General features: G+C 42.1%; 60 protein-coding genes (2 of these 60 only partly in view). 43 read left to right on the top strand and 17 right to left on the bottom strand.

What is annotated here, in order from left to right:
• The 7 genes from rpsF to radA form a co-directional block, all read left to right on the top strand.
• On the top strand, positions 1-36 hold the end of the coding sequence (gene rpsF, locus CYCME_RS09170) for a 30S ribosomal protein S6 (protein WP_016389668.1). The gene continues 393 nt to the left of window position 1, outside the view; only the last 36 of its 429 coding nucleotides appear in the window; the start codon falls outside the window, past its left edge; the stop codon is at positions 34-36.
• 32 nt (positions 37-68) lie between these two features.
• Positions 69-305: a 30S ribosomal protein S18 gene (gene rpsR / locus CYCME_RS09165; protein WP_015005515.1), complete on the top strand. Its 237-nt coding sequence runs from the start codon at positions 69-71 to the stop codon at positions 303-305.
• A gap of 35 nt (positions 306-340) precedes the next feature.
• The gene (locus CYCME_RS09160) at positions 341-1,243 is read left to right on the top strand and encodes a DUF2232 domain-containing protein (protein ID WP_020932830.1); all 903 of its coding nucleotides are present in this window, start codon (positions 341-343) and stop codon (positions 1,241-1,243) included.
• A gap of 45 nt (positions 1,244-1,288) precedes the next feature.
• Positions 1,289-1,738 carry a 50S ribosomal protein L9 gene (rplI, locus tag CYCME_RS09155; RefSeq protein WP_015005517.1) on the top strand — a complete coding sequence of 150 codons (450 nt, stop codon included), beginning with the start codon at positions 1,289-1,291 and terminating at the stop codon, positions 1,736-1,738.
• Between the two features lie 113 nt (positions 1,739-1,851).
• The gene (gene dnaB, locus CYCME_RS09150) at positions 1,852-3,249 is read left to right on the top strand and encodes a replicative DNA helicase (RefSeq protein WP_015005518.1); all 1,398 of its coding nucleotides are present in this window, start codon (positions 1,852-1,854) and stop codon (positions 3,247-3,249) included.
• 50 nt (positions 3,250-3,299) lie between these two features.
• On the top strand, positions 3,300-4,394 hold the full coding sequence (gene alr, locus CYCME_RS09145) for an alanine racemase (protein ID WP_020932829.1): 1,095 nt from the start codon (positions 3,300-3,302) through the stop codon (positions 4,392-4,394).
• The gene (radA, locus tag CYCME_RS09140; RefSeq protein WP_020932828.1) at positions 4,384-5,748 is read left to right on the top strand and encodes a DNA repair protein RadA; all 1,365 of its coding nucleotides are present in this window, start codon (positions 4,384-4,386) and stop codon (positions 5,746-5,748) included. The genes alr and radA overlap by 11 nt, the downstream gene beginning before the upstream one ends.
• A gap of 68 nt (positions 5,749-5,816) precedes the next feature.
• On the opposite strand, the gene CYCME_RS09135 is transcribed toward radA, so the two are convergent.
• Positions 5,817-6,419, bottom strand: a complete 603-nt coding sequence (locus tag CYCME_RS09135; RefSeq protein ID WP_015005521.1) for an FHA domain-containing protein — start codon at positions 6,417-6,419, stop codon at positions 5,817-5,819.
• A 65-nt stretch (positions 6,420-6,484) separates the two neighbouring features.
• The gene (locus tag CYCME_RS09130; protein ID WP_073023727.1) at positions 6,485-7,738 is read right to left on the bottom strand and encodes an HlyC/CorC family transporter; all 1,254 of its coding nucleotides are present in this window, start codon (positions 7,736-7,738) and stop codon (positions 6,485-6,487) included.
• Between the two features lie 174 nt (positions 7,739-7,912).
• Between CYCME_RS09130 and CYCME_RS09125 the strand changes: the two genes are divergently transcribed.
• The 17 genes from CYCME_RS09125 to CYCME_RS09045 all read left to right on the top strand — a co-directional run bounded on the left by CYCME_RS09125 (position 7,913) and on the right by CYCME_RS09045 (position 24,261).
• Complete coding sequence (locus CYCME_RS09125) at positions 7,913-9,355, top strand: sigma-54 dependent transcriptional regulator (protein WP_041932946.1); 1,443 nt, start codon at positions 7,913-7,915, stop codon at positions 9,353-9,355.
• A gap of 118 nt (positions 9,356-9,473) precedes the next feature.
• Positions 9,474-10,661: a sensor histidine kinase gene (locus CYCME_RS09120; protein ID WP_020932825.1), complete on the top strand. Its 1,188-nt coding sequence runs from the start codon at positions 9,474-9,476 to the stop codon at positions 10,659-10,661.
• 1 nt (position 10,662) lies between these two features.
• Positions 10,663-12,006 (top strand): sigma-54-dependent transcriptional regulator, encoded by a 1,344-nt coding sequence (locus CYCME_RS09115; protein ID WP_020932824.1) that lies wholly within the window; start codon positions 10,663-10,665, stop codon positions 12,004-12,006.
• A gap of 39 nt (positions 12,007-12,045) precedes the next feature.
• Entirely contained in the window at positions 12,046-12,363 is a 318-nt protein-coding gene (fliE, locus tag CYCME_RS09110) for a flagellar hook-basal body complex protein FliE (RefSeq protein WP_015005526.1), read from the top strand.
• 48 nt (positions 12,364-12,411) lie between these two features.
• The gene (fliF, locus tag CYCME_RS09105; RefSeq protein WP_015005527.1) at positions 12,412-14,076 is read left to right on the top strand and encodes a flagellar basal-body MS-ring/collar protein FliF; all 1,665 of its coding nucleotides are present in this window, start codon (positions 12,412-12,414) and stop codon (positions 14,074-14,076) included.
• Positions 14,076-15,095 carry a flagellar motor switch protein FliG gene (gene fliG, locus CYCME_RS09100; protein WP_015005528.1) on the top strand — a complete coding sequence of 340 codons (1,020 nt, stop codon included), beginning with the start codon at positions 14,076-14,078 and terminating at the stop codon, positions 15,093-15,095. The genes fliF and fliG overlap by 1 nt, the downstream gene beginning before the upstream one ends.
• Positions 15,088-15,720 carry a flagellar assembly protein FliH gene (locus CYCME_RS09095; protein ID WP_015005529.1) on the top strand — a complete coding sequence of 211 codons (633 nt, stop codon included), beginning with the start codon at positions 15,088-15,090 and terminating at the stop codon, positions 15,718-15,720. The genes fliG and CYCME_RS09095 overlap by 8 nt, the downstream gene beginning before the upstream one ends.
• On the top strand, positions 15,717-17,102 hold the full coding sequence (gene fliI, locus CYCME_RS09090) for a flagellar protein export ATPase FliI (protein ID WP_041932945.1): 1,386 nt from the start codon (positions 15,717-15,719) through the stop codon (positions 17,100-17,102). The genes CYCME_RS09095 and fliI overlap by 4 nt, the downstream gene beginning before the upstream one ends.
• Before the next feature lie 9 nt (positions 17,103-17,111).
• Entirely contained in the window at positions 17,112-17,552 is a 441-nt protein-coding gene (fliJ, locus tag CYCME_RS09085) for a flagellar export protein FliJ (RefSeq protein ID WP_223253240.1), read from the top strand.
• A gap of 83 nt (positions 17,553-17,635) precedes the next feature.
• Complete coding sequence (locus CYCME_RS09080; protein ID WP_020932822.1) at positions 17,636-17,866, top strand: OadG family protein; 231 nt, start codon at positions 17,636-17,638, stop codon at positions 17,864-17,866.
• Between the two features lie 11 nt (positions 17,867-17,877).
• On the top strand, positions 17,878-19,671 hold the full coding sequence (gene oadA, locus CYCME_RS09075) for a sodium-extruding oxaloacetate decarboxylase subunit alpha (protein WP_020932821.1): 1,794 nt from the start codon (positions 17,878-17,880) through the stop codon (positions 19,669-19,671).
• 12 nt (positions 19,672-19,683) lie between these two features.
• Positions 19,684-20,817 (top strand): sodium ion-translocating decarboxylase subunit beta, encoded by a 1,134-nt coding sequence (locus CYCME_RS09070; RefSeq protein ID WP_015005534.1) that lies wholly within the window; start codon positions 19,684-19,686, stop codon positions 20,815-20,817.
• Between the two features lie 382 nt (positions 20,818-21,199).
• Positions 21,200-22,180, top strand: a complete 981-nt coding sequence (gene dusA, locus CYCME_RS09065; protein ID WP_020932820.1) for a tRNA dihydrouridine(20/20a) synthase DusA — start codon at positions 21,200-21,202, stop codon at positions 22,178-22,180.
• A gap of 57 nt (positions 22,181-22,237) precedes the next feature.
• Positions 22,238-22,783 carry a GTP cyclohydrolase I FolE gene (gene folE / locus CYCME_RS09060; protein WP_015005536.1) on the top strand — a complete coding sequence of 182 codons (546 nt, stop codon included), beginning with the start codon at positions 22,238-22,240 and terminating at the stop codon, positions 22,781-22,783.
• A 220-nt stretch (positions 22,784-23,003) separates the two neighbouring features.
• Positions 23,004-23,204 (top strand): hypothetical protein, encoded by a 201-nt coding sequence (locus tag CYCME_RS09055; protein WP_015005537.1) that lies wholly within the window; start codon positions 23,004-23,006, stop codon positions 23,202-23,204.
• Entirely contained in the window at positions 23,201-23,473 is a 273-nt protein-coding gene (locus CYCME_RS09050; RefSeq protein ID WP_016389657.1) for a hypothetical protein, read from the top strand. Before CYCME_RS09055 ends, CYCME_RS09050 begins: the two co-directional genes overlap by 4 nt.
• A gap of 8 nt (positions 23,474-23,481) precedes the next feature.
• A complete protein-coding gene (locus CYCME_RS09045) occupies positions 23,482-24,261 on the top strand; it encodes a class II glutamine amidotransferase (RefSeq protein WP_020932819.1) in 780 nt (259 codons plus the stop codon).
• Here CYCME_RS09045 and CYCME_RS09040 read toward each other — a convergent pair.
• Entirely contained in the window at positions 24,258-25,124 is an 867-nt protein-coding gene (locus CYCME_RS09040) for an HDOD domain-containing protein (RefSeq protein ID WP_015005541.1), read from the bottom strand. The genes CYCME_RS09045 and CYCME_RS09040 overlap by 4 nt on opposite strands.
• Before the next feature lie 273 nt (positions 25,125-25,397).
• Between CYCME_RS09040 and CYCME_RS09035 the strand changes: the two genes are divergently transcribed.
• The 14 genes from CYCME_RS09035 (at position 25,398) to rluB (ending at position 40,064) form a co-directional block, all read left to right on the top strand.
• Positions 25,398-27,236: an EAL domain-containing protein gene (locus CYCME_RS09035; RefSeq protein WP_020932818.1), complete on the top strand. Its 1,839-nt coding sequence runs from the start codon at positions 25,398-25,400 to the stop codon at positions 27,234-27,236.
• Positions 27,237-27,312: 76 nt separating this feature from the next.
• A complete protein-coding gene (gene mrcB, locus CYCME_RS09030; RefSeq protein ID WP_015005543.1) occupies positions 27,313-29,670 on the top strand; it encodes a penicillin-binding protein 1B in 2,358 nt (785 codons plus the stop codon).
• A 6-nt stretch (positions 29,671-29,676) separates the two neighbouring features.
• Positions 29,677-30,225 carry a tetratricopeptide repeat protein gene (locus tag CYCME_RS09025; protein ID WP_020932817.1) on the top strand — a complete coding sequence of 183 codons (549 nt, stop codon included), beginning with the start codon at positions 29,677-29,679 and terminating at the stop codon, positions 30,223-30,225.
• A 1-nt stretch (position 30,226) separates the two neighbouring features.
• Positions 30,227-30,736 (top strand): hypothetical protein, encoded by a 510-nt coding sequence (locus CYCME_RS09020; RefSeq protein ID WP_020932816.1) that lies wholly within the window; start codon positions 30,227-30,229, stop codon positions 30,734-30,736.
• A gap of 21 nt (positions 30,737-30,757) precedes the next feature.
• Positions 30,758-32,713, top strand: a complete 1,956-nt coding sequence (locus tag CYCME_RS09015) for an ATP-dependent DNA helicase (protein ID WP_020932815.1) — start codon at positions 30,758-30,760, stop codon at positions 32,711-32,713.
• On the top strand, positions 32,710-33,399 hold the full coding sequence (gene tsaB, locus CYCME_RS09010) for a tRNA (adenosine(37)-N6)-threonylcarbamoyltransferase complex dimerization subunit type 1 TsaB (protein ID WP_015005547.1): 690 nt from the start codon (positions 32,710-32,712) through the stop codon (positions 33,397-33,399). The genes CYCME_RS09015 and tsaB overlap by 4 nt, the downstream gene beginning before the upstream one ends.
• Positions 33,396-34,031, top strand: coding sequence for an L-threonylcarbamoyladenylate synthase (locus CYCME_RS09005; protein WP_020932814.1), 636 nt, complete (start codon positions 33,396-33,398; stop codon positions 34,029-34,031). The genes tsaB and CYCME_RS09005 overlap by 4 nt, the downstream gene beginning before the upstream one ends.
• Positions 34,031-34,690 (top strand): site-2 protease family protein, encoded by a 660-nt coding sequence (locus CYCME_RS09000; RefSeq protein WP_020932813.1) that lies wholly within the window; start codon positions 34,031-34,033, stop codon positions 34,688-34,690. Before CYCME_RS09005 ends, CYCME_RS09000 begins: the two co-directional genes overlap by 1 nt.
• Positions 34,691-34,698: 8 nt before the next feature.
• Complete coding sequence (locus tag CYCME_RS08995; RefSeq protein ID WP_015005550.1) at positions 34,699-35,919, top strand: tryptophan--tRNA ligase; 1,221 nt, start codon at positions 34,699-34,701, stop codon at positions 35,917-35,919.
• 31 nt (positions 35,920-35,950) lie between these two features.
• On the top strand, positions 35,951-36,265 hold the full coding sequence (locus tag CYCME_RS08990; RefSeq protein ID WP_020932812.1) for a pyrimidine/purine nucleoside phosphorylase: 315 nt from the start codon (positions 35,951-35,953) through the stop codon (positions 36,263-36,265).
• 78 nt (positions 36,266-36,343) lie between these two features.
• Positions 36,344-37,783, top strand: coding sequence for a pyruvate kinase (gene pyk / locus CYCME_RS08985; protein WP_020932811.1), 1,440 nt, complete (start codon positions 36,344-36,346; stop codon positions 37,781-37,783).
• Positions 37,784-37,854: 71 nt separating this feature from the next.
• Positions 37,855-38,667, top strand: coding sequence for a segregation and condensation protein A (locus tag CYCME_RS08980; RefSeq protein ID WP_020932810.1), 813 nt, complete (start codon positions 37,855-37,857; stop codon positions 38,665-38,667).
• Positions 38,668-38,680: 13 nt separating this feature from the next.
• Complete coding sequence (gene scpB, locus CYCME_RS08975; protein WP_015005554.1) at positions 38,681-39,292, top strand: SMC-Scp complex subunit ScpB; 612 nt, start codon at positions 38,681-38,683, stop codon at positions 39,290-39,292.
• Positions 39,270-40,064: a 23S rRNA pseudouridine(2605) synthase RluB gene (gene rluB / locus CYCME_RS08970; RefSeq protein ID WP_015005555.1), complete on the top strand. Its 795-nt coding sequence runs from the start codon at positions 39,270-39,272 to the stop codon at positions 40,062-40,064. Before scpB ends, rluB begins: the two co-directional genes overlap by 23 nt.
• On the opposite strand, the gene CYCME_RS08965 is transcribed toward rluB, so the two are convergent.
• From CYCME_RS08965 to CYCME_RS08925, 9 genes are all read right to left on the bottom strand, one after another.
• Positions 40,061-40,945: a GGDEF domain-containing protein gene (locus CYCME_RS08965; RefSeq protein WP_015005556.1), complete on the bottom strand. Its 885-nt coding sequence runs from the start codon at positions 40,943-40,945 to the stop codon at positions 40,061-40,063. The two genes, rluB and CYCME_RS08965, sit on opposite strands and share 4 nt — an antisense overlap.
• A 223-nt stretch (positions 40,946-41,168) precedes the next feature.
• Positions 41,169-41,645: a FixH family protein gene (locus tag CYCME_RS08960; RefSeq protein WP_020161970.1), complete on the bottom strand. Its 477-nt coding sequence runs from the start codon at positions 41,643-41,645 to the stop codon at positions 41,169-41,171.
• On the bottom strand, positions 41,645-43,033 hold the full coding sequence (ccoG, locus tag CYCME_RS08955; RefSeq protein WP_020932808.1) for a cytochrome c oxidase accessory protein CcoG: 1,389 nt from the start codon (positions 43,031-43,033) through the stop codon (positions 41,645-41,647). The genes CYCME_RS08960 and ccoG overlap by 1 nt, the downstream gene beginning before the upstream one ends.
• Positions 43,030-43,272: a hypothetical protein gene (locus CYCME_RS08950; RefSeq protein WP_015005559.1), complete on the bottom strand. Its 243-nt coding sequence runs from the start codon at positions 43,270-43,272 to the stop codon at positions 43,030-43,032. Before CYCME_RS08950 ends, ccoG begins: the two co-directional genes overlap by 4 nt.
• A gap of 7 nt (positions 43,273-43,279) precedes the next feature.
• Positions 43,280-44,170, bottom strand: coding sequence for a cytochrome-c oxidase, cbb3-type subunit III (gene ccoP, locus CYCME_RS08945; RefSeq protein ID WP_020932807.1), 891 nt, complete (start codon positions 44,168-44,170; stop codon positions 43,280-43,282).
• Complete coding sequence (locus tag CYCME_RS08940) at positions 44,167-44,340, bottom strand: cbb3-type cytochrome oxidase subunit 3 (protein ID WP_015005561.1); 174 nt, start codon at positions 44,338-44,340, stop codon at positions 44,167-44,169. The genes ccoP and CYCME_RS08940 overlap by 4 nt, the downstream gene beginning before the upstream one ends.
• 3 nt (positions 44,341-44,343) lie before the next feature.
• The gene (gene ccoO, locus CYCME_RS08935; RefSeq protein ID WP_015005562.1) at positions 44,344-44,952 is read right to left on the bottom strand and encodes a cytochrome-c oxidase, cbb3-type subunit II; all 609 of its coding nucleotides are present in this window, start codon (positions 44,950-44,952) and stop codon (positions 44,344-44,346) included.
• A 15-nt stretch (positions 44,953-44,967) separates the two neighbouring features.
• Complete coding sequence (gene ccoN / locus CYCME_RS08930; protein WP_020932806.1) at positions 44,968-46,380, bottom strand: cytochrome-c oxidase, cbb3-type subunit I; 1,413 nt, start codon at positions 46,378-46,380, stop codon at positions 44,968-44,970.
• A 155-nt stretch (positions 46,381-46,535) separates the two neighbouring features.
• Complete coding sequence (locus CYCME_RS08925; protein WP_015005564.1) at positions 46,536-47,252, bottom strand: helix-turn-helix domain-containing protein; 717 nt, start codon at positions 47,250-47,252, stop codon at positions 46,536-46,538.
• 64 nt (positions 47,253-47,316) lie between these two features.
• Here CYCME_RS08925 and CYCME_RS08920 point away from each other — a divergent pair, with 64 nt between their 5' ends.
• Positions 47,317-49,773 (top strand): heavy metal translocating P-type ATPase, encoded by a 2,457-nt coding sequence (locus CYCME_RS08920; protein WP_020932805.1) that lies wholly within the window; start codon positions 47,317-47,319, stop codon positions 49,771-49,773.
• Positions 49,766-49,957, top strand: coding sequence for a cbb3-type cytochrome oxidase assembly protein CcoS (ccoS, locus tag CYCME_RS08915; protein WP_015005566.1), 192 nt, complete (start codon positions 49,766-49,768; stop codon positions 49,955-49,957). Before CYCME_RS08920 ends, ccoS begins: the two co-directional genes overlap by 8 nt.
• 2 nt (positions 49,958-49,959) lie before the next feature.
• On the opposite strand, the gene CYCME_RS08910 is transcribed toward ccoS, so the two are convergent.
• Positions 49,960-50,643 carry a sulfite exporter TauE/SafE family protein gene (locus tag CYCME_RS08910; protein ID WP_020932804.1) on the bottom strand — a complete coding sequence of 228 codons (684 nt, stop codon included), beginning with the start codon at positions 50,641-50,643 and terminating at the stop codon, positions 49,960-49,962.
• A gap of 38 nt (positions 50,644-50,681) precedes the next feature.
• A complete protein-coding gene (gene sufT, locus CYCME_RS08905) occupies positions 50,682-51,230 on the bottom strand; it encodes a putative Fe-S cluster assembly protein SufT (RefSeq protein ID WP_015005568.1) in 549 nt (182 codons plus the stop codon).
• Between the two features lie 124 nt (positions 51,231-51,354).
• Between sufT and CYCME_RS08900 the strand changes: the two genes are divergently transcribed.
• Positions 51,355-52,689 carry a YihY/virulence factor BrkB family protein gene (locus CYCME_RS08900; RefSeq protein WP_020161975.1) on the top strand — a complete coding sequence of 445 codons (1,335 nt, stop codon included), beginning with the start codon at positions 51,355-51,357 and terminating at the stop codon, positions 52,687-52,689.
• Positions 52,690-52,758: 69 nt separating this feature from the next.
• Positions 52,759-54,438 carry a glutamine--tRNA ligase/YqeY domain fusion protein gene (locus CYCME_RS08895; RefSeq protein WP_015005570.1) on the top strand — a complete coding sequence of 560 codons (1,680 nt, stop codon included), beginning with the start codon at positions 52,759-52,761 and terminating at the stop codon, positions 54,436-54,438.
• A gap of 136 nt (positions 54,439-54,574) precedes the next feature.
• Here CYCME_RS08895 and CYCME_RS08890 read toward each other — a convergent pair whose 3' ends face one another.
• The 3 genes from CYCME_RS08890 to CYCME_RS08880 form a co-directional block, all read right to left on the bottom strand.
• A complete protein-coding gene (locus CYCME_RS08890; protein ID WP_020932803.1) occupies positions 54,575-55,240 on the bottom strand; it encodes an OmpW/AlkL family protein in 666 nt (221 codons plus the stop codon).
• Between the two features lie 317 nt (positions 55,241-55,557).
• Positions 55,558-56,100, bottom strand: a complete 543-nt coding sequence (locus CYCME_RS08885; RefSeq protein ID WP_020932802.1) for a 3-phenylpropionate/cinnamic acid dioxygenase subunit beta — start codon at positions 56,098-56,100, stop codon at positions 55,558-55,560.
• Between the two features lie 12 nt (positions 56,101-56,112).
• Positions 56,113-57,420 (bottom strand): aromatic ring-hydroxylating dioxygenase subunit alpha, encoded by a 1,308-nt coding sequence (locus tag CYCME_RS08880; protein ID WP_015005573.1) that lies wholly within the window; start codon positions 57,418-57,420, stop codon positions 56,113-56,115.
• A gap of 131 nt (positions 57,421-57,551) precedes the next feature.
• Here CYCME_RS08880 and CYCME_RS13175 point away from each other — a divergent pair, with 131 nt between their 5' ends.
• Positions 57,552-57,671 carry the 5' portion of an alpha/beta fold hydrolase gene (locus CYCME_RS13175; protein ID WP_020932801.1) on the top strand. 417 nt of this gene lie beyond the right edge of the window, so only the first 120 of its 537 coding nucleotides appear in the window; its start codon is at positions 57,552-57,554; the stop codon falls past the right edge of the window.

Below are 57,671 nucleotides of genomic sequence, written 5' to 3'. Positions count from 1 at the left end.
TCTGAGCCTGCTGCTGAAAAAGCAACAGACGCATAGACACTGTACAACGTATAATTTAAGGAATAGACATGGCATTTGATAAAGGTTTTAGACGCCCACGTTACTGCAAATTCACTGCAGAAAATGTAAAAGAAATTGATTACAAAGATTTAGATACATTAAAAGAATATATGACCGAAACTGGGAAAATTATTCCTGCACGTGTGACGGGTGTTAAAGCAAAGTACCAACGTCAGTTAACGGCTGCAATTAAGCGAGCTCGTTTCTTATCGTTGATTCCATATTGCGACGCGCACGAACGGTAGATTTATGTCGCGAGTAATCGCGGGCTAAGCCTTGTATGATGAAAGCAGTAGCAACATTTATTATGCAAGGTGGTCGGCAGGCCACCATTGTTTCAGCAACGATGGCAATTTTGTCATTGTTAATGCCGCCATTATTAATCATTAGCGTTGCCTGTGTTTGCTTGGTAACATTAAGAAATGGGTCTGCTGATGGGCTTAGGGTTGTAATTGGCTCAACCGTCGCGACTGCGTTAATAGGCTATATAGTATTAGGAACATCGTTAGTTTCTTTTACATATTTGTTTATTATGTGGTTACCTGCTTTTTTGATATCGCTGGTATTACGAGAGACAGGGGAGCTAAACAAAGCACTTGAGTTTTTAGTCATACTTGGGATGTTAGCGGTAACGGGGCTTTATTTAACAATAGATAACCCTGCACAGCTATGGGCAACAGGCATTCAAGAGGTTGTTAAAGCCCTTGCAGAACAACAAGAGTTGCCGGTAACCGAGGCAGAACTTGAAGAAGGTTTGCTGTTCTGGTCTCAGTACATTACTGGTGTTGTAGTGGCCGGTACGCTTATTAGTTTACTGATGAGTTTGCTGTTAGGCAGATGGTGGCAAGGCTTGTTATTTAATGAAGGTGGTTTCGACAAAGAGTTTAGCCACCTTCGTTTATTACCACGTGATGGGTTAGTATTCGCAATACTGGTTGTGTTAGGCGTGTTATTAGACGGACAGTTTGCCGAATATATATTGAACTTGGATATACAAGTTCTTTTATTGTTTTTTATAGTTGGTGTGTCAGTGGTACATGTAGTAATCAAGGGTAGAGGTGGTAGCCGTTATTTGCTCTTTGTTTTTTACATGGCGATATTTTTTGTGCCACATTTGATCTTGCCTTTGGTGTTGATTGGCTTATCAGATGTTTGGATGGATTGGCGTCAGCGGTTTGTTTGAATCGCACGCTGAGTTAAATTTTAAAATAAATAGGATTTAGTAAAGATGAACATTATTCTTCTTGAAAAGGTAGCAAATTTAGGTAACTTGGGTGACAAAGTAACAGTAAGGCCCGGTTTTGGACGTAATTTTTTAATCCCCGGTGGTAAAGCAGTTCTTGCGACGCCAGCCAGGATTAAAGAATTTGAAGCACGTAGAGCAGACCTTGAAAAAGCAGAAGCTGAGCGTCTAACAAAAGCTCAAGCAAGAGCAGAAGCCATTGAAGTGTTAAACTTAACTATTACTCACCAGGCGGGTGAAGAAGGTAAGTTATTTGGATCGGTCGGCTTACCGGATATTATTAAAGCATGTGCGGATGCAGGTGTAGAAGTTGATAAGCAAGAAATTAAATTACCTGAAGGTTCAATTAGACAGACAGGTGAATTTGAAGTGGCTATCCACTTACATACTGATGTTGTTGCATCACTAAAATTGGCGGTTGTAGCTGAAGCTTAGGACACCACATTTAAAAAAAGCCGGTGTCATTTGGCACCGGCTTTTTTTTGCAAAGAAGATTTCACCTTCCTGTACAATCGTAAAAACTTTCAATTTATCTTCAAAAACTGCTCATGTCTGAAGAACCATTATTTGACTATGAAATGCCCGATGAGACAGAGTTTCTTCGTGTTCCACCTCACTCATTACAAGCCGAACAATCAGTTTTAGGCGGTTTAATGTTAGATAATCAGTGCTGGGATACAGTGGCTGATAAGGTTTCACCAGAGGACTTTTACCGTAAAGAACACCGGTTAATTTTTGAATCGATTGCAGACTTAGCAAAAAAAGACGAGCCTTTCGATGTTGTTACTATTTCCGAAGTGCTCGGGCAAGCTGGGGAATTAGAAAGTGTCGGTGGTTTAGCGTATTTAGGGGCGCTCGCAAAAGATACGCCTAGTGCAGCAAACATTGTTAGCTATGCAGCTATTGTTCGGCAACGATCTGTTCGGCGTCAGCTTATTCATATTGGTAATGAAATATCAGATTCTGGGTTTGATACTGAAGGCCGAGACATAAATGAATTGTTGGACGAAGCTGAAAGTAAAGTTTTCAAAATTGCCGAACAGGGTGCAAAAGGGCAAAAGGGTTTTGAATCGATTAAAAACTTATTGGGCGTAGCCGTTGATAAGATTACCGAATTACATGAAAACCAAAATGCTATTACCGGTGCGAGTACCGGGTTTTCTGATTTAGATGAAATGACATCCGGTCTTCAACCGGCTGATTTAATTATTGTCGCTGGCCGACCTTCAATGGGCAAAACCAGTTTTGCAATGAACTTGGCAGAAAACATAGGCATTCAAAGTGGCTTGCCTATCGCCGTATTTAGTATGGAGATGCCGGGTGATTCATTAGCGATGAGAATGATGTCTTCTTTAGGCCGTATTGATCAGCATAAAGTTAGAACCGGACAGCTTGATGATGATGAGTGGCCACGAATGCAATCTTCAATTAATCTGTTGGCAGAAGCTAAAATATTCATTGATGACACAGGAGCACTGAGCCCAATTGAGGTTCGTGCCCGAGCAAGGCGACTGATGAAAGAACATGGTCAGCTAGGTTTGATTGTTCTCGATTACTTACAATTGATGCAATCACCATCGAAAAGTGAAAGCCGTGTAGCAGAGATTTCAGATATTTCGCGTTCATTGAAAGCCTTAGCCAAAGAGTTAAATGTGCCAGTTATTGCTTTATCTCAGTTGAATCGTAATTTGGAGCAACGGCCGAATAAACGACCAGTGATGTCTGACTTGAGGGAGTCGGGAAGTATTGAGCAGGATGCCGATGTTATTATTTTTATTTATAGGGATGAAGTGTATAACGAAGACTCTGACGCAAAAGGTGTGGCAGAAATTATTATTGGTAAACAGCGTAATGGGCCGATTGGCACCTGTCGGTTGACGTTTTTAGGGCAATATACGCGGTTTGAGAACTATGCCAATGACAGTTACATTGATGATGAATATTGATGTGATGGTTAATTAGTGGCCCATCAACGCATTATGACGTTAGAATAATTATGTCTTTTCACCCCGAAGCGGTTATTGATTTATCGGCATTAACACATAATGCTGATGTTGCTCGTAGAGCAGCTCCTAACTCAAAACTTATGGCGGTAATAAAAGCAGATGCTTATGGGCATGGCATGTTAGCGGTTGCTCAGGCGTTGTCATCGGTTGATGGTTTTGCTGTAGCACGGCTAGAAGAAGCAATAAAACTTAGACAAGCAGGCATCGATAAAATAATTCTTGTGTTAACTGGGTTTTCTTCTCAAGCAGACCTTGAGCAGTTTTGTGCCTATGACCTAGATGCAGTTATTCATAGTGAGTACCAAGTAGAGCTACTCCATTCAGCTGATGTTTCAACACCGATATCTGCTTGGTTAAAAATAAATACGGGGATGAACCGTCTAGGAGTTGATGCGTCCGCAGTGCCGAGGCTTTACGACGCTTTGCAACTATCTGGAAAGCTGCGTTTGCCGGTTAAGTTAATGACTCACTTGGCCTGTGCGGACGATATGAATTCATCGTCTACCACCTCTCAAATTAGTGTGTTTGATGAGGCTACGCTCGGTTTGAACGGTGAACAAAGTATTGCTAATTCAGCTGGGTTGTTAGGTTGGAAGCATGCACAAAGACACTGGGTGCGTCCTGGCATAATGCTATATGGTGCCAGCCCGTTTTGTGACTCAACAGCAAGTGATGATAATTTGCTTCCTGTGATGACACTAAAAAGCAGGGTTCTATCAATAAGAACGGTTAGAAAATCGGGCTGCGTCGGTTATGGTTCAACTTGGCAAGCTAATAGAACCAGCCTAATAGCAATTGTTGCGATTGGTTACGGCGATGGTTACCCGCGCCATGCTGTGACAGGAACACCCGTTTTGGTAGCGGGCCAAGTAGCCCCATTAGTAGGCTGTGTTTCAATGGACTCGATTACGGTGGATATCAGTCAATGCAATAATGTTCGCGTGGGTGATGAAGTTGTTTTATGGGGACGTGGTTTGCCCATTGAGGAAGTGGCTGAAAAAAGTGGTACGATTTCCTATGAGTTATTGTGTGGGGTTACTCATCGTGTCAGTCGATCTATACGGGAAACATTAAATGTCGAGTAAACCTAAAACTGTTTATAGCTGTCAAGAATGTGGGGCGAGTGCAACTAAATGGGCTGGACAATGCCAAGATTGTGGTGGCTGGAATACTCTGCAAGAATCAACGCTGAGCGGTTCCTCTAAAGTAAACCGTTTTAGTGGTTATGCTGACCAAGCCAGCTCGGCTGAAGTGCAAATCTTATCTTCTGTAACAGCGCAGCGTTTAGAGCGTACTCAAAGTGGCATGGATGAGTTGGATCGAGTACTCGGTGGAGGTATTGTTCCCGGCTCAGCAATTCTTATTGGTGGTGATCCTGGGATTGGTAAATCAACCTTATTGCTGCAATCATTGGCGAGTATGAGTCAACGTACTAAAACGCTCTATGTAACGGGTGAAGAGTCTGCTCAACAAGTAAGTATGCGTGCGACGCGACTTCATTTATCAGTCGATAAAGTTAATATTTTATGTGAAATTGCACTCGAAACCATATTGGCGACAGCAGAAAAAATGTCAGCAGATGTTTTGGTTGTAGACTCTATTCAAACGGTTTTTAGTGATGAGTTACATTCTGCGCCCGGCTCGGTTGGGCAGGTACGTGAATGTGCTGCACGGCTGGTACGATTTGCTAAACGCACAAATACCACCATATTTTTAGTGGGCCATGTCACCAAAGAAGGGGCGATTGCTGGTCCACGTGTTTTAGAACATATGGTGGATTCTGTTTTATATTTTGAGGGTGATTCGGGAAGCCGTTTCCGCGTGATAAGGGCGATTAAAAACCGCTTTGGTGCGGTTAATGAGTTGGGCGTTTTTGCGATGACAGAAAAAGGGCTTCGCGAAGTGACAAATCCCTCTGCTATTTTTCTTTCGCGTCACGAACAAGAAGTGCCTGGTAGTGTTGTAATGGTGACTCGCGAAGGGACTCGTCCACTTCTGGTTGAGGTGCAAGCATTGGTCGATGAAAGTAGGCAAGGAAACCCTAAACGGGTTACTGTCGGGATGGACCAAAACCGTTTGGCGATGCTGTTGGCTATTCTACATAGGCATGGGCAATGCTCATTACTTGACCAAGATGTATTTGTAAATATCGTTGGTGGCCTACGTGTTATGGAAACAGGTGGTGATTTGGCAGTCGTTGCAGCGTTATTATCTAGCTTTAAATCTAAAAATATCTCTAAAGACTGGGTGGTGTTTGGTGAGTTAGGCCTATCAGGGGAAGTTCGCCCTGTGCCTAATGGTGAGGAGCGTCTAAAGGAAGCCGCGAAACACGGTTTTAAGTTTGCACTAGCGCCTAAAGGAAATATTCCTAAGGAAGGTGTCGATGGTCTAAAAATACACCCGGTGAGCGTGTTAAGGGATGCATTGCAGTTTTTTTAGAAGCATTTTTTGAAGAGTAATGACTAAAGTAGAAGCTGCCCTTCCACTCTGTTGCTTATATTTAAGGGTTATTCAGTAAAAAAGAGATATTTATTGTCTGCAATGTTTAAGACATTGTTATTAGCCAATTTGGTCTCGCTGGATATCGTGTTGCCGTCGATGGAAATGCTAATATCGTCCATTAACCTTGAAATATAATACCCGTCGGCTCTCTTAGCAATCATTGCGGGTGTGGTGTTAGTAATATTGACTTCATTAACAGCCTTATTTAACGCGCTAACTAGGCCGATGTTGGCACCATTTAGAGCTTGAAGGTTTGCTTTGCCTACTGGGCGTAACGATGGTTGCGCAGTTGATGTGTCTGAGGTGTCGATATCATCGATGGTAGAAAAAGAATAAAGAAGACTGTGTTTTCCGATGTTAATTTTGTCGCCTTTCTTAATGGCCTCTTTTTGAATTGGCTGCCCATTAATAAAAGTGGGGAACTGTTCAGATACGCTTTCAATAAAGTATTCGTTAGCAACCCGAGTCACTTTTAAGTGTGTTGGTGCGATAGCAAGGCTGTCGATAATAAATGTATTGTCAGGGTCCCTGCCGATGGTTGAGGTGTTTTGTTCGAGTTGGAATACCTCAATGGGCTTGCTGTTAAAAAAAAGAGTCAGTTTAGCCATAAGTCATATTCCATTATTTTTTTATATTAAATTAGAGGCACCATAATCGTTATTTTTCATAACGATTATGATGATTGAAATTTTGCCAGCTTTACAGCATTGTCTTCAGTTAATACGATTTCAACAGAGTGTTTATATAGTTTTAAACTGGTTCCTTGTTCTGGAATAGATTCAAGGTATTCAATAATTAGCCCGTTTAATGTTTTAGGGCCGTTGGTTGGCAATTTCCAGCCCATAGAACGATTAAGTTCTCTAATGGTAATGTTGCCGCTAACGAGTATGCTGCCATCTGCTTTTTTCTGAATGTCAGGAGAGCTATCTGAAAAGTCGGTGGTGAATTCACCGATCACTTCTTCTAACAGGTCTTGTAAAGTTATTAAGCCCAAAATGGAGCCATATTCATTTACAACAAAAGCAAAGCGCTGTTTGTTCTGTTGAAAGTTAATCAGTTGTTTATACAGGCTTGTGTTATTTGGAATAAAGTAAGGTGGTTGCTTAATGTCTAATAATTGTTGATGACTAAAGTCACCACTGTTAGCTAACTGCAAGATATCTTTCGTTCTTAAAAAGCCTTGAATAGAATCCATATTAGTTGAAAAAACCGGCAAGTTAGAATAGGACGCATTCAATAATTGTTTTTTTATATCATCGATGTCGTCATCAAGATCAACACCGTGAATATCGTTAATAGGGGTCATAATATCTTCAACGGTGGCCTGTTGAAGATCAAGAATACCCAGTAGCATGCCTTTATGCTCATCGGGAATTAGGTTTCCAGCCTCGGTCACAACAGTACGTAATTCATCATGGTGCAAATGTGTGTCTGTATCATGTTGAACATGGATGCCCACCATTCTTAGTAATAAGTTAGATAAGGTGTTGATGACCCAAACGAGTGGGTAAAGGAGCTTTAATAAAGGTGTGTATATAATGGATGCAAAAAAAGCTAAACGTTCAGGATGGCTAGCTGCCCAAGTTTTTGGTGCGACTTCAGAAAAAATTAAAATAATGAAAGTCAGTAACCCCGCGGCAATAGCGATACCTGATTCGCCATATAGGCGTAAGGCTAGGATGGTTGCAATCGATGAGGCGAAAATGTTAATAAAATTATTGCCTAATAAAATAAGGCCGATTAATCGATCTGGCTTTTTTAACAGGGTATGGGCCATCTTGGCGCCTAAATGGCCGCTTTTGACAAGATGTATAAGCCGATACTTATTCAAGCGCATCAAGGCAGTCTCAGAGCCGGAAAAAAAAGCGGATAATAAAATAAGGATGAATAACGTGGAAAAAAGAAATCCCAGTGAAAGGTCTGTCACGGCGTGTGGCTCAAATTAATATAATGTACTTTCTAAGACTTGTTTGTATAGCTGTCAAGTTAAAACACAGCGGAAGTCTAAAACAGCACGTTAACGCACAAAAAATTGCACGAGGTGTCGGTTTTTTGACATACTAATTGAAATTTATATTTCATGACATGGGTTTATTGCTTTATGGCATTACAAAAAGTTTTTTTGATAGGTGATGATAAAGATCGCTGCTCAGAAGTAATAACAGTATTAAATTTTTTAGACTATAAGGTTAAATTATTAACCTTGGATAAGTTACAAAGTGAAGTCAACGATGATGAGTCACCACTGGTTATTCTTTGTGATGATGTGAGCTTTAAGGACGATGAAATCCATTCTTTTTATTCAGAGCCTAAGCACCAGCAACCATTTTTGTATTTACATAACAAAGGGTGCGCGCCTAAATTGTCTAAAACCATAGCGAGCTACCTCGTCCCCTTAGAGTGGCCAACGACCTATCAGCACTTTATTAACAGTATTCGTCAGTTACAGTCTGTAGGGCATTCACTGACACAAGAGACTTCAGAGCGAGCAACTCAACTATTTAGAAGTTTGGTAGGTAATAGTCAGGAGGTTAAACGTGTTAGGCAGCTAATTCAACAGGTATGCGTTTCGGATGCAACGGTGTTAATTCTTGGTGAGTCGGGTACAGGAAAAGAAGTTATTGCGAGAAATATTCATTACCATTCGACACGCCGTCAAAAGTCTTTTGTGCCTATCAACTGTGGAGCAATACCAGCAGAGCTGATTGAAAGTGAGTTGTTTGGTCATGAAAAGGGAGCCTTTACTGGTGCATTAACAGCAAGGCAGGGACGTTTTGAGTTGGCAGAAGGTGGGACTCTATTTCTTGATGAAATTGGTGATATGCCGATGCAAATGCAGGTAAAGTTACTACGAGTGTTACAGGAAAAAGTATTTGAGCGGGTGGGGGGTACTAAGTCTATTGAGTGTAATGTTAGGGTGCTAGCTGCGACACATCGAGATTTAAAGCAGGAGATTGAAAAGGGCAGCTTTAGGGAAGATTTATTTTATAGATTAGATGTATTTCCTATTAGTATTGCGCCATTAAGAAATCGCGCTGAAGATATTCCTATGCTGGTGAGTGAATTAGTGCAGCGTATTGAAAATGATAATAAAGGCTCTGTGCGCTTTACCTCGGGTGCATTGATGGCGCTATGTCAGTACGACTGGCCTGGTAATGTTAGAGAGTTGGCAAATATGGTAGAGCGACTTGCCATTATTCATGCTTACGGGGTTGTAGATGTTAAGGACTTGCCTGATAAGTTTCAGCAGTACGATAGTGCACCGGTGGTTACACAAGAGGAGTTGCTGCTTGAGTCGCCAATATTCGACGAGACAAGTTTATTAAATCATCATTCGGTGACTAATGGCCATCATGCGGTAGGTATCTTGCCTGAGCAAGGGATGGATCTTAAAGAGCATTTGAATAACCTTGAGTATTCATTAATTCAACAGGCGTTAAATGATTCGGATGGTGTGGTGGCGCATGCCGCTAAGAAGTTAAGTATGCGTCGAACGACTCTAGTTGAGAAGATGCGGAAACATGAGATTAACCGCGCGGATTAAGTGACCAATATTTGACATTCGTTAAATCAATACTTCATAACATATTGTTTATTAAGTATTAAATAATATGGCACGTTTTTGGCATTGTTTGTGAGTACCACAATTACAATGGCAGAAAATGAGTTTACTTGCTACATCAGATAAGGTTCATCAGAGCCAACCACTTGAAGATGCTTTTCATACGTTTAATCAAGTGTCGCAACACCTAACGGAGTCATACCAGCAACTCGAACAACAGGTGGTTGTTTTAAGTGATGCGCTAGCTCAATCTAACTCAGAAAAAATACAGCACTTATCAGACAAAGAGGCCTTAGCGACTCAATTGGAAGGGTTGATTGAGGCTATTCCTGGTGCAGTTATTGTTCTTGATGTTCAGCAGAAAGTTGTCAAGCTAAATGCTTGCGCTAGATCCTGGGTGGATGGAGATGTACTAGGGTTACCGTGGGATAATGTACAGACAAATTATTTGATTCCCGATGAGCAGCTTGCAGATCAATTTAGTCTAAAGACGGGGCAAATAGTCGCCTTATCCACCACAAGCTTAGGTGGGCAATCTGGTAGTGTCGTTTTACTAACCGATATCACTCAGCAACGAGAGTTACATCAACAGCTTGAGCATAAAAAGAAACTGGCTGAAATGGGTGAGTTTTCCGCAGGCTTGGCTCATCAAATCAGAACGCCTTTAGCGTCTGCATTATTGTATGCCTCGCAACTGAATACAGGTGTATTAAGTCATGAGGCGCAGCAAATTTTTGCCGCAAAACTACTTGATAGATTAAGGCTATTGAACACACAAGTAACAGATATGCTGAATTATTCGCATCATGGTGAGTTTGTGAAGCAGCCCGTTAAATTAACAACGTTTATTAAGGGCTTAAGCGATTTGTATCAGGATAAACCAGTTGCTTTTGAGGGTCGTGATGCAGAAGAGTCTATACAGCTTTATATCAGTAAAAATGCTTTGCTCGGCGCGATTGGTAATTTGCTAGATAACGCCTTAGATGCGACTAAGTCGGGTGAATCTGTGACATGTTCAATAAGCTTGAACGGTGACGCTAACCTAAGAATCACCGTGGCAGACCAAGGGCATGGCTTGAGCAAAAAGCAGCAACAACGAATATTCGAGCCCTTCTATACCAATAAAGCCAATGGAACAGGGTTAGGTTTGGCTGTGGTCAGTAATGTGGTTAACGCCCACGCGGGTGACATTAAATGGGTCTCAAAGGTAGGGGTTGGGACCACGATGGACGTTCAATTACCGGTGGTAATGTCATCGTCCATGAAGCAACTACAAGGGAGTATGTAAGGTGATAAAACAAATAGATGTGTTAATTGTTGAAGATGATGAACCATTGCAAGAAGCTATTCAAGATGCGTTAACGGCTTACGGTTATCAAACAAAGTGCGCTGCTAACGGCCTTGAAGCACTTAAAGTGCTGGAGAAGTATCAGGCTCGTTTAGTGATCAGTGATGTTCAAATGGACGGAATGGGTGGTCAAGAACTACTTGAAATGCTCAAAGTGCGGTTTCCAAACTTACCGGTTTTATTAATGACTGCGCATGCCACAGTGGAGCAGGCCGTCAAGGCGATACAAGCAGGTGCATCAGACTATTTAACAAAACCCTTTGAGGTGGACCAACTCATTGTTCATGTGGAGCAAACGATCTCGCCAAGAGAAACCGCGTTTGGTGAACTACCCAGTAATGACAGCTGTATGAAAGACATTGTGGCGTTAGCAGGGCGTGTCGCTAAAAGTGAAGCGACGGTATTGATACAGGGCGAAAGTGGCACGGGTAAAGAAGTGTTATCGCGATTTATTCACAAAAACTCGCCTAGAAGTAAAAAAGAATTTGTGGCGATAAATTGTGCGGCGATTCCTGAAAACATGCTTGAAGCGATGTTGTTTGGCTATGAAAAAGGGGCGTTTACAGGTGCATATCAGTCGTCAGCAGGAAAATTCGAGCAGGCACAAGGCGGGACTATTTTGCTGGATGAAATCTCTGAAATGAATATTTTATTACAGGCTAAATTGTTGCGTGTTTTACAAGAAAAAGAAGTGGAGCGCTTGGGCGGCAAAAAAACCATAGCGCTTGACGTGCGTGTATTGGCGACCACCAATAAAGACCTAAGAACCCTGGTGAACGAGGGTAAGTTTAGAGAGGATCTGTTGTATAGGATCAATGTGTTCCCCATCAATATACCACCACTAAGAGAGCGAAAAGCAGATGTTCTGGCTTTGTCGAAAACGATGATCGCGCGACATTATAACGGCGACCAATCGCCACCAACACTATCAGCTAACGCCATTAAACTGCTTGAAAAGCATGATTGGAAAGGGAATGTTCGTGAGTTGGAAAATGTCATTCAGCGGGCTTTAATTATGGCAAATGGCTCAATGATTACTGAGAACGATTTGATTTTTGAATCGACACCATCAGCAATAAGCACAGAGCCGCTTGAGAGGCCTGAGACGGCAGAAAATGAGTTGAGTGCAGGTGTTAGAGCGGTTGAAGATAAGCTTATTCTCGATACGCTAGTTAGTGCTAATGGCAGTCGTAAAAATACTGCCGAACGGCTTGGTATCAGTGCAAGAACACTGCGCTACAAAATTGCACGGATGCGTGAGGCGGGCGTTGAAATCCCTGCATGATGGTATTAATTGTTCAGAAACACGGTAAGGAAAAAGACTATGAGTAACATGGAAATAAATAATGTATTGGCCCAAATGCGGGCGATGTCGGCGCAAGCTTCAAATACAGTTGCAGAAGCAAAACCAACAAATTCGTCAGACTTCTCAACAATGCTGAGTCAGTCAATTGAAGCGGTGAATAAAACACAACAAGAAGCCAGTACGCTATCAGAAGCTTTTACGAAAGGTGAAACGGATGCCAGTTTGGCTGAAGTAATGGTGTCTTTGCAAAAAGCAAACTTATCATTTCAGACGGTTCTGCAAACTAGAAATAAGTTAGTAGATGCCTATAAAGATGTTATGCGGATGAGCATGTAAGCGTGTTTGCTAATGCTCATAAAAATTACTTAAAGCAGGTTTACTAATATGGCAACTTCCGCCGAACAAGCAACTATTCAATTATCACCAAACAATATGATGGTGCGTCAGCTGGGCGTGATGCTCGCGCTGGCCATCAGTGTCGCCTTAGGTGTTGCGGTGGTGTTGTGGTCACAAACGCCAAACTACAGCCTGTTATATAGTAGTTTGGGTGATAGGGAATTAAGCGAAGTAATGTCTGGTTTGCAGCAATCAGGGGTTGAGTATAAGTTAGAAGCGGGTTCAGGCGCTATATTGGTTCCTTCGTCACAAGTTGATGAGTTGCGTTTAAAATTAGCCGGTTTAGGTCTGCCACGTGGTGGTGGACAAGGGTTTGAATTATTAGAAAAAGAAACCGGTTTTGGCGGTAGTCAAGCTATCGAAAAAGCGCGTATTCAACGTGCATTAGAAGGTGAAATAGCCCGCTCCATTGTAACTATACAAAGTGTACGTTCTGCGCGTGTTTTATTAGCCATTCCAAAGCAGTCCGTGTTTTTACGGCATCGTAAAAAACCCAGTGCTTCGGTGGTTGTTGATATGCATCAAGGGCGAGAGCTGAATAAACCTGAAGTTGCCGCTATTTTGCACTTGGTGTCATCAGCGGTGCCACAGCTTGATGTATCGCAAGTAACCGTTGTTGACCAAAAAGGTGCTCTATTAAGTGCTAAAACATCAAATGATGTTATGTCTCTGACAAGCAACCAATTTGAGTTTAAGCAAGGTGTTGAAGAGCATTTAATCAACCGGGTTGAAAGTATTTTATTGCCGATTGTTGGCGCAGGTGCTATTCGTGCATCGGTCTCAGCGGATGTTGATTTTACGACGACAGAGCAGACACAAGAGCAATATAACCCCGACTTGGCCGCTTTAAGAAGTGAGCAGGTGACCGAAGAGCAGAGCAATTTAGCAGGTGTGCAAGGTGTTCCGGGTGCGCTCTCTAATCAACCGCCTGCAGCTGGGGTCGCACCAGAAGTTGCTGAAGGTGAATTGGGAAGCACTGCATCGGCGACCACGAATGTTAATAAACGGTCCATTAAGAACTACGAATTGGATAAGAAAATCAGCCACACTAAATTGTCTAGCGGCCGTGTAAAACGAATAACTGTGGCCGTTGTAATAGATAATAAACAAGGAGCGGTCACCGCTGAGGGTGGAGCGAGTGCTTCAGAACCCTATAGCGATGAGGATGTCGCTAAATTCACTGTGCTCGTGAAAGAGGCTGTTGGTTTTAATGCATTGCGAGGAGATAGCGTAACCATTACTAATTTGGCATTTAGGCAGCCAGATGTTCCTGTTGCCTTGCCTGAAGTGCCCTTGTGGGAACAAGCCTGGGTGCTAGATGCTGCTAAACAGGTTGTCGGCGGGGTTTTTGCGCTAATCTTGATATTTTTTGTATTAAGGCCCACTATTAAAACGTTATTAGAAAAACCAACTGCAGCGGGTTTACCAGCAAGCGGTCAAGGCACGCAGATGACCCCTAGTGGCGCTATGGCGACAGAGGCAAGAGCTTCTCAGTCAGCGGGGGAAAGGTCTTTGGAGCTTGAGTCAGATGAGGAACTGATGATGTTAGAAGCACCTAAAAGTTACGAACAGCGTTTAGAGATGGCCCAAAAGATAGCGGGTGAAGATCCTAAGCGGGTTGCCCAAGTCATGAAAACATGGATAAAAGAATAATGGCTGAAGAACAAATAAGTGCACATGAATTAAGTGGAACAGCGAAGGCTGCAGTACTATTGTTGTCTTTAGGTGAAGACTATGCGGCAGGTGTTATGAAACACATGGGGCCTAAAGAAGTACAACAAGTTGGTACAGCCATGGCCTCACTTGAAAATGTGACGACGGAAATGCTGGATTCAGTTGTAGGGCACTTTATTACCACCATTGGCGGGCAAACGGCGTTAGGCATAGATTCGGACAAATACATTAAAAATGTGCTGACCAATGCGCTAGGAGTGGATAAGGCGGGTGGCGTCATTGACCGGATTTTGTTGGGCAGAAACTCTAAGGGGTTAGAGCAACTTAAATGGATGGATCCACGGTCGATTGCAGACTTTATTCGTTTAGAGCATCCACAAATCATGGCCATCGTCTTATCGTATTTAGACAGTGATCAAGCCGCTGAAACATTGGGTTATCTGCCAGCCTCGCAGAGGTCTGATGTGCTCATGCGTATTGCCGTACTGGATGGTGTACAACCAGATGCATTACAAGAGCTCGATGCGATTATGGAAAATCAGTTAGCTGGAAACTCTGGTGCTCAAACTGCCCAAATGGGTGGTATTCAAACGGCAGCCAATATTTTAAATTTCTTAGAAGGTTCGATGAGTGCCGAACTTATTGATGCGGTAGTCGAATCAGATGATGAAATTGGACAATTAATTCAAGATAAGATGTTTGTCTTTGATAATTTGATTGATGTTGACGATCGTGGCATTCAAAGCTTACTCAAAGAGGTGTCTACTGATGTATTAACGCTGGCATTACGTGCAGCAGAAGAAGCGTTGAAAGAAAAAATATTTGCAAATATGTCTAAACGTGCCGCCGAAATGCTGCGTGATGATATGGAAGCCGCTGCACCTGCTAAGGTGAGTGATGTAGAGGCGGCGCAAAAAGAAGTGTTAGTGATTGCAAGACGTTTGGCAGACTCAGGTGAAATTGCGTTAGGTGGCTCTGGAGGCGAGGAGTTTGTCTAATTCATCAACAAAAAAAGAGGTTGTTTCTTCTTGGCGTTTTCCATCATTTGTCGAGGGTGACTCTGTTGATGTGGATATAGCTCATGTTAAAGCCCCGACGGCTGGTGATCTTGAAAAACTGCAAGAACAAGCAATGCAAGAAGCCTCTAAAAAAGGCTATGAAGAAGGGCTTGCAAAAGGGTTAAGGGCGGCTGAAGCACAAATTTCACAACAGGTTAAATCCTTGGAGTCTGTTATTCAGTCGTTAGTGAGCCCGTATGAAGAATTTGACGAGCGTGTAGAGAATGAAATTGCCTCGCTTGCGATTCAGATCTCAAAACAGCTGATTCGACGAGAATTAAAAGCCGATGCGGGGCAGGTCGTTGGTGTTGTAAAAGAAGCACTAAGCGCATTACCTTCAAGTTCACAAAATATTCAATTATTTTTACACCCTGATGATGCGGCGTTAATAAAGTCAGCGCTTTCAATTGATGATGAGGCCCGTTGGAAAATTGTTGAAGACCCAGTTATTACCAGAGGTGGTTGTCGTGTTGCTACCGACGCATCAACAATTGACGCAACCATTGAAAACCGCCTGTTAGCCATCATTGCTAAAGCCTTGGGTGATGAAAGAGCGGTGTCGTGAACGATTTATCATTTGTAACGCAACGTACAGATAAATGGCTTAAGCGCCTTAAAGAATATCAAGAACGAATTGAAGAGCCTCAGCCAATGTTGGTAGAGGGACGATTAACACGAATGGTCGGTTTGACATTGGAAGCGGTTGGTTGTCGCTCGACAATTGGAGGGCGCTGTATGATAGAAACGGCGGATGGCCATCAAACCGAGGCGGAAGTCGTTGGTTTTTCGGGCGAACGTTTATATTTAATGCCAACGGGCGATATTAGAGGTCTTGAGCAAGACTGTCGAGTTATTCCTATGGGCTTGAGTAGTATGGCGCATGTCGGACCTGGTTTATTAGGTCGAGTTGTGGATGGCGGCGGTAAACCAATTGATGGCAAAGGCCCTGTGCATACGACTGACACAATGCCTTTACACGGCCGTGCCATGAATCCCTTGGGGAGACGGGCTATAACGGAGCCTTTGGATGTTGGTATTGGGACTATTAATTCATTATTAACGGTTGGGCAGGGCCAGCGAATAGGCTTGTTTGCTGGCAGTGGCGTAGGTAAAAGTGTATTGCTTGGCATGATGACGAAATATACGAAAGCGGATGTGGTCGTGGTGGGCCTTATTGGTGAGCGTGGTAGAGAGGTGAACGAGTTTGTTAGAAAAACTTTGGGAGCCGAAGGAATGGCGCGAGCAGTGGTGGTGGCGTCACCAGCGGATGACCCGCCATTGATGCGGATGCATGGTGCTATGTTGGCGACCAGTATTGCTGAATACTTTCGTGATCAAGGAAAGAATGTATTGTTGTTGATGGATTCGCTAACGCGTTATGCACAAGCTCAAAGAGAAATTGCCTTAGCGATCAATGAGCCACCTGCAACAAAGGGTTATCCGCCCTCTGTGTTTAGTAAGTTGCCCAGTCTAGTTGAGCGCGCAGGTAATTCAGACAAGGGTAATGGCTCTATTACAGCCTTTTACACAGTATTGACTGAAGGGGATGATACAAATGATCCAATTGCAGATGCAAGTCGAGCAATTTTAGATGGGCATATCCATTTGTCACGACGTTTAGCAGAAGCAGGGCACTTTCCGGCGATAGACATGGAGGCATCAGTGAGCCGGTTGATGACAGAAATTGTGCCAGAAGACCATCAAGAGATGGCACGTGAATTTAGAAAAATAAACTCGACCTATCAACAAAATGCAGATTTAATCAATGTTGGTGCCTATCAGCCCGGTAGTAATTCGTCGGTTGATGAGGCCATTGATATGCATGAATCAATGTTAGAGTTTCTTCAGCAGAGAATAACCGAATCGGTTAATTTTGATGAAAGTATTGAAGGTTTGGAAAGTGTTTTACAACATAGAAAGCCGGCAGCTATGTCAAAGGTATTATAAATGGGGGGAGTGTTGAAAAAGTCAAAGAGGCTTGGTCCGGTTAAACAAATTGCTGAAAACAATGAAACAGCCGCTGCGATGAAAATGAATCAATCGCTTCAAGCCCAGCAAGAATCTCTAGCGCAACTAGAGAAACTAAAAGAGTACCGTAATGATTATACCGTTCAGTTTAAAACGAAGGGGCAAGTGGGGATGTCAGCGTCACGGTTACGTGAGTATCAGGAGTTTGTTCAAAAACTTGATCAGGCCATTGAAGAACATAGCAAAACGGTGCAGTCATTACAGGAAAAGTTAGGCCAGCATCAACAGGCCTTTAAAAAAACGAATAGTCGAAAAAAAGTAGTTGAAAAGTTGATCGAAAAATCTAAACAGCATGAATTAAGAGAAACTGGCAGGCTGGAACAAAATGAGTCCGATGACCGTATGGTAAAAGGGTTTGAGCTGGATTAGGAGCAGTTTTTAAACACCTTTTTTAACAAAGCGTTTGTATATTTATTGTGTTTTTCAGCAAGGGGTGCTTTATAATACAGCTTATGAATATCACAAACTTATTAGAACAAGGTGTGGAACTAATGTTACTTGGAATGGGGATGGTATTCTTCATCTTGGGTATGTTAGTTTTTGCTATCAAAGGGATTTCTGCTGTTATTCAACGATACGAACCCGTTGTTGAGCACAGTAGTAAATCGTCTGTTTCCACAGATATTAGTGAAGATATCGTTACAGCGATTACGGTTGCTGTTCAACGTTTTCGCTCTAAATAAACTTAAAAATCATGAAAAATCCTTTAAAAATTACTGATGTCGTGTTGCGCGATGCTCATCAATCCCTATTTGCAACCAGGTTACGTATTGAAGATATGTTACCGATTGCGGAAAAATTAGACAAAATTGGCTATTGGTCATTAGAAACTTGGGGCGGAGCAACATTTGATGCTTGTATTCGTTATTTAGGTGAAGACCCATGGGAGCGTTTGCGATTACTAAAAGCGGCGATGCCTAATACACAACAACAAATGCTATTACGTGGGCAGAACCTATTAGGCTATCGTCATTATGCTGATGATGTTGTTAGAAAGTTCGTAGAGCGTGCTGCAGACAATGGTATGGATGTTTTCCGTATTTTTGATGCGATGAACGATGTGCGTAACTTAGAGACGGCCATTAAAGCAACTGTCGAAGTAGGCAAACATGCGCAAGGTACAATCTCATATACAGAAAGCCCAGTACACACGCTAGAAAATTGGGTCGATATGGGTAAGCGGTTAGAAGATGCCGGCTGCCATTCGATCGCGATTAAAGATATGGCAGGACTTTTGAAACCTTATGATGCTGAGATATTGGTGAAGCGTTTAAAAGCCGAGTGTGATCTACCAATTGCTTTACACAGCCATGCAACAACTGGGATGAGTGTAGCAACCTGTCTTAAAGCAGTCGATGCAGGGCTTGATATGCTAGACACAGCTATTTCGTCCATGAGTATGACATACGGTCATTCACCAACGGAAACCTTTATTGCAATGTTGGAAGGAACTGATCGCGAGACGGGTCTAGACATTGAGAGCGTTGAAGAAGTAGCGGCCTATTTTAGATCAGTACGGCCAAAGTATGCGGAGTTTGAAGGGTCGCTGAAAGGTGTCGATTCAAGAATTCTTATTGCACAGGTCCCTGGTGGCATGTTGACAAACCTAGAAAGTCAATTGAAGCTGCAAAATGCAGGTGACAAAATTGATGAGGTGTTAGCAGAAATTCCACGTGTACGTAAGGACCTTGGCTATCTTCCTTTAGTAACCCCAACATCACAAATTGTAGGTACTCAGGCAGTGATGAACGTTTTGATGGGTGAGCGTTATAAATCTATCAGCAAAGAAACATCAGGTGTATTAAAAGGCGAATATGGTGCAACACCTGCAGCAGTGAATAAAGAGCTTCAAGAGCGTGTATTGGATGGCGCTGAAGCGATTGCTTGTCGTCCAGCTGACTTGATTGATGATGAGTTGGAGAAAATTTCATCAGAATTTAAAGAAAAAGCCGAAAAAGATAGTTTGCCATTGGCCGATGAGGTCATTGATGATGTGTTGACATATGCGTTATTTCCACAGATAGGCTTGGACTTTATTAAAAATAGACATAACCCTGATGCGTTTGAGCCGGTTCCAACAGGCGTTGTTACTCAAGCAACAGCTGAAAAAGGCGGTAGTGAAGTATATGATGTGGCCGTTAATGGTAAAACATATCAGGTTGAAGTGGGTCCAAGTGGCTCGATTGAAAATCTAACACCTTCTTCAGCTGCTAGTAAAGTGGTTGCGAAAGCAGCTGAACCAACACAAGAGACAACATCAGGCGCGGTTTGTCAAAATGAACCCTTGTTGTCTCCAATGGCCGGTAATATTGTGCGCATAGCAATGGCGGCAGGAGATGATGTGTATGAAGGTGATGTAGTGATTATTTTAGAAGCCATGAAGATGGAAACTGAAGTAAGGGCGCATATTGAAGGTCAAATTTCAGATGTTTTCGTAAAAGAAGGTGAGTCAGTTCCTGCTGGCGCGCCGTTAGTACTTATTTGCTAAGGTTTATATAATATGGATAGTGGCGTATTACAAATTTGGCAGTCGACGGGTATTGCAAACTTTGAATGGGGCAATATATTAATGATAGCCATTGGCTTATTATTAATATATTTAGCCATTTCAAAAAACTTTGAACCCTTGTTATTACTGCCGATTGGTTTTGGTGGAATTTTAGCTAATATTCCAATTGCTGGCATTAGTGGGCCAGATGGAATGCTAGGTATTTTGTACCATATGGGCGTTGATACTGGCTTGTTCCCTTTGCTTATTTTTATGGGGGTTGGTGCATTAACAGATTTTGGAGCGCTTATAGCGATGCCAAGTTTATTGGTACTCGGTGCGGCAGCCCAATTTGGTATCTTTGCAACGCTTCTTGGCGCTTTGGCGATGAACCTAATACCGGGTATGGAATTTAGTTTGTCTGATGCGTCGGCGATTGCCATTATTGGTGGCGCAGATGGCCCAACAGCTATTTTCTTAGCCTCTAAATTAGCACCTGACTTATTAGGCGCTATTGCAGTGGCTGCATATTCATATATGGCTTTAGTGCCGCTAATTCAACCACCTATCATGCGTGCATTAACCTCAGAGTCTGAGCGAAAAGTTGAAATGAAGCACTTGCGGCATGTGAGTAAGAAAGAGAAGATAATCTTCCCATTAACTATATTAACGGCGGTTATTCTATTTTTGCCAGCGTCAGCACCTTTGGTTGGAATGTTAGCCTTCGGTAATTTAATGCGAGAAAGTGGTGTGGTTGATCGTTTAAGTTCTACAGCACAAAATGAACTTATTAATATTGTGACTATTTTCCTAGGCTTAGCTGTTGGCTCGAAACTATCAGCGGATAAGTTTTTAACTGCTGAAACACTTGGTATCTTAGTGTTAGGAATGGCGGCATTTTCCATTGGTACTGCAGGTGGTATTTTAATGGGTAAGTTAATGCACAAGGTAACGGGCGGCAAAGTTAATCCACTCATTGGTGCTGCAGGTGTGTCGGCAGTTCCTATGGCGGCCCGTGTGGTTAATAAAGTAGGGCTAGAGTCTAACCCTCATAATTACTTATTAATGCATGCGATGGGGCCTAACGTAGCGGGTGTTATTGGTTCTGCGGTCGCGGCAGGTGTTTTGCTGGCAATAGTTAATTAATATCGGTCATTATCTAGGTAAAGAAATGAACGCAGCATTGATTGCGCTCAAAAATATACCCTGAACACTGACCTGCCTACAGTAAGGTTAGATGAGAGTAATCTAAACCAAAGCCATAACGTTACTGATTAAGTTAAAAATCACCCTTAATAGAAATATTGGGGTGATTAGCCTTAATAATTTGTGGGGTTATCTTACGGTTCTTTTCGCTGCCTTTTAATTCAATCTATCAATCACTGACACTGGATTTCTTAGAAAGCTTTAAAAGGGCCAACCATCTAGCTGTTTACATTAATACAGGTTTATAACAGCATTATTTTTGATACTGATGGGCAATGTAAACAAATTGGGCTAACATCTAACAGAAATAGCAATTACTCTCATGCCAAGCATTAATAGACTGTTATCCATTGCACCGATGATGGATTGGACAGACCGGCACTGCCGATATTTCCATCGACTTTTATCACCTAATGCCCTGCTTTATACAGAAATGGTAACGACAGGTGCATTACTTCATGGCGATAAACAGCGCTTTTTGGCATTTGATCAATATGAGCATCCAGTAGCATTACAATTAGGTGGTAGTGACCCTAAAGCCATGGCGCAATGTGCCGGATATGCACAGGAAGCGGGTTACCAAGAAGTAAATATCAATGTCGGCTGCCCAAGTGATCGTGTTCAAAATGGACGTATAGGCGCATGTTTAATGGCCGAGCCGCAACGTGTTGCACAATGCGTATCATTAATGCGACAAGCTGTGGATATTCCAGTCACGGTTAAAACACGAATTGGGATAGATGAGTTAGATTCATTTGAATTCCTGAGAGGCTTTGTTCAGGCAGTTACTGATGCGGGTTGCGAAACTGTTATTATTCATGCCCGTAAAGCCATCTTAAACGGCCTGTCCCCGAAAGAAAACAGAACCATTCCGCCGTTAAACTACGATAGAGCGTACGACATTAAAAGAGCTTTTCCATCGGTATCAATTATTGTTAATGGTGGGATTAATGCAATCAGTGAGATTCAACAACATTGGAAACACCTTGACGGTGTGATGATTGGTCGTGAGGCTTATCATAATCCCTTTTTTTTGGCGGAAATTGAACACCAACTGTTCAAACAGCCCTTGGCCGATAGAAAAAAAGTGCTCGAAGCCTACCTTCCATATATTGAAAAACAATTAGAGTTAGGTGTTCCGTTACAAAATTTAACACGGCATATATTGGGGCTTTTTGCAGGTCAACCTGGTGGAAAACATTGGCGTAGGTACCTTAGTGAGAATGCTCGACAGAAAAATGCGGGGCCAGAGGTATTATTAGCCGGTCTAGAGGCTATGGCGCCATACGCTAAAACTATTTGATTTAAAGCAAACAAGAAAACGGTATACTTTAAATACTTTTAAAGATGATTGAGATTGATGGAAAAACTATATAAACAAATAATTTCACAGGTTGGAGAAGACGTTAATCGCCAAGGTTTGGTTGATACGCCAAAGCGTGCGGCAAAAGCAATGTCTTTCTTAACAAGCGGCTATCAGCAAAGTTTAGAGAATATTGTGAATGGCGCCGTTTTTGACTCTGATGCTGATGATATGGTGATTGTTAAAAATATAGAACTGTATTCTATGTGTGAGCACCATTTACTACCCTTTATTGGCAAGTGCCATGTGGCGTATCTGCCAGATGGAAAAGTACTTGGTTTATCAAAGGTAGCTAGAATCGTCGATATGTATGCACGTCGATTACAAATACAAGAGCAATTGACGACACAAATTGCAGATTCTATTCTCGAAGTAACGGGTGCAAAAGGGGTTGCAGTGGTTGTGGAGGCAAAACATTTGTGCATGATGATGCGAGGTGTGGAGAAACAAAACTCACAAATGACTACATCTAGTATGTTGGGGCAATTTCGTAAAAATTCTGAAACACGGGCTGAATTTTTAAGCTTATTAAAAATGGGCTAGTGGTGATTCAGCCTGTTAAATTACAGAAAAGCTGTTAATAGCACTGTTTTATTAGTTTAGGGAATGATGTGCCAAATAGACGGTCACAGAGTTTTAAAGGGAGTGATAGTCAGCGACTATCCCCACATTTAGGTGAAAGTAAAACACAGGCCTATGTGTTTTTAGAAGTTGATTGACAGTACGCCATAGGTGAGACGGTAATACAAAAGGAGGGAACGAGATGCCAAAGTTTTTTGGAGAAGGGTCCGATTGTAGTTTTTGTAGAATGATGAGAAGTATGGCATTCAGTGGCCTAGGTGCTGCGATTGGTGCGGGGATAGGTAGCCTGCTAGGCCTGCAGCGATCTGATATTTGGATGTGTGCGATTGGCGGGGCTTTTGTAATGGTCTTTTTGGTTTTAAGAAAACTGGAAAATTCATGAGATATATCGTATTGATAATCATAACCTTTGTTCTTTCGGCTTGTTCAGAAGAACAGCAAAATAAATTTTCACGATTAGGTGTGAGCTGGATGGAAGGCGATTATAAGGTAAGCTTTTACGAGGGTGAGCATAAAAAATCGTGGACAGTTCTTGATAGTAAAGTGACATCTGAATCACAAAAAGGTTATTACTACTTTTGGGTTAAAGAGAACGGTAAAAAGAAATACGTCCAAGTTCCTATCGAGCGGACTATCATAGAAGAGATTTAACAGTCTATATGTGTGAATTACTAGGGATGAGTGCAAATGTACCGACAGATATTTGCTTTAGCTTTAGTGGTTTAATTAAGCGTGGTGGGGAAACTGGTGTACATAAAGACGGGTGGGGTATCGCTTTTTATGAAGGAAAAGGTTTTCGTGCTTTTCACGACCCAGTTGCTAGTGCTAACTCTGAAGTCGCAAAGTTTATTCAGCAGTACTCAATAAAAAGTACGCAAGTTATTTGTCATATTAGAAAGGCAAACCGAGGACGTGTTTGTTTGGAAAATACACACCCATTTTCGCGTGAACTGTGGGGTAAAATATGGTCATTTGCACATAATGGTCAATTAAAAGGCATTAAGAAAAAAGTACTTAATGGCTACACCCCTATCGGCACAACAGACAGCGAGTATGCTTTTTGTTGGATTTTGGGCCAGCTTCGTAAAAAGTACCCTGTTAAACCAAAAAGTAAAGTGAAGTTGCGGAAGACTGTTGAAGAACTTTTCCGTAAGGTATCTCAGCATGGAGTGTTTAACGTATTAATGAGTGATGTAGATCATTTGTATACGTTCTGTAATACAAAACTATATTGGCTAACACGTCAAACACCATTCGTAGAGGCGCAATTATTGGATGCAGACTTGTGTGTAGACTTTAATCAAGAAGCGTCACCCGATGATGTGGTGACGGTGATAGCCACTGAGCCGCTGACATCGAATGAGCAGTGGACGAAAATGGAGACCAATGAATTTAGTGTGTTTCGCTTGGGTGTAAAAACATTTACGCAGGTTTCTTAATCAAAAAATAACGCATAGGTTTGGCTAAACTGTTCGTCTACGTGATTAGCAGCGGGTGCAATAATGCCGTAAGGGAGGTCAAGCTGGTTCCATAAATTATCTTCTGTAGATATCGTTTTGTTGATGGTTTCTTCAGACGTACTGTTAGCATGAGTTAATTTATTCGCAAGGTAAACGATATAAACTTCGTCTTTATTATTAGTAGCTAAATCAGGCTGATGATGGAAGCTTGCCGAATCTTGAATGGAAGCTGGTATTTCCCATAGTTTTAACAAAGCACCACCTAGCTCGGCATGATTAAAACCTACAAAGGAGGCCTCGGCTTCAATTTCATTTACAGTTTCCGTCTTAACAAGCAAAGCGGCTGCGCGGGCTAGATCAGGTGCTTTGATATAAAAAATTAACCGCCCTATATCATGGAGAAGCCCACTCATAAATGCAGAACTAAGCTGCCTTTTTTTAGGGTGATTGTCAGCAAGGTACTTTGCAAATAAAGCAGTTTTTAAACTATGCATCCAAAATTGGCGCATATCAAGAATCGAGTTAGGTAAAGTTGAAAATTTTTCAACCACGCTCGTTGTCATGACTAGCATTCGAACGTCATGATTACCCAAAATAGAAATGGCATGCTCAATTGTTTTAATCGAGGCCGGGAAACCAAAAAAAGCGGAATTAACAATTTTTAGCATTCGAGCGGATAGTGAAGGGTCTTGTTCGATAATGGCCGCAATATCTTGAGAGTTTTTTAAGGGGTCGTCGAGTGCTTGTGTAATACGATAGAAAATCTCCGGAGCAGAGCACAGGTCAATGTCTCCTGTTAAAAAATCATCAACGGTACAAATATTGGCGTATGTTTGTGTCATATCGAATCATGATTAAAAAGTTAATGGCTCTAAGTCTAGTAAAAATAGGCGATATGCTTAACGTTGAATGACAGATTTTTATTTTTTCTAGCAGATATATATTCTACGGGGTCCTTGTCCGGAATATCAAGCTGTTATGAAATTATTGTTGACACTGTATTAAGATTAGGCGTAAAGTTGTTGATAGAAAAGAAAATTATGTATATATTTTGATAATTATTCGTTGCTTGTTGTTTTAAAATAACGGATAGTCAGCTCGAAAAGGCGACTGAAATGACGGAACAAATACCAAAGCAACAAGCTATTCTAATCATCGAAGACGAGGTGAGCCGCTTGTCTAGGCTGCAGGATATTTTATCAGCCGGTGGTTATAGAAATTTAATTTGTGCATCAAGTCAGGAACAAGCTTTTGAGCTTATCCGTCCTTATCAAGGGAAGGTAGACGAGATTGGCATGATATTTTTAAGTTATGGCTTGCCTCAAAGTGACCCCTTGAAGCTTAGCCAGGTTTTAACGACTCTCGATGGTCATGATGCCATTCCGTTGATTTTACTCGCAGATAAAGCAATTACGATTAATGATGAGTTGATGGCCCAATGTCATAAAGCAAATGCCGCGACGATGACGCATTACCCAACAGAGGGCAAACATCTCATGCCTTTAGTTGAACTGGCGTTTGCACTTAAAAGTGAACGAGATGATCGAATTCAAAGTGAGGAAAAGTTAGTCAGGGAGCTTTCTGAACGACGAATTATGGAAGCCCGTTTACAATATTTAGTAGCGCATGATGAATTGACAGGGTTATCTAACCGAAGTGGCTTAGAAAAAACATTGGATTTTGCTATTTTAAGGTGCAATAACTTTAAACAACATGGTGCTTTGTTAGACATTGATTTAGACCAATTTAAAGTCGTCAATGATATTGAAGGTCACGAAGCTGGTGATCGACTTTTAGTGGAAGTGGCCACCTTAATTCGCTCAACCTTTGATAATAATGCGTTTATTGCACGAGTTGGCTCAAATTTATTTCAAGTCTTCATCAGTAAAACAGCCGAAAAAGAGGCCATGCAATTGGCTGAAAAAATAAGGCTAACCATTGATGAGTTTGATTTTAAATCGGGTGAGAATATTTATAATATATCAGCCAGCATCGGTGTCGCGATGTTGGAACCATTAAAGTTAATTAAACGCCCTAGTGAACTGATGTCTAGAGCGAATCATGCCTGTTATTCTGCTAAGACCTTGGGCCGTAATAGGGTTAATTTATTTGAGAGTGATAACGACGAATTAATTAGCATTAGAGAGGATGCCAAATGGGTACCTAAAATTCGTCATGCATTGAGTGAAGACTTATTTAAAATAGTTTTTCAGCCTGTCGTGAAACTCTCCAACGGGTCCGTTTCTCATTATGAAACATTGCTTCGGATGATAGGGGATGAAGGCGAGTTGTTAAGACCAGCCCAGTTTATTCCGGTGGCAGAGAGAATGGGGCTTATCCATCACATTGACCTATGGGTGGTTTCACATGCGATAGATCACATCGCTGGTCTACCAAAAACACAAGAGAATATTTGTTTTACCATTAACTTATCCAGTCACGCACTCCAAGGTGATTATTTGTTGCCGGTTATTAAACAGAAACTTGAATCTACATGGATTTCACCGTCAAGGCTAACGTTTGAAATAACAGAGACAGCAGCAGTTTCAAATTTCAATAAAACACGTGAAATGGTTTCTAAAATTCGTGCCCTAGGGTGTCGATTTGCCTTAGATGATTTTGGTGCTGGCTTTAGCTCGTTTAATTATATTAAAAACTTTCCGGTCGATTATCTAAAAATTGATGGTCAATTCATTAATAATTTAGCTGTGGACCATGCTGACCAAGTTCTTGTTAAATCAATGATAGAAGTAGCGCATAGTCTTGGTAAGAAAGCCATTGCAGAATATGTCTCAAATGCTGAAATATTACGAGTATTAAAAGAGTTGGGTGTGGATTATGTTCAAGGTTACCTGCTTGGTAAGCCTAGCCTAGAACTGTTAGAGGATCAGTATGTTTCTATTGACGGTTTGTTGAATAAATCGTTAGATATCGAAAAATTAATGACCCATTAACGCCAAGTCTATGACATGATGACGCAGCCGTGCTGCGGTGCAAATTTTGTAACCTTGTAAATCTGTTAAATTGACTATGGCTAAGCCAAAAACTAAAGCAAAATCGAGCAGAAAAAAAACGAAGAAACCTCAAAAAAAACCACAGTCTAGTGGTTTTCTAAAGAGGTTAATCCTGAAAGTAGGGTTGCTATTAATCGTTGTGATAGCTGTCTACGTTTTTTACTTAGATCATGTTGTTCGCACTCAATTTGAAGGGAAAAGGTGGGCGTTACCGGCTCATGTGTTTGCAAACCCTGTTGAACTGTATCAAGGGCTGTCCTTATCAGCACAGCAATTTGAATCGTTATTGAAAGACCTACATTACCAACGAACATCGACATTCACCTCGGGCGGTCAATACTATCAATCAGGCTCAACTTTTACGGTAAAAACACGTTCATTTAAATTCTTTGATGACCGTGAAGTATCTAAGACAGTCAAAATTTACTTTAGAAGTGATCATATATCGGCGATTCAAAACGTACAAACAGGTAAGTCTGAAGCCTTACTCCGTTTAGACCCAGTTCGAGTCGGTAGTTTTTACCCTAGTCACAAAGAAGATAGGATTCTAATAAAGCTTGATGATGTGCCACGTACATTAATTGACGGCTTGATATCAGTTGAAGACCGCGATTTCTATCAACATTACGGCGTTTCTATTAAATCTATTTTGCGTGCGGTGTGGGCAAATATAAAAGCTGGAGGCGTTGTTCAAGGAGGCAGCACCTTAACGCAACAATTAATTAAGAATTTTTACTTAACGTCAGAAAGGAGTTTGTGGCGAAAGATTAAAGAAGCCATGATGGCGTTGATTATTGAGTTTCATTACGAAAAAGATGAGATTTTAGAAGCCTATCTAAATGAGGTTTTTGTTGGCCAAGATGGTGAGCGTTCGATCAATGGTTTTGGAATGGCTAGTGTGTTTTATTTTAATAAACCCTTGATTGAATTAAAGCCACATCAAACGGCGTTGTTAGTTGGGTTGGTCAAAGGCCCTTCTTATTATGACCCGAGGCGACACCCCGAAAGAGCGCTAAAACGCAGAAACTTAGTACTTGATGAAATGACTCGCTTTGGAGTGCTACCGGACGAGCAAAGGCGTATTGCAAAACAATTTGGTGTGGATATTTCGCCATTTAAGCAGGTTAAAAGTTCTCGCTTTCCTGCATTTTTAGATTTAGTAAAGCGTCAATTAAGTCGAGATTATAAGGATGAAGACCTACGCTCGGAAGGCCTAAATATTTTTTCAACGCTTGATTACAATATTCAGACGACGGCCGAAAAACTGTTTAAGCAAAAGCTTGAAGCACTTAATAGGCAGTACGGTATTGAAAAAAATAAACTCCAAGGTGCAATGGTTATTACACGCCGTGAGGGCGGTGAGATTGTTGCCGTTATTGGCGACAGAAATCCATTGTTTAGTGGGTTTAATAGGGCGCTAGATGCAATTAGGCCGATAGGCTCTTTGGTGAAGCCAGCAGTTTATTTGACGGCATTATCGCAACCAGCAGACTATACGCTCACGACAATGATTGAGGATAAGGCGGTTAGTTTAAAACAACGTTCAGGTGAACTTTGGATGCCGGAGAATTATGACAAGGTTGAGCATGGACCTGTGCCATTATACGAAGCCTTGTCGAACTCATATAATTTAGCGACTGTTCGCTTGGGTATGGCGCTTAAAGTGCCAAATGTAAAACGAACAATTGAAGAGCTAGGTATTCGGCGACCGATTAAGCCTTACCCGTCATTATTGCTGGGAGCACTTCGGCTATCACCTCTTGAGGTAACGCAAATGTATCAAACTTTAGCAGGCGAAGGTTTTTTTACCCAATTACGATCTATCCAGTCAGTAACATCTAGTGATCATATCGCTTTGCAGCGTTATGCGCTAAGTGTACGACAAGTGGCAAACCCATCAGCGGTTTACCTTGTTAATACAGCCTTACAAGAAGTGATGACGAAGGGCACAGGGCGCTCAGTTTATCGACAGATGCCTCATTACTATAAGGTGGCCGGGAAAACCGGAACTACTGACGAATTAAGAGATAGTTGGTTTGCCGGGTTTAGCGGGGATTATTTAGCAGTTGTATGGCTAGGACGTGACGATAATAGGCCCTCTAAATTAACTGGCGCTAGCGGCGCATTGCAAGTATGGTCAAGTGTTATGAGTACTATTTCAAAAGAGCCCGTGGAGCTGACAAAGCCACAGAATGTTGAGTATACTTGGGTAGACCCACTCGGCTATCGTGCTAATGAGTTTTGTGAAGATGCTGTACAATATCCGTTTATAAAAGGCTCCGAACCCACTGAGTATTCACCCTGTGTTGGGGCGGTTAATAGAACATTAGAGCGAGCTGGGAATTGGTTTGATCGCTTAACGAACGGTATGTAAATAATCATGAAATTAACCACCTTGATCGCGTTGCTGCTAGCTTTATCGGGTTGCGCAGATCTGTCGATGTATAATCAAGTACCTGCTCCGATTGGACGCACTGGTGAAGCTTCGCCATATCCATCGCAACCATTGCCACAAACGGCTCAAACATACCCTATTGATGAGCAGCCTATACAAGAGGGTATGGGGCAGTCTTATGATCAACCAATCGATGAGGCAAAAACCACACAAAACCCAGCTGTAGTTGCCTTACTGGATAGTGCGTACCAACAAAGTGAATCTGGCCAACCTGATATGGCGGCTTCAAAATTGGAACGAGCTGTTCGTATTTCTCCAAGAGACCCGCAGGTTTGGCATGCATTGGCGAAGGTGCGTTATCAACAAAAGAAATATACCTTAGCGATTAGTTTGGCTGAAAAATCTAACTTATTGTCTGCTGGGCAGGCGAGCCTTCAGCGTAGCAATTGGTTATTGATGGCAGACTGTTATGATACCTTAGGTCGAACTGAGGATGCCCGAAAAGCACGTGTTGCTGCCAATAGGTTGTTTTAAAATGACGGAGCCAACGCAAGTTTATTCTGTTGATAAATTAATAGAGCAAGCAAGGCAGTTGGCCACAGATTATAAAAAAATGACAGGTAAGCCCTTGCCGGGGGTCAGCAACGAAATTGCTGAACATGATGCCTGCAAACTATTAGACTTAGCGTTAAGCGACGACCGCTCGCTAGGTTTTGATGCCTTACGTGTTAAAGGGCGTGGGCCAAAAAGAATTCAAATTAAAGCGCGAACTATATTCAATGACAATTATCGAGGCCAACGGCTTGGGCAATTAAAGTTAGATAAAGAATGGGACTCGGTTGTGTTAGTGCTTATGGATGAAAATTATCTGCCGTTTGATATCTTTGAGGCCACACGTAGCGATATTTTAGATAACCTGAATGATAGCTCAAAACGTATGAAGCGAGGCGCTATGTCGGTTGCAAAGTTTCGCAATATTGCTACCTTGGTTTGGACAAAAGAAGGCGGTTTGGACGCATCAGCGTGGCCTGATGAAACAAGTTAATAAATTTAAACGGATAACCCTTTGTACGACCTCGATAGCATATTTGGCTCTAATGGCGAGCTGGTTAAACATATTCAAGGCTTTCAACCGCGAGATGGACAGTTGTCGATGGCGCAGGCTATCGAGCGGGCTATTGAACAGCATACACATCTAGTAGCTGAAGCTGGAACAGGAACAGGAAAAACCTTTGCCTATCTTATTCCTGCCATTTTATCTGGTAAGAAAACAATTATCTCAACCGGGACGCGTAATCTTCAAGACCAAATATTCGAAAAGGACTTCCCGTTAATCCGTGAGGTATTAAACGTACCTGTACAGGGTGCAGTGCTGAAAGGACGGTCTAATTACCTGTGTTTATATCGCCTTGATCAGGCAAAAATGCAAATATCTAGCTTTGATAAACAGACGGATGCTGAATTAAGAGAGGTCGAACGGTGGTCGAATCAAACAAAAGAGGGAGATATTGCTGAGGTAACATCGGTTGCCGAAGATTCTTACGTTTGGCAACAAGTCACGTCAACAGCAGATAATTGTTTGGGCCAAGAATGTCCAATGATCAGTGAGTGTTTTCCAGTATTAGCCAGAAAAAAAGCACAAGAAGTAGATGTATTAATTGTTAACCACCATCTTTTATGTGCAGACTGGTCATTGAAAGATGATGGGTTTGGGCAGTTATTGCCAGATGCAGAGCTAATTATTGTTGATGAGGCCCACCAATTAATTGACACGGCGTCTCGGTTTTTAGGGGTGTCGGTCAGTGCACGTCAAATTTTATCGTTGATCGGTGATGTAAGTGCAGAACAATTAAAATTAGCATCAGATATGCCTGAATTGATTGATTTAACACATGTAATTAGTGAAGACATACGAGAAATGCGGAAGGTGCTGCCTGAGCCGGTTATTAAAGGCTCTTGGGATGAGCTTGAGCAAGGTACAGATTTCTTGCAAGCCTTAGATTGCCTGATTGAACGTATCGAACAGTTATTTAAAGTATTAACTAAGGTGGCTGTTCGTTCTAAAGGTTTAGAGGCGTGTTGGAAACGCAGCGAAGATGTTCTACTGCGACTGAAACTTTTTTCAAATCAAGATCAGCACGATTGGATCCAATGGTTCGAAACGTATCAGCGGACGTTTACTTTTTATCGAACGCCTTTGGATATTTCTAAGGCATTTGCCAGTTTTGCTTTTGCCAGTGATGCCAGCTGGGTGTTTACCTCGGCAACTTTATCGGTGAATAATAAATTTGATTTCTTTTCTAAACGATTGGGTTTGGAAGATGCTGAAACAGGTAGCTGGGAAAGCCCTTTTGATTTTGTGCATCAGTCATTGATGTATGTCCCAACTGGCATGCCTGAGCCACGCGATTATCACTATACGGCGACGATGATTGAAAAAATCATTCCAGTATTAGAGGCTAGTGAAGGTAGGGCATTTATTTTATTTACCTCGCATAAGGCATTAAAAGAAGCCGCTAATATTTTATTGGCTGAAACGAACTTTAAATTATTAGTGCAAGGTGATTTGCCGAAGCAACAAATGTTAGAGTCCTTTAGGCGTTCTGAGCGTGCGGTTTTGCTCGGTACTGCGAGTTTTTGGGAAGGCGTTGATGTGCGGGGGGAAGCCTTATCCTGTGTGATTATAGATAAACTACCGTTCGCATCGCCTGGCGATCCGGTGACTAAAGCTCGGTTAGAATATATGGCCGCTAATGGCCAGTCAGCGTTTTCAGATTTCCAATTGCCCTCAGCAGCCTTGACGCTAAAACAGGGGGTGGGAAGGTTGATTCGTGATGTTGAAGATAAAGGCGTGTTGGTGCTGTGTGATCCACGGTTATCTAGCAAAGGCTATGGTAAAGTGTTTATTAAATCCTTGCCAGCGATGCCTATTACACAAGATGTAAAAGATGTGAAGAGATTCTTTCATCGTATCAATAGTCAAAAACTCAGTGATAAAAAACACGTTATAAAATCAGCATGAAAATTTTAGCGATTGAAACAGCAACAGAGGGGTGCTCTGCGGCCTTGTTGATAAACGGCGAGGTAATAGACCGTTTTCAGGTGGCACCACGAGAACACGGTAACTTGATTTTGCCAATGGTCGATGAGCTACTGAACGAAGCTGGTATGACGTTACAACAACTCGATGCGTTAGCTTTTGGCCGTGGCCCCGGGTCTTTTACCGGCGTTAGAATGGCGACAGGCGTTATTCAAGGCTTAGCCTTTGCGGCAGAGCTACCGATCGCGCCGGTGTCTACGCTTACCGCGTTGGCATATCAGGCGGGTCCTCCCGTAGAAGGTCAGACAGTGTACGCAGCCTTAGATGCTCGAATGGGTGAGGTATATTGGTGCGAATATGAACGGATTGATGGCCAACTCAAAGCGGTTTCCAATGAGTCTGTTATTGCGCCAGCAGCGTTAAGCGTTACGCAAGGAAAACAGGCGATTGGTATTGGACACGGTTGGGGCACATATGAAAATGAGTTAACGCAGTTAGTTAACGCTAGCGAGTTGTTGCTTTTACCAAACGCGCTGCCAAAAGCAAGAGAGGTTGCTCAGTTGGCGGTCGGCATGGTGAGGGATGGGCAAACGGTGTCTGCCGACAATGCATTACCGGTGTATTTACGTGATAATGTAGCAAAGAAAAAAGCACAACAGCAATCATGAAACAATACTTGAATATTCACCCCGATAATCCACAGCCACGGTTAATTAAGCAAGCGGCCGATATTATACGTCGGGGCGGTGTTATCGCTTACCCAACTGACTCTTCTTATGCCTTGGCTTGTCATTTGGGTGATAAGCAGGCGCTTGATCGTATTCGTCAGATTCGTCGAATTGACGATAAACATAATTTCACCTTAGTGTGTCGGGATCTAACTGAGATCTCGATGTACGCACAAGTGAATAACGATACGTACCGCCTGCTCAAATCATTAACGCCGGGCGCGTTTACTTTTGTGTTAAAGGCAACTAAAGAGGTGCCTCGACGCCTCCAGCACCCGAAACGAAAAACCGTTGGTATTCGTATTCCAAATAATTTGGTTGCGCAAAAAATACTTGAAGAGCTCAATGAGCCGATGTTAACCAGTACCTTGATCTTGCCGGGTGAAACCGAGGCCATAGCCGATCCTTATGAGATTAATCAGCAGTTAGCCCGAGTATTGGACCTTGTGGTTGATGCGGGTGTTATTCCGTATGAACCAACAACCATGATCGTTTGGGATAATGACTTTCCTGAAGTGGTTAGAGAAGGTAAAGGTATTGCTGATTTTATTGCACGTAAGGATGAGCATTAATGTCAATGGACGAATTGACCTTGGTCGGTCGAATAGCGGTGTGGATATTACCGGTTATTTTTGCCATTACTGTTCACGAAGTCGCTCATGGTTGGGTGGCTAGCCAGTTTGGTGATAATACGGCAAAGAGCCTTGGGCGTTTAACCTTAAACCCCATTAGTCATATGGATTTGGTCGGAACCGTGATTGTGCCAGGGGTTTTGTTATTATTGGGTGGTTTTATATTTGGTTGGGCAAAACCGGTTCCGGTTAACTGGCACAATTTAAAGAACCCCAAACGTGACATGATTTATGTGGCCCTAGCGGGACCCTTCGCTAATCTTTTAATGGCGATTGGTTGGGGTGTTGTCATGAAAATAGGCTATATGATGGGCGCGCAAAATGAGTATTTTGCTATACCGTTGATATACATGGGCTATGCAGGTATTTTTATTAATTCGGTGCTGATGATGTTAAATTTGTTACCGATTTTACCGCTTGATGGTGGACGGGTGTTGGCCGGTTTATTGCCAATGAGAGCCAGTATTGAGTTTAGTAAACTTGAACGCTTAGGCTTTCCAATTTTGGTCTTTATTATTGTAATGGGATGGTTATCTAAAATTTTAGGTCCGCCCGTTTATTTTTTACAAACCAGTATTTTTAAAATATTGGGTATTTAGGAGGAAATGTGAGTTCAGAAGTTCCAGCGCAGTATCGTCGTGTACTATCCGGTATGAGGCCAACCGGCAAATTGCATTTAGGTCACTATCACGGAGTACTAAAAAATTGGGTCGATTTACAGCAAGAATATAAGTGTCATTTCTTTGTGGCAGATTGGCATGCGCTCACAACGCACTATGAAGACCCTTCAATTATTGCAGACAGTACTTGGGATATGGTTGTTGATTGGTTGGCCGCTGGTGTTGATCATGGTTTGGCTGATTTATTTATACAATCGAGCATTCCTGAACATGCAGAGCTGCATTTGTTGCTATCTATGATAACGCCGCTGGGCTGGTTAGAAAGGGTCCCGAGTTATAAAGACCAGCAAGAAAAACTCAAAGAAATGGATTTAGCAACGTATGGGTTTTTAGGCTATCCACTTTTACAAAGCGCAGACATTCTTATATACAAAGCCGGTTTAGTCCCCGTTGGAGCCGATCAGGTGGCACACGTTGAGTTGACGCGTGAGGTGGCTAGGCGCTTCAATTATTTATATGGCCGAGGCTTAGACTTTGAAGAAAAAGCGGAAGCTGCGATTAAGAAAATGGGGAAGAAAAATGCCAAAATATTCAACAAGTTGCGAAGTTCTTTCCAAGAAAATGGTGATCAAGAAGCACTGGGTGTAGCTAGAGCTTTATTAGAAGCACAACAAAATATAACGGTTGGTGATAAAGAGCGTTTATTTGGTTATTTGGAAGGCAGTGGCCGCGTTATTTTGCCAGAGCCCATCGCCTTGTTGACTAAAGCGTCGAAGATGCCCGGCTTAGATGGGCAAAAGATGTCCAAGTCCTATAACAACACAATTGCATTGCGCGATGAACCAGAAGAGGTAGAGAAAAAACTTAGAACAATGCCAACCGATCCAGCGCGTGTTCGTAGAACAGACGCGGGTGACCCAGCAAAATGCCCAGTATGGCAGTTTCATGAGGTGTATTCAGAAGAGGGTGTGCGTAATTGGGTTCAAGAAGGCTGTAAGTCAGCGAGTATTGGTTGCATAGATTGTAAACAACCCGTTATTGATGCTGTGTTACGTGAACTAAAACCGATGCAAGAAAGGGCTAAAGAATACACGGAGCAACCTGAGCTTGTTCGCTCTATTATTAATGAAGGCACTGAAAAAGCTAGAGATTTGGCAAAAGAGACGCTTGAAGAAGTAAAGTCAGCAATGGGTATTAATAACGTTTAAACGACGTTAAAAAAACAGAATAGGAAATAACATGTCAGAATTTAAAAATGTCACGATTGTTAAAAAAGCAAATGTGTATTTTGATGGAAAAGTGGTTAGTCGAACGGTTAAATTTGAGGATGGTTCGACAAAAACATTGGGCTATATGATGCCGGGTAACTATGACTTTAATACCGCTGCCGCTGAGGCGATGGAGATTTTAGCTGGGCAACTCGATGTGTTATTGCCAAATTCGCAAGAGTGGGTAGCTGTTAAAGGTGGCGAATCGTTTGATGTGCCGGCGAATGCTAATTTTCAATTAAAAGTTCATGAGCCGACAGATTATTGTTGCTCATATTTTAAATAACGTGTGGGTTATTGTTGCCATAAAACTGTCATCTACACGCTATACTCTAAGCACTATTTCTTAATGAACGAGTAGAGTATGCCTCCTTTTAGAAAACCTAGACGGACTAAAATTATTGCCACCTTGGGTCCAGCTACCGATGAACCCGATGTTTTAGAAAAATTAATTAAAGCGGGCGTAGATGTCGTTCGCTTGAATTTCTCTCACGGCCATGCAGATGAACAAAGAAAACGTGCTCGAGCGGTAAGAGACTTATCAGAAAAACTCGGCCGTCATGTCGGTATCTTGGCTGATTTGCAAGGACCAAAAATTCGTATAGCTCGTTTTGAGGATGGAAAAGTAAGCCTTCAAGAGGGGGCTAAATTTACGATAGATGTAGCGTTAGCATCAACAGCAGGTAATATCACCCAAGTTGGTTGTGATTATAAACCGTTAGCCAATGATGTGACTGAGGGCGATCGTCTATTATTAGACGACGGACGTATCGTGCTGGATGTCGAGGCTGTTAAGGGTTCAAAAATTAAGTGTACTGTCGTTGTGGGCGGGATACTGTCAAATAACAAAGGCATTAACTTACAAGGTGGAGGCTTATCCGCCAATGCGTTAACCGACAAAGATAAGCAAGACATTAAGACGGCTGCTGAGATGAGGGTGGATTTTGTCGCCGTGTCGTTCCCAAGATCTGCAGAAGATATGCATCAAGCACGTGCGTTGGTTAAAGCGGCCGGTAGCCAAGCGCATTTAATTGCTAAAATCGAACGGGCTGAAGCCTTGGATGTGCTGGAAGAAATAGTAGATGCATCTGATGCGGTTATGGTCGCACGAGGTGATTTGGGTGTGGAAATTGGTGATGCTAACTTACCGCCGGTTCAAAAGCATATCATTAGGATGGCTCGAGATAGGGATACTGTAGTTATTACCGCTACACAAATGATGGAGTCGATGATTAATAACGCCATTCCTACGCGTGCAGAAGTGTTTGATGTTGCAAACGCCGTTTCTGATGGTACAGATGCTGTGATGTTATCGGCTGAAACATCAGTTGGACAGTACCCTGTTCAAACTGTGGAGGCAATGGGGCGTATTTGCGAACAAACCGAACGTCAGCCAAGAACGACTCGTTCACGTCACCGTATGGGTAAAGCGTTTGGGCAAATTGATGAGGCCATTGCATTGTCTGCGATGTATGTGGCTAATCATACAGATATTACCGCTATAGCTGCCTTCACTGAGTCGGGGGGTACGCCGAGAATGATGTCTAGAATTAGTTCAGGAATACCTATTTTTGCAATGGCACCAAATAGTGAGGTATGTCGCCGTATGACGCTGTATCGAGGTGTGGTGCCCATTTTGCTAAAAGCGCCACTAGGTCATGCTAAGGATGTTAATGAAGCGGCAATAACAAAATTGCAGCAGCTTGAAATAGTGGCCAAGGGCGACTTAGTTATTATTACAGCAGGTGAGCTGACAGGGCAGCATGGTGGAACAGATACCATGAAAATAAAGAAGGTAGAGTAGCTTGATAGGGTTTCATTGCCAAGCATTTGCTGTGGTAGACTCAGTATCATTAGCCAGCATCTTTTAAATTAATGAACAACCAGACTGACTATGTGGTGCCAATTCAGCAAACGTTAGCCTTGGTTGATGGGAAACCATTTAAAGAGTTACCCGACGACTTATACATCCCCCCAGATGCCTTAGAGGTTTTTTTAGAAACATTTGAAGGCCCTTTAGATTTGCTGCTTTACCTTATTAAGCATCAAAACTTAGATATTCTTGATATTCCCATTCTAAAAATTACTCAGCAGTACATTGAATACATAACGTTGATGCAGAATTTGCGTATGGAATTGGCTGCCGAATATTTAGTCATGGCGGCAATGCTCGCAGAAATAAAATCTAATATGCTATTGCCAAAGAATGTTGAACAGTTAGATGATGAGGAAGACCCTCGTTCAGAACTGGTTAGGCGCCTACAAGAATATGAACGGTTTAAGCGAGCAGCAGATGATATTGATGCTATGCCACGACTGTATCGCGATAATTATTTAGCCACAGCTGAATTGATCGTAGATAAAATGGAAAAACCGCTTCCTGATGTTGATTTGGACAGTCTCTTAATAGCGTTTCAACAGGTGCTTAAACGTGCTGAAAAATTTACTCACCATCAAATTCAGCGCGAAGCATTGTCGGTTAGAGAAAGGATGTCTAATATTTTGACGCTACTCGATAAAACAGAGGAAACGTTTTTAGCTTTTCATCAGTTTTTTACCGTAAAAGAAGGGAAAAAAGGCGCTGTGGTGACATTTTTAGCTATTTTAGAGCTCTGTAAAGAAGAGCTGGTTGAGGTCGTGCAAGGTGAGGCGTTGTCAGAAGTATGGGTTAAATCGCTTAGAGAATAATTGAGAAACTAGGATGGACATAAAGAATATTATTGAGGCATCTTTATTTGCCGCCAGTGAACCCTTGTCGATAATGGAATTGCAAAACTTGTTTTCACTCGAAGATCGTCCAGATAAGCATTCGCTTCGAGAGGTCGTCAACCAGCTGCAAGATGAATATTCGACAAAACCGGTGGAGTTGGTTGAAGTGGCCAACGGCTACCGTTTTCAAGTTAAATCAAAGTATTCGCCTTGGGTAGCAAGATTATGGGAAGAAAAACCTGTAAAATATAGCCGTGCCTTACTGGAAACATTAGCTATTATTGCTTATCAACAGCCAGCGACTCGTGGCGAAATAGAAGATATTCGAGGTGTCGCTGTTGGGACTAATATTATACGTACGCTAGAAGACAGAAACTGGGTACGTGTAATAGGGCGTAAAGAAGTGCCGGGTAGACCGGCCCTTTACGCAACCACAAAAGCGTTTTTAGATTATTTTAATTTACAAACACTGGCTGATTTGCCACCGTTAGCAACTCTCCTTGAAGCTGACTTATTATCGAGCAATGAGCTTCAACTTAACCTGGGTGACGATACCCCAATAAATAAAGATATTACTCAAGATGAAAAACAACAACCCACGTAAAAACCCTCAGCAAGCGACTAATAAAAAAAAGGGTCAGCAGCCAGAGCGCATTCAAAAATTATTAGCGCAAGCCGGTGTTGGCTCACGAAGGCAAGTTGAAAAGTGGATTTTAGACGGTTCTATTCATGTTAATGGTGATGTTGCTAAGCTAGGCGACAAAATTACCACGCATGACATCGTTAAACTTAGAGGGCGGCCAGTTAAATTAGCTGGCAAGCTTGATGTAAATACACAAGTGTTGGTTTATCACAAACCCACGGGTGAAATTGTCAGTAAAAAAGACCCCGAAGGTAGGCCTAGCGTATTTAAACGACTGCCGCGACTAAAGGTTGGGCGTTGGATTGCGATTGGTAGGCTCGACTTAAATACGCAAGGCTTATTAATGTTCACTAATGATGGTGACTTGGCAAATAAGCTCATGCACCCATCAAAGCAAATTGATCGTGAATATGCAGTGAGAGTGATGGGGGTTGTGACACATGACATGCTTGAACGTTTGGTAAATGGTGTGGAACTGGAAGATGGTAAAGCGCGTTTTGAAGATGTACAAGAGTCTGGTGGTGAGGGAATAAACCGTTGGTTCCATGTGGTAGTGGCTGAAGGGCGTAACCGTGTTGTTAGAAGGCTCTGGGAATCCCAAGACTGTAAGGTGAGCCGTTTAATTAGGGTTCGCTATGGCAGTGTGTTTTTGCCGCCGGGACTGCCAGCTGGGCAGCACCAAATGTTAGATAAAAAAGAAATTGAAGCGCTTAAACATTTAATTGCCGATTAGGCACAAACAACTTTATTTCGACCGCTATCTTTTGCTTTGTACAATGCGTTATCTGAACGACTCATTATGACCCCCAGCGAGTCGTTTTCTTTGTATTGTGTAATACCCATACTAGCAGTCAGCTGGAACTGAGTGTCATCATGTAGAATGCTTAAAGATTCAATAGCCGTACGTAATCGTTCAGCAATGAGTTCAGCGCCTTTTAAATCAGTATCGTTTAGTAGTATGGCAAACTCTTCACCACCAAGCCTAAAAATATAGTCGCTTTCACGCAGGGTCTTTTCAATGCATTGTGTGACGTCTTTTAGGGCAGTGTCTCCTGCGCAATGACCGTATCTATCGTTTATTGTTTTAAAAAAATCAAGGTCTAGCATTATCAAAGATAAGTCAGAGTGGTGGCGCTTGGTTAAAGAAACCTCTTTTTGAAAAACAGAGCGTAATGTGGAACGGTTTAAAACACCGGTTAATGGGTCTGTATGTGCAAATTGAATTGCTTGGCTGTATAACAAGGTATTTTTCAAAGGGTAGAGCAAAACACTAAGAAATTGCTCTATGGTGTTAAGTTCACTTTCAGTAAACCGTTGACGACGCATAAATGTCAGCTTACCAAGAGAATTGTTTTCAATAGTCAGGCTGTATTCGCAACTGTGGTTGGTGCGTGAACCATGTTGAAAAACAATGCCTAGCTCAGGGTTTTCAAAAATGACACCACTATGGTCAACAGCTTTTAGTAATTCATTACTAAAGAGGGGGACTAATTCATCTAAAATAATAGTGGTCTGAAGCGCACTGATTAGATGATTTATAGTGTCTTGCTGTTTAAGTTTTTGCGAGACTGATGTGTCGTTTGATCTGCTGTCTATTGTTTTTTTTAATTCCATTGTTATTCAGCCTGTACAGGTAACTAGGTTAACCGTTATTGTTGATTTTAAAACTTTATAGCGAAAGTTGTGCCAAAAAAATTAAATCGATATAAAACAATGTGTTAATAATTTATTTAAAGGTAATATTTTAAAACGACAATATTTTGACTTTTAATTGAGGGTCGTCTTGCAGGTAGGATTAGTGGTTCTTATATGGTAATAAGAACCGAGCTTGGCAGTGCTATGGCGTCGTTAAAGTAGACGTTCTTGAGATCTTCCAATGGTTATTAGGTGGAGTGATGTATATATACCATTTGCCTTGTTTGGGTAATTTAAAAGGAGTTTGGTAGATACCGTTGGCTATTTTAACCAAGTTGAGAGTCTGGTCATATTGCTCAAGCGTGGGATGTCGTAGCGCAACGATTAAGTGTGACGGTTGAACCTTAGGGGCATTTAAATGGACGGTAAGAGCGGTACTATTAACACTGACAACTGCTGAGACACCAAGTCTTAGAGCCTTTTCTTCAAGCTGTTTGCTGGCGTTTATGGCGAGCCCCTCTTTGTAATAATCACTTTGGACCAAGGAAGGAGGGTTCCCTTGAGCAATGAGGAAGGTAATTATGCTGGCAACAACGACGCTTAGCGGAAGTAGTATTAAAAACCAGGGCCAAAATTGTTTATACCAAGGGAGGCTGTCTTCACGAAGAGTATTCATCATTAAGGTTCTAATGGGCCAATAAATCGGCCTTCTGATTCAGTTGAAATGCTGGCATCATCTGTTGCTTGCACCGATAAAGTCAGGTTGATTGAGGTTGTATGAAGCGTATCTGGGTCGGCGGATAATTGTAACGGCATTTCTAATACTTGGCCGGCGTTAACATGGATAGGATCTTTGATAGAGGTTTTAATGCCTTCTATACCGGTGACCTTTAAGCTGTAGGTGTGGTCAACAGTATCCATATTTAAGATTTTAATCGTGTAAGTATTACTGATGGTTCCTTCATAATCTTCACGGTATAGTGCATTTCGATCTCTTAGGACATTTAGCTCAACAGCATCCCGTGTTTCAATAGAATAGATAACGCCAGATAAAATACCGATGAGCAGTAGACTGTAGATGACAATTCGTGGCCTTAGCAAGTTAGTTTTCTTGCCTTCCATATGGTTCTCGGTGGTGTATTTAATCAGCCCACGTGGGTAATTCATTTTATCCATAACGTCGTTGCACACATCAATGCAGGCGGCACAGCCAATGCATTCATATTGCAGTCCGTTACGAATATCAATTCCTGTTGGGCAGACTTGAACACATAAACTACAGTCTATACAGCTGCCTAACTGTTTTTCTTTGAAATCCTCGCCTCTTTTTCTCCGCCCTCTAGGTTCGCCTCTTAGGGCGTCATACGAGATCACTAAGGTGTTTTTGTCTAGCATGGCGCTTTGAAAGCGAGCATAGGGGCACATATACATACAGACCTGTTCTCTTAACCAGCCTGCATTGCCATAGGTTGCAAAACTATAAAATAGAAACCAGAAGGTTTCCCATGGACCTAGGTTAAACGAGGCAATGCCCTGTGCTAGATCCCTAATAGGCGTAAAGAAACCGACAAATGTGAAGCCGGTATACAACGAAAAGATCAGCCAAATGGCATGTTTGGTCGCCTTTATACGAAATTTCGTAAAACTATTTGCTTGTTTGTCCAGCTTCATTTGCTGAGAGCGAGTTCCTTCAACTTTTCGTTCAATCCATAAAAAAACTTCGGTCCACACTGTTTGTGGGCAAGCGTACCCACACCATAATCGACCGGCTAGCGCAGTAAAGAGGAATAGTGCAAATGCAGCACAAATTAAAAGTAGGGCAAGATAAATAAAGTCTTGAGGCCAGAAAATCCAATGAAAAATGTAAAATTTACGCTCTGGTAGATCAAATAGTACAACCTGGTGACCATTAAAATTAACCCAGGGAAGGAGGTAATAAAGACCAAGAAGGGTGACTACACCGAGCACTCTTAGGTTAGCAAATAGGCCATGGACTTCACGAGGGTAAAGTTTTTTTCGTTTTTCAAAAAGCGATGACTCTATAGAGTCATTTTTATGAGACGTCATTTTTTTCTGTTTACGCTACGAGAAAATATGATTGAGAATAAGCCACTCCAAGCACAAGCTAGCCAGAAAAAAATAAAGCCTAAGGAGTAAGCGGCGAGATAGGAAATATGATCAAAACCAATCTGTGATGCGATAATGATGGGATCAATGGCACTAAAAACAATGCCGCTAAGGACGCAGGCCATCCAAAAAGATGGCCACAGTGTTCCAATAATGATTCGTTTAGTATCTAAATTCATGCTTAATTTAGTGGCTAGATAAGCTATAGACGTAAGCAGAGAGAATATGGATTTTGTCCTCGCCCAAAAACTCCAAATGAGCTGGCATTTGGCCGTTACGGCCTTTACTAATGGACTCAATTATTTTGTTACGTGAGGCACCATATAACCAAATTTTATCAGCAAGGTTGGGTGCGCCAAGCAAAGGATTGCCGGTTGCATCTGCTTGGTGGCAGGTGGCGCAATAACTTGCAAAAACTTTTTTACCACGTTGAGCATCGGTCGCTTTATGTTGTCTGCCAGTTAAGCTCATCAGGTAGTCTGCAAGGTAACTAATTTGTATGGGTTTGAGGACTGACTCCCAAGCAGGCATAACGCCGGTGCGTCCGTGAGCTATTGTGTGTTGGATATCAGTGGGTTGACCGCCCCAGATCCACTCATTATCCGTGAGGTTGGGGAAGCCTCTAGAGCCGGCAGCGTCAGAACCATGACATTGTGCGCAATAATTAACAAATAAGCGTTGGCCGACTGCATTGGCATCTTTGTTTTCACTTAGCTCAATAATGGGTGTTTCAGCATATTGACTGAAAATAGGACCGTAGGTCTCATTGGCTGCTTGGACTTCATCAGAGTATTTTTTATCCGATGTCCAAGCTAATAAACCGGGGTAATTACCATAACCGGGGTACATTAGTAGGTAGATTAACCCCCACACAATGGTGATGTAGAACAGGTATAACCACCAGCGAGGCATTGGATTGTTCAGTTCCATTAGGTTGCTATCCCAAACATGGCCTGTTGCTTCGCCTTGCTTGGCCTCGCCCTTATTGGGCTTGGCAACCCATCTGATGAGTAGATAGCAGCCAATAATATTTAATAGAATGACAACCGTTACAATGATAGACCAAAAATCACTCATTTCTTATCCTCTTGTAAAGTTGCGCTGATCTCTTCACCTTGAAAGGGGATATTAGCGGCTTCTTCAAACTCTTTTTTACGATCTTTGCTCCATGCCCATATCCAAATGGCAATAAAAAGTACAAATAGCGCTAGTGTCAAAATAGAGCGTAGTGTATTTAGTTCAAACATACGTTATCTCCTTGTGCTGACGTGGGTCCCGAGAACCTGCAAATAGGCAATGAGTGCGTCCATTTCAGTTTTTCCTTTTACAGAATCAGCTGCATTGGCAATGTCTTCGTCTGTATACGGCGTGTTAAGAATGCGAAGGGCGCGCATTTTCTTTGCAATGAGCTCACCATCGACCTTGTTATCCTTAAGCCAAGGGTAGCCGGGCATATTGGATTCGGGCACTACTAAGCGTGGGTTTGTGAGGTGTAAACGATGCCAATCATCACTATAGCGACCGCCAACACGTTGTAAGTCTGGCCCGGTTCTTTTCGAACCCCACTGGAAAGGTCTATCGTACGTAAACTCACCGGCTAATGAGTAATGGCCATAACGTTCTGTTTCTGCACGGAATGGGCGAATCATTTGTGAATGACAGCCATAGCAGCCTTCACGTACATAAACGTCTCGGCCAGCTAACTGTAAAGAATTGTAGGGCAGTAACCCAGACACAGGTTCAGTCGTTTGCTTCATAAAGAATAAAGGGACAATTTCAATCAAGCCGCCAACTGAAATAACGAGGACGATTAAAACAACCATTAACCCAATATTAGTCTCAACTTTTTCGTGACTCATCTTGATGCTCTCCAGTTAAACATGTTGAGGTACAAGAATATTAGAAGCTTCAGAGCCCTTAATAGTTTTGTACACATTGTAAGCCATGATAAGCATGCCAATTAAGAACATGGTGCCACCCAGAAAGCGAATAAGGTAAAAAGGCTGCATACGCAATAAAGACTCTACAAAACTATAAGTGAGTGTCCCGTCATCATTGATTGCGCCCCACATCAACCCTTGCATAACACCAGCAATCCACATGGATGCTACGTAAAGAACAATGCCAATAGTAGCGACCCAAAAGTGTGTTTCAACAAGTGCCATACTAGACATATCTTGTTTACCAAATAGCTTTGGGATTAAATAATACAGAGAACCTATAGTGATCATGGCGACCCAACCTAAAGCACCGGAATGAACGTGCCCGATCGTCCACTCTGTATAGTGAGATAGAGCATTGACAGATTTAATTGCCATCATCGGTCCTTCAAATGTAGACATGCCATAGAAAGACAGCGAAACAATTAAAAACTTTAAAATGGGGTCATGGCGAAGTTTCTGCCAAGCACCTGATAAAGTCATGATGCCGTTGATCATACCGCCCCATGATGGCGCTAATAAAACGATCGAAAAGGCCGCACCTACGGATTGAATCCAGTCAGGTAGGGCGGTGTAATGAAGGTGATGTGGTCCTGCCCACATATAAATAGAAATAAGTGCCCAAAAATGCACAATAGACAAACGGTATGAATAGATAGGCCGTTCGGCTTGCTTAGGAACAAAATAATACATCATGCCTAAAAAGCCAGCGGTTAGGAAAAAACCAACCGCATTATGCCCATACCACCATTGCACCATGGCATCCGTTGCACCAGCGTAGATCGGGTAAGACTCGGTAAGGCTTACAGGGATAGCTAAAGAACGGACAATATGCAAAACAGCGACAGTAAGAATAAAAGCGCCAAAGAACCAATTAGCTACATAAATATGTGGTGTTTTTCGCTTCACGATAGTGCCGAAGAAGACAATGCCATAGGCTACCCAAACAACCGCTAATAGAATATCAATCGGCCAAATTAATTCGGCATATTCACCGCTTTGTGTATAGCCTAAGGGGAGCGTAATCGCAGCCAGTACGATAATCAGTGTCCAACCCCAAAAGACAAAGCTAGCCAAGGCGTTAGCAAATAAACGAACTTGACAGGTTCGTTGTACCACATATAAAGAGGTGGCCATTAAACCAGAGCCACCAAATGCAAAAATAACGGCATTTGTATGTAACGGCCGAAGTCGGCTATAGGTTAACCAAGGTAGGTCAAAATTAAGAGCAGGCCAAACTAATTGTGCAGCAATGATGACGCCGACAAGCATACCAACAATACCCCAAACAACGGTCATGATCGAAAATTGTCGAACCACAGTATCGTTGTAGATAAGTGTACTCATACGAGAGCCTCTGTCATTTAAGAGGCTAAAGTATAGGTGCTGTATTGCAGCAAAGAAAGGTCAGCTGGGGCAAACCTGATCTGAATCAGTTTTTCGTTAAATCAAGTTATTTTGTGGGCTTAGCTCGGACTAAATGCTTTGTTTTTTGTGATAAATTAGATAGCCGTCAGTATGTTTTTCAGGCCTTCCAGGTTATTGATTTTAATCCGGCGTCTGTTTTCAAGCGTGATGAGGTTGTCACGTTCAAGTTTGCGTATGCCCCTGCTAACGGTTTCAGGTGAGAGGTTGAGTAAGCTGCCGATTTCACTACGCGATAAGAAAAGGTTGAATTCGGTATAGAAGTAGCCCCGTAGTCGATAGCGATCCGATAAGTCTAATAGCAATGAAACAATACGTTTTTCAGCACTAACTTTACTAGTAGCGTTTGTATTGTTGCTTTGATTTATTGATTTGCTAGCATGCTTGAGTAATTGTTTAAAAATACTTGGGATGTTTTCTTGTAAACTCTCAAGGTCTATTTCACAAATATTGCTGGTTTCAAGTGCATGAATCGAACATTGGTATCTGTCAGTAGCGACCCCATCAAAACCAATAATTTCGCCGGGAAGATAAACACCCATTACATCATCAGATTCATCACTTTTGCTGATAATTTTGACAGAACCAGATTTGAGTGCATATAACGACTTAAAAGGAGAGTTTTGGTGATAAAGAATATCACCCGCTTGCAACAGTTTTGTATGGCTGACCGAGTCATCTAGCCGATCAATATCTTGTGGAGCTAAGCCATGAGGTATACATAAATCACCTAGGCTGCAGTTACTACAAGATACAGTTAAATCACGAAATAAATTTTTAGCTGATACGCTCATTCAATCTAAACTATTGAAAATGAATATATTACCTTATTTGAACATGAATTCCACTGTCTAACTGATGACAATTGACACTAAATTAGAAAAAGAAGTTGTTTGCTTTCACTGTGGCCTTGAAGTGCCAAGCACAACGAAGTGGGGTATTAATTTTGATGGGCAGTGGAGAGCCATGTGTTGTCCAGGCTGTGAAGCCGTGGCGCAAGCGATTATAAATAATGGTTTGGCAGATTATTACCAAAAACGTACCGCTTATGCAGTTTCAATGGATTCGTTAAGTGAAGAGCTTGAGTTTAATACGGCTGCATCGTTAGAAACCGATTGCTCTAACGAAGAAGTCATAAAGACCTCACTTATCATCGAGGGGATTACTTGCTCTGCCTGTATATGGTTATTGGAGCGGCAAGTTCAAAAACTACGCGGCGTGGTGTCGTTTAAGATTAATTATGCGACTCGGCGTGGGTTACTTAAAACCATCGGTCACGAGGTTAATATTGCCGATGTACTAACGGCGATAAGAGCCATTGGGTATCAGGCAGTTACCTTTGATGCGAATAAGCAGTTCCTTAACTTGCAAAAAGAACGCAAAGACTTTCTCAGTAGAATTGGTGTGGCTGTATTTTGTGGTATGCAGGTGATGATGATCACATTAGGTATCTATGTAGCGGACCCAAGTGAAATTGACCCTAATATGTTGCAGTTTTTAAAATGGATTAGCGCCTTATTAACACTGCCGGTCTTATTGTTTTCAGCGAAGCCATTTTTATATGCGGCTTGTCGAGATATTAAAAATAAAATGCCGGGTATGGATGTGCCTGTTGCATTGGGTATAAGCCTGGGTTTTTTTGCCAGCCTTTTTAATACCTACCAAGGTAAAGGTGATACGTATTACGAGTCAGTTTGTATGTTTGTATTATTTCTTATGTTAGCGCGATATGTAGAGTTTCTCACCCGTTGGTACGCGATGAGTTCGAGTGAGCGTATTACACAGGCGGTGCCAATGATGGCTAAACGGATAGCTGAAAACAACGTTACCCATAAAGTTGCAGCAAATTCGTTAGCATTGGGCGATTACATACAAATTAACCCAGGAGAAGTGGTGCCGGCAGATGCAGTTGTTGTGGACGGTGAATCGCAGGTAGATGAGTCAATTTTAACCGGTGAAAGTGAACCGATTCGTAAACGCCTCAATGACAGTGTATTAGGCGGTAGCCATAATTTAGATAACACCTTAATAGCAAAGGTGAGCTGCGTTGGAAAAGACAGTACCTTATCAACCATTGCACGTTTAATCGAACAAGCCCATGCACAGAAGCCTGCTTGGGTCGAAACAGCAGACCGTTTTGCTAGTGTATTTGTTTTAATGGTTATTTTGGTCACCTTGGGTAGCGCTATATTTGGTTATTGGCAAGGTCATGTGGATTGGTTTTCAACGGCCTTGTCGGTCCTAGTGGTGACCTGCCCGTGTGCGTTATCCCTTGCGACGCCAACTGCTTATACAGCTGCGATGAGTGCGTTATTTGACCACGGCATTATTATTACAAAAGGGACTGCGTTAGAAAAATTAGCCAGTATTAATCGGGTCGTTTTTGATAAAACGGGCACGCTCACCGAAGGCAGTATGAATGTATCTGATTGCACTGTGTTTGATGGGCGTGATAAGCAAAGCATAATGGATATAGCCATTAGTTTAGAGCGCTTTTCAGATCACCCTATCGCGCGTGCTTTTAAACATGAAAAAACGGTAAACCCTCAACCAGCCAGCGCAATAGAGCAAACCAATGGCGCCGGTTTAAAAGGCTCGATAGAGGGTAAAACCTATTATATTGGATCTCAGCAATATATTAAGCAGTCATCTGGGTTAATGTTTGAGACTCATAATTCAAATGTAACACAGGTGTATTTGGCTGATGATGTGCAATGCCTCGCTGTTTTTGAAATACATGATGACATAAGGCAGGGGGCTTCTTCAGCTGTTAATTGGTTAAAAAGCGATGGAAAAAAAGTGAGCTTATTAAGTGGTGATAAACTCAGTCCCGTTGCATGGTTAGCGAAAAAAGTAGCTATTGAGGATTTTAAATCGGATGCCACACCGAGTGATAAACTAAAAGAAATCGACCGCATGCAAAGGGGCGGCGAGCAAGTGGCTATGGTGGGTGATGGTGTTAATGATGCGCCCATTTTGGCTAAGGCGGATGTTTCTATTTCTGTTTCTGGTGCAAGTCAATTGGCACGTGCATCATCGGATATCTTGTTAATGAATAATGATATGCAAAACCTTCAACACGTCTTTAAGCTATCAAAAAAGACCAAGGCAATTATTAAGCAAAATATGGCTTGGGCACTGGTATATAACATTGGTGCTTTACCATTAGCAATGGCAGGGCATGTAGAGCCTTGGCAAGCAGCACTCGGCATGTCGATTAGTTCCTTGGTGGTTGTTTTAAACTCTTTTCTCTTGCGCTTTGTGCTCCCAGCAGCCAGTAAGAGCAAAAAAATATCGAGGTTACACGTTGGATAGCTTGTATTTTTTAATTCCCGTATCGGTTGTTTTGCTGGTGCTAATAGCCGCTATTTTTTTATGGGCGGTGCGGTCTGGGCAGTTTGATGATTTAGAGGGGCCGGGCCACAGTATTTTGTATGAAGAAGAGAATGAAGAATTAGGTGCTGATGACAACAAGGCTGACAATAAAACAGACAAATAACGTTACTGCATAGACATACCCATGGGGTTAATTAATTTAAACACCGCAAAAATAATAATTAAGCCACCAACACTGCGTCGAATAAGTAGTGAGCGTGTAAATTGGGTTAGTTTTTCTGACGCTATTCCCATGGTCATTAACATCGGTAAGGTGCCTAGGCCAAAACTTAACATAATTAAGGCGCCATTTAGAGGGTGCGCGCTGGCAAGACTCCATGCCAGTGCAGAATAGACCAGTCCACATGGCAGCCAGCCCCAGATAATACCGAGGAGAAACGCATCACGTTTATGTTGGATGGGTAATAGTTGACGACTAAGTGGCGACAGGCGTTTCCATAAGCGTTGGCCAAAACGCTCTAAGTAACTGAGAAAATTTAGCCAGCCTAAGAGGTAAAAACCGAAGGCAAGCATAAAAATAGACGTTAAGTACTTTGAAAACAACATCAACGCGGCTGTATCCATTGGCGAAAGAGCCACATGGCTTATGCTACCAGCTAAAAAACCAATAAAACTATAACTAAGAATACGCCCAGCATTATAGGACAGTGTTTTTGTAACAGTTTGATAACTAGACGAATTCGTTTGTTGGCTTAATATGCCGACTATTCCTCCACACATTGGAACACAATGGGTAGACCCCAATAGACCAAAGGTAAATGCAATAAAGTAAGTGCTTTGTGTCAACAAGGGGTAGCAATAACGGCTTTAGCAGATAAGCGCAGCGTCTAAAGCATCCCTAGTTGAAGTTTTGCAGCTTCAGACATCATGTTTTGATTCCAAGGCGGGTCTAAAACAACCTCTACTTCAACAGTCTCAACCCCTTCCATATGCTTAATACCCGATTCAATATCAGCTTGAATAACCGGGCCCATGCCACAACCCGGTGCGGTTAGGGTCATTGTAACGTGTACATGATTCAAGCCGTCAGTTAGGGCGCGAACGGTGCAATCATAAATTAGCCCAAGGTCAACGACATTGACCGGTATTTCAGGGTCGTAGACGGTTTTCATAAAAGCCCAACAAGCTTCACGCACTGATTCAGGGTCTGTGCCGGTTTCATAAGCATGAACAACTTCAACTTCCTTACCTAAAACATCAGCATCAATGGCTGAAATTCGAGCAATAATACCTGTTTCGCTTGATACGGTATAAGAGCCGCCCAGTGACTGCATGATGGTAACGACATCACCTTTTTTGAGCCGAACATGGATCCCCGCAGGGATAACGATGGCATTAACGTCTCTGTTTAGTTCGATGGATTCTTGTTCTGACATAAAAAAAATAAAATGAAAAGTGAGATTGCGTAAATGATACCTGTGTTGTTTACGAAAAGCGAAGCCTGTAGGATATTTGAGGGAAAAAAAGAACAGACAATAACAAAGGCCTGGGAGCTAATACGTGCAAAAAAATAAATTTAACTTGCAAGATAAAGTCACCTCGTTGCTCTGGCCAGATGAAACAGGGCTGTCACCATTCCATCTACTGTTATTGAAAATATTACGTGTGGTATACGTGTCTGTCACAGATTTAATGGAAGGGCAGCTAAGCCTAAGGGCGATGAGTTTGGTTTATACCACGCTGTTATCCATTGTGCCCTTATTGGCGTTGAGCTTTTCCGTGTTAAAAGCAATGGGTGTGCATAATGAAATTGAGCCTTTCCTATTTCAATTTTTAGCACCGCTTGGTGAGCAAGGCACCCAAATTGGTGAAAATATAATTGGGTTTATCGATAATATAAAAGTCGGGGTGCTCGGCTCGGTTGGCTTAGGTTTGTTAATTTACACCGTTTTGTCGCTAGTCCAAAAAATAGAAAATGCATTCAATATGATTTGGCATGTTGAAACGACCCGTAGCATTGGAGAGCGATTTAGTAGTTACTTGAGTGTTATTTTAATTGGCCCAGTTATGATGGTTTCTGCGATAGGGGTAACCGCTACCATCATGAGTTCCTCTATTGTGACTTATTTTGCGACCATCGAGCCTTTTGGTAGTTTGATTGTGCTAGCAACCAAATTGCTGCCTTATCTCATGGTGATGGGCGCCTTTACATTTATCTATATGTTTGTGCCCAATACGCGTGTGCGCCTATCAGCGGCTTTAATCGGGGCAATCGTAGCAGGGTTTTTATGGGAATCATCAGGCCTTTTATTTGCAACATTTGTTGTTAATTCAACGAAGTACACAGCTATTTACTCCAGTTTTGCTGTAGTGATTATGCTGTTGATTTGGCTCTATATCAGTTGGTTAATTTTACTGTTTGGCTCTAACCTTGCCTTTTATGTGCAAAACCCATCGTCTCTCAGGGTCGATAGGGGCGGTTTTGAAATAAGTAATCGAGTTAAGGAACGCATTGCTCTATTGTTAATGCAATTGGTTGGTGAAAAACATTATGCAGGGGAGAAGCCGCCTACAATGGCTGATTTAACCGGTGATATCTCTGCACCACATACAGTCGTTCGTTATGTTCTTAAAAAACTGATAGCGCAACATCTAGTGATAGGGACGAATGAGACACCGGTTGCTTATTTACCGGCCAAATCATTGGATGTTTTACTATTAAGCGATGTTATACAAGCGGTTCGATGTGCAGAAGAAGACCACTTCTTGGCGGCTAATGTACTAACATTAAAAAGCCAATCATTAGAGCTCGTTAATGGAATTGATAAGGCCATTAGTGCCTCTTTAGGCAATAAAACAGTGCGTGACTTGGTTGTTGATAGTAAGCAGCAGTGACTTTTTAAAGACGTTACCCGCAAGATGCTTTAAAATTCGGCGCTTAATTTAGAATTAGGTGTTCCGTCGATGAATGATAAGAAGATTGAGTCAAGCCCGAGTAATTTTATACGTACTATTATCGATGCCGATATAGCGTCGGGCAAGCATCAGCAAGTCATCACACGTTTTCCGCCCGAGCCAAATGGCTATTTGCATATTGGGCACGCAAAATCTATTTGTCTTAATTTTGGTATTTCACAAGACTACAACAATTCTGTTTGTCATTTACGGTTTGATGATACAAACCCCGGTAAAGAAAAGTCAGAGTATATTGATGCTATTAAAGAAGATGTGCAATGGCTCGGTTTCGATTGGGGAGAGAACCTTCACCATACCTCTGACTACTTTGATCAACTGTATGCCTATGCAGTTCAGCTGATAAAAAAAGGCAAGGCATATGTAGATAGCTTGTCTGCAGAAGACATTCGGCTTTACCGAGGTAATTTGACGGAACCCGGTAAAAATAGCCCATTTAGGGAGCGGTCTATTGATGAGAACATCGATTTATTAGAACGCATGAAAAATGGGGAGTTTGCTGAAGGTGAGCATTTATTACGTGCAAAAATTGATATGGCCGCACCGAATATCAATATGCGTGACCCAGCCATTTACCGCATTAAAAATATGTCACACCCTATGACGGGTAATAAGTGGCATATCTACCCAATGTACGATTTTGCTCATTGTGTATCAGATGCCATTGAAGGCATTACACACTCGCTTTGTACGCTTGAATTTGAAGATCACCGTCCTTTGTATGATTGGTTTTTAGATGAATTGCAAACGCCAGTACACCCACAACAGATTGAGTTTTCTCGTTTAAACCTCGATTACACGGTTATGAGCAAACGTAAACTGCACGAATTAGTAGAGGGCGGTTATGTTAATGGCTGGGATGACCCGCGTTTACCAACGCTAAGCGGAATGCGTCGACGCGGTTATACGGCCAATGCTATACGTGATTTTTGTTCACGAATTGGGGTTACCAAAAAAGATAATATTGTTGAAATGAGCGTGTTAGAAAACTCATTACGAGAAGATTTAGATGATAACTCGCCCAGAGCATTGGCGGTTTTAGACCCTATTAAGTTAGTTATTGATAACTACCCAGAAGATCAAGAAGAAATATTACGTGGCGTCAATCATCCCAAAAAGCCGGAGCAGGGGCAGCGTGATATTCCTTTCTCCAAGGTGTTATATATTGAACGAAGCGACTACATGGAAGGTGCTCCAAAGAAATTTTTCCGCTTAACCGAAGGCCGTGAAGTGAGGCTGCGCTTTGCTTACTATGTCACGTGCACCCATGTTGTGAAAGATGCAAACGGTGAGGTAACAGAAGTTCACTGTACCTACGACCCTGAAACGCGCGGTGGAAAGTCGGAAGATGGTCGTAAGGTAAAAGGCACCATTCATTGGGTATCAGCAAAACACTCAGTTAACGCAGAAGTCAGGCAATACGATCGTTTGTTTAGCATTCCTGCGCCAGCCTCAGAAAGTGATCAGGACTATAAAACGTTTATTAATAACGAGTCAGTACAGGTACTAAAAAATTGCCAGCTAGAAGCATCGTTATCCACTGCGGGATCATCAGCTTATCAATTTGAACGTCAAGGGTATTTTTGCCAAGACAGTGTGGACTCAACACCAGAAAACCTTGTGTTTAATCGAATTGTAACGCTGAGAGATTCTTGGGCTAAAAAGAAGTAAATGGGTTGTTACTAAACAAGGAAACAGTGTTAATCACCAAGTCATCTGGTGAATAAATGCTTGGCTGAAAAAACAGTGTATTTAAAAAGCCCAACCGCCGATGGCGCTTGGGCTTTTTAAGGTGACAACATTTTTTTTAGAATGTCCGGCCTATACCAATACCCCAAACGATAGGGTCTATATCAATATCTACTTTGATATTGGCGCCATTTTTAATATGCGCATCCGCTTCGATATCAATGTACTTAACATCAAAGTTAACAAACCAAGTGTCATTCAGGTCAATATCAACACCTGCTTGTGCAGCAAGTCCCCATGAATCATCTATCTCAAGGTCTGCTCCGGGTGCATCTAAAGCCCCTTTTACAGTCGAGTCAAAGAAGTGAGTATAGTTAATACCGGCGCCTACATAAGGGCGGATATTTGATGTTGGTGCAAAATGATATTGCAAGGTTAGAGTAGGTGGTAATACTTTAGTATCGCCAATTTGGTTTAAGCCACCTAAAGAACCACCAGCATCAACTTTATGCTCGGTGTACGCTAAAATCAGCTCTAAACCCCAATGAGGATCGAGCATATAGGTAAAGTCTAGCTCTGGCATAATGTCTGAATCAACAGACGCGCCACTGCCAGCTACCGATGCGCCATTTATACTGACACTGCTACTGTCGTCTTGAGGGTCAACACTAATAATTCGACCTCGAACAATTAGGTCACCCGTTTCATAAGATAACGAAGGTGTTGCTATAACAGTTAAACCTAAGGCCGCACATAAAACAGTCGTGTTTTTGATAAGCTTCATTCATCCATCTCCATAGTTAAGAATTGTTAAAAGCCAAAGCGGCTAATGACAAATATCTTAGTAAAGAGGCTGTGTTTTCTTCTATGATCTATATCAGAGATCGGCGAAATGCATCTCTACAGAGGGGTGAACGCTAATTAAAATGAGATGAGTCAATTTTTTTAAAAAAATGACGGCAAAAACTTAGTGCTTAAAGCTCTAATAGTTAAGGTTTATGGCCCTGATTTTTTACAGGTGGTTATCATTCATAAGGTTGCGTTGTTAAGGCATTGGCTGAAAAACCACCTGTAAAAATTTAACAGGCTATTGGGTTGTTTTTATAAGAAAACGTTAAGGTTTTTGCTTAATAACGAGGTGAAGTCAGGTGTTATTTTGCGTTTAGCAACCTTAAAAGAACCATCGGCTTCGCGTAAGAGATCATCCCGTTTGGCAAGTAACCAATACTCTTCACGCTCTAATCTGCTTCTGTAAACTAATGTATTAGATCGCACCTTGATTTCACCTGCGGCGTCGCCTAGCTCCACTTCAACATTAGAAACAATATGTCGATAGCGTGTGCGCGGGTCTTCTGCCCAAGCGGCGCCACTATGAAGCCTTGCCACACGTAATTGTAAACTGGGCAAGGTTTCATTGTAATGGTTCATATTGCTGGTTGAATCGGGTTTTTCATCCTTGCGAAACACGCTTTCTCTTGCGGGCATCCAGTACTGTAAGTCTTCCGCTAGCATCGAAAACCAAGTTTCATAGTCTTCATCGTCTAATGCGCGTGCTTCTTGATTATAAAATTGGTTTACTTTATACCAAAGTAACATTTGATCAGTATCAGTCATTTTAGTTTGTGTGTTTGTTGTTGTAGTCATCTGAATTACCCTTTAACGGAACTTAGGAATATCGTCCCAAGAATCGGCGCTTAAATAGTCCATCCAGCGTTGATAAAACGCTAATTGATTAACATCGCTGTACATTGGTTTACTGATGTTGCCAGGTAATTCGGGGTCATCTCGGCGACTGGTTCCTGATCTTAATCCATAGTGCAGGCTTTGTTTTCGGGTTACAACGCCTTCATTGGCTTGAGTAGCATTTTCCCAGTTTTCACCATCGTCCATTTCAAAAATACCACTGGGTGAAAAGGTCATTACACAGGCGTTTTGAACAATTTCCCTGATATGGTCAGGCATGCTTTTGTTAACCATCGTCCAAGCACGTAATTCAAATTGTCTTGGGCCCTTTGGTAACCAAGTTCTCATGGTGTTAATGCCGGGTAAAAATGAAAAATTGGGGAAAACCGTTGCCGATATAACCGAGCCATATAATTTACGAGCACGAAGCTCACCAAGGCGTTTAGCCATGTTTTTACGCTCATTCTCAAAGTATTCGACCAACGTTGGGTCACCACTGGATATAAGTGCTAAAGTGCCCACACCATCGGTGCCGCCTTCCCAGCCATGGCCATTTGCGTTGGCATGAAAAGATTCAGGGTCGACTGGCATGTACTCAGGTACTTCGCCACCTTTACTAACCGCTCTTGTGCCTGAGGCATGTGTCCAACCAACATGAAGTGAGTCGCCAACAAAGTTTTCGGCACCGAACTTCCAGTTAGCGTTGTACATATTCTTGATGCAACCACCAATAAATTCGGTTCCTTCTTCGGTTTGGTCAAGAATAACATCTAAATACCAGCGAAAATCGCCCAAAAAGTCTTCTAGTCTGGGTGCTTCATCGTCAAAACAAGCAAATACCAATCCTTTATAGGTTTCAACACGTGCATTTTGTAAACCGTGTTCAGCTTTATTAATATACCCTTCGTAATGCGTTTCTTCATGCATCCCCAATAGGGCGCCATCGGTGCCAAAAGCCCATCCATGATAATTACAAGTAAACTGCCTAGCTTGCCCGCGGTCTGCAAAGCAAATACGGTTGCCACGATGAGTGCATGAATTGGTAAACACATGGATATTGCCATCTTTGTGGCGAGAAACAATCACGTTATCTTGTCCCATATAAGTAGTAACAAAATCACCTGTGTTTTTTACCTGACTTTCATGAGCGACAAATAACCATGATTTAGCAAATAGTTTTTCGAGCTCCAGCTGGTAAATCCAATCTTCCCAAAAAATACGTCGGTCGATGCGACCATTTTGTAGATCAACCATAGACTTAAGTTCTTCAATCCGGCTCATTTGTCTTATTCTCCAGTGTGTTGTATTTAAATTTAAACCAAACTATCATTAGTTTTAACTTTATAAGAATATCTTAATATTGGATGTTCAACAACAAATCAGCAAACACAATTTAAAATAAGGAGAACACAATGAGCAGTATCTGGACAGATCTTATGGGCGTTGAGTACAGCCAGAAATATTACGATGTTAAGGGTATTAAAACCCGTGTTATAGAGGCAGGTAGTGGTCCCGTTTTAATTTTTTTACAT

The sequence above is a fragment of the Cycloclasticus zancles 78-ME genome, assembly GCF_000442595.1.
In the GTDB taxonomy this organism is placed as follows: domain Bacteria; phylum Pseudomonadota; class Gammaproteobacteria; order Methylococcales; family Cycloclasticaceae; genus Cycloclasticus; species Cycloclasticus pugetii.
The sequence above is the reverse complement of the archived record's forward strand: the minus strand, read 5'-3'. Positions and strand labels throughout refer to the sequence as shown.

Coding starts and splice junctions, on each gene's coding strand:
- CYCME_RS09135 (WP_015005521.1), bottom strand. CDS start 6,419: ATGGCTAAACTGACTCTTTTTTTTAACAGCAAGCCCATTGAGGTATTC.
- CYCME_RS08965 (WP_015005556.1), bottom strand. CDS start 40,945: ATGGAATTAAAAAAAACAATAGACAGCAGATCAAACGACACATCAGTC.
- CYCME_RS08950 (WP_015005559.1), bottom strand. CDS start 43,272: ATGAATTTAGATACTAAACGAATCATTATTGGAACACTGTGGCCATCT.
- CYCME_RS09020 (WP_020932816.1), top strand. CDS start 30,227: ATGACGGAGCCAACGCAAGTTTATTCTGTTGATAAATTAATAGAGCAA.
- CYCME_RS09070 (WP_015005534.1), top strand. CDS start 19,684: ATGGATAGTGGCGTATTACAAATTTGGCAGTCGACGGGTATTGCAAAC.
- sufT (WP_015005568.1), bottom strand. CDS start 51,230: ATGTCAGAACAAGAATCCATCGAACTAAACAGAGACGTTAATGCCATC.
- ccoN (WP_020932806.1), bottom strand. CDS start 46,380: ATGAGTACACTTATCTACAACGATACTGTGGTTCGACAATTTTCGATC.
- CYCME_RS08925 (WP_015005564.1), bottom strand. CDS start 47,252: ATGAGCGTATCAGCTAAAAATTTATTTCGTGATTTAACTGTATCTTGT.
- CYCME_RS08920 (WP_020932805.1), top strand. CDS start 47,317: ATGACAATTGACACTAAATTAGAAAAAGAAGTTGTTTGCTTTCACTGT.
- CYCME_RS08990 (WP_020932812.1), top strand. CDS start 35,951: ATGTCAGAATTTAAAAATGTCACGATTGTTAAAAAAGCAAATGTGTAT.
- oadA (WP_020932821.1), top strand. CDS start 17,878: ATGAAAAATCCTTTAAAAATTACTGATGTCGTGTTGCGCGATGCTCAT.
- CYCME_RS09000 (WP_020932813.1), top strand. CDS start 34,031: ATGTCAATGGACGAATTGACCTTGGTCGGTCGAATAGCGGTGTGGATA.
- CYCME_RS09050 (WP_016389657.1), top strand. CDS start 23,201: ATGAGATATATCGTATTGATAATCATAACCTTTGTTCTTTCGGCTTGT.
- dnaB (WP_015005518.1), top strand. CDS start 1,852: ATGTCTGAAGAACCATTATTTGACTATGAAATGCCCGATGAGACAGAG.
- CYCME_RS09040 (WP_015005541.1), bottom strand. CDS start 25,124: ATGACACAAACATACGCCAATATTTGTACCGTTGATGATTTTTTAACA.
- CYCME_RS09005 (WP_020932814.1), top strand. CDS start 33,396: ATGAAACAATACTTGAATATTCACCCCGATAATCCACAGCCACGGTTA.
- CYCME_RS09160 (WP_020932830.1), top strand. CDS start 341: ATGATGAAAGCAGTAGCAACATTTATTATGCAAGGTGGTCGGCAGGCC.
- scpB (WP_015005554.1), top strand. CDS start 38,681: ATGGACATAAAGAATATTATTGAGGCATCTTTATTTGCCGCCAGTGAA.
- rplI (WP_015005517.1), top strand. CDS start 1,289: ATGAACATTATTCTTCTTGAAAAGGTAGCAAATTTAGGTAACTTGGGT.
- rpsR (WP_015005515.1), top strand. CDS start 69: ATGGCATTTGATAAAGGTTTTAGACGCCCACGTTACTGCAAATTCACT.
- radA (WP_020932828.1), top strand. CDS start 4,384: ATGTCGAGTAAACCTAAAACTGTTTATAGCTGTCAAGAATGTGGGGCG.
- CYCME_RS09120 (WP_020932825.1), top strand. CDS start 9,474: ATGAGTTTACTTGCTACATCAGATAAGGTTCATCAGAGCCAACCACTT.
- CYCME_RS09035 (WP_020932818.1), top strand. CDS start 25,398: ATGACGGAACAAATACCAAAGCAACAAGCTATTCTAATCATCGAAGAC.
- CYCME_RS09055 (WP_015005537.1), top strand. CDS start 23,004: ATGCCAAAGTTTTTTGGAGAAGGGTCCGATTGTAGTTTTTGTAGAATG.
- CYCME_RS09045 (WP_020932819.1), top strand. CDS start 23,482: ATGTGTGAATTACTAGGGATGAGTGCAAATGTACCGACAGATATTTGC.
- CYCME_RS08890 (WP_020932803.1), bottom strand. CDS start 55,240: ATGAAGCTTATCAAAAACACGACTGTTTTATGTGCGGCCTTAGGTTTA.
- ccoP (WP_020932807.1), bottom strand. CDS start 44,170: ATGAGTGATTTTTGGTCTATCATTGTAACGGTTGTCATTCTATTAAAT.
- fliG (WP_015005528.1), top strand. CDS start 14,076: ATGGCTGAAGAACAAATAAGTGCACATGAATTAAGTGGAACAGCGAAG.
- ccoG (WP_020932808.1), bottom strand. CDS start 43,033: ATGACGTCTCATAAAAATGACTCTATAGAGTCATCGCTTTTTGAAAAA.
- CYCME_RS08940 (WP_015005561.1), bottom strand. CDS start 44,340: ATGTTTGAACTAAATACACTACGCTCTATTTTGACACTAGCGCTATTT.
- tsaB (WP_015005547.1), top strand. CDS start 32,710: ATGAAAATTTTAGCGATTGAAACAGCAACAGAGGGGTGCTCTGCGGCC.
- CYCME_RS09125 (WP_041932946.1), top strand. CDS start 7,913: ATGGCATTACAAAAAGTTTTTTTGATAGGTGATGATAAAGATCGCTGC.
- rluB (WP_015005555.1), top strand. CDS start 39,270: ATGAAAAACAACAACCCACGTAAAAACCCTCAGCAAGCGACTAATAAA.
- ccoO (WP_015005562.1), bottom strand. CDS start 44,952: ATGAGTCACGAAAAAGTTGAGACTAATATTGGGTTAATGGTTGTTTTA.
- CYCME_RS08880 (WP_015005573.1), bottom strand. CDS start 57,420: ATGAGCCGGATTGAAGAACTTAAGTCTATGGTTGATCTACAAAATGGT.
- alr (WP_020932829.1), top strand. CDS start 3,300: ATGTCTTTTCACCCCGAAGCGGTTATTGATTTATCGGCATTAACACAT.
- CYCME_RS08960 (WP_020161970.1), bottom strand. CDS start 41,645: ATGATGAATACTCTTCGTGAAGACAGCCTCCCTTGGTATAAACAATTT.
- mrcB (WP_015005543.1), top strand. CDS start 27,313: ATGGCTAAGCCAAAAACTAAAGCAAAATCGAGCAGAAAAAAAACGAAG.
- CYCME_RS09025 (WP_020932817.1), top strand. CDS start 29,677: ATGAAATTAACCACCTTGATCGCGTTGCTGCTAGCTTTATCGGGTTGC.
- fliE (WP_015005526.1), top strand. CDS start 12,046: ATGAGTAACATGGAAATAAATAATGTATTGGCCCAAATGCGGGCGATG.
- folE (WP_015005536.1), top strand. CDS start 22,238: ATGGAAAAACTATATAAACAAATAATTTCACAGGTTGGAGAAGACGTT.
- CYCME_RS09080 (WP_020932822.1), top strand. CDS start 17,636: ATGAATATCACAAACTTATTAGAACAAGGTGTGGAACTAATGTTACTT.
- CYCME_RS08885 (WP_020932802.1), bottom strand. CDS start 56,100: ATGACTACAACAACAAACACACAAACTAAAATGACTGATACTGATCAA.
- dusA (WP_020932820.1), top strand. CDS start 21,200: ATGCCAAGCATTAATAGACTGTTATCCATTGCACCGATGATGGATTGG.
- CYCME_RS08895 (WP_015005570.1), top strand. CDS start 52,759: ATGAATGATAAGAAGATTGAGTCAAGCCCGAGTAATTTTATACGTACT.
- CYCME_RS08980 (WP_020932810.1), top strand. CDS start 37,855: ATGAACAACCAGACTGACTATGTGGTGCCAATTCAGCAAACGTTAGCC.
- fliF (WP_015005527.1), top strand. CDS start 12,412: ATGGCAACTTCCGCCGAACAAGCAACTATTCAATTATCACCAAACAAT.
- pyk (WP_020932811.1), top strand. CDS start 36,344: ATGCCTCCTTTTAGAAAACCTAGACGGACTAAAATTATTGCCACCTTG.